Below are 57,671 nucleotides of genomic sequence, written 5' to 3' on the forward strand. Positions count from 1 at the left end.
CAACAGGACTCTTTTCCTGATATAACTGCCTTGACTATTATTAACTTTTGCGATGAACTGTATTTTATTCTTTTATCCATAAAAGTGCCCCCAAAAAGTGTCTAACTTTTTGGGGGCACCTCATAAACTCCTCTCCTTATCTTTTTAGCTGGAAGGTTTTCATCGGCTGCTAATCTAAATTAAAGGCCGGCCCAACAGCTTTATTATACTTCGTGTATACTATACGGTTAGGAGGCGCCTTGCGCTTCGTCCCATGCTTTACGGTAGGTATCAATACCGATAGCAATACGTTTCTGGGTTTCAGTGATACCCAGTGTAGCGGCGATATCGAATACCGGAGGGCCGAATTTACCACCGGTGAGCATGATACGGAAAGGCAATTGTACATCACCCATTTTAAGTTCCATTTCAGCAGCCAGTTTCTTGAAGCTATCTTCCAATTCAGCGGCCATTGGTGCAGGGAACTTAGGCAGCTTATCGATATTTTTCAACCAAGTGTTGAAGAATTTCTCTTTATAGATAGTCCATTTAGGCACAACAGGAGCTGAATCGAGCGTTTTAGGACGTTCGAAGAAGAAGTAGCTGTGCTCATAGAAGTCGCTGAGTACATGCAGGCGATCTTTCACCAGTGCCGCCACATCGGAGATATAGCGAATATCTGAGTGAATATCTTTTTCTGCCAGGATTGGCTGCAGGAGAGTAGCCAGGCGGTCGTTATCAGCAACGAGTATATGCTGATGGTTATACCATTTTGCTTTTTCGAAATCGAATTTAGCACCTGCTTTATGGACGCGGTCCATGGAGAATTTCTGTACGAGTTCTTCCAGGGAGAAGATTTCTTGTTCGGTACCATCGTTCCAACCGAGCATGGCAAGCATGTTTACGAATGCTTCCGGCAGGAATCCGAGTTCACGGAACCCTTTGGTGAATTCGTTTGTACGTGGGTCTGTCCAGTTCATGGCATACACTGGGAAACCGAGACGGTCGCCATCACGTTTGCTGAGCTTCCCGTTACCATCGGGTTTGAGGATGAGTGGAAGATGCGCCCATTGCGGCATATCAGCTTCCCAGCCCAGGTATTTCCAGAGGAGAATATGAACAGGAGCGGAAGGCAGCCATTCTTCTCCGCGGAAAGCGTGAGATATTTTCATCAGGTAATCATCTACTACCACAGCCAGGTGATAGGTAGGCATACCATCAGCTTTCAGCAAAACTTTATCATCTACCAGACCAGTATTGAAGGTAACATCTCCTCTGATCATATCGGTAAAGGTGAGCGTATCGTTTTCCGGCATTTTAATACGGATAACATGCGGTGTATTACGTGCCAGCAGCTCTTCTACTTCGCGGTCGAGCATATTGAGGGAGTTCCTCATTTGTGCACGAACGATGTGATTATATTGCGGAGCAGGATTTTCAGGAGTTTTCAACCTTTCTCTCATGCTTTCCAGCTCTTCTACAGTATCAAACGCGTAGTAAGCATGACCGGATGCCACCAATTTTTCGGCGTATTCGCGGTATAAAGGTTTACGTTCGCTCTGGCGGTAAGGCTCATAAGGGCCGCCCACTCCAGGACTTTCGTCTGGTTGGAGACCGCACCAGCGGAGACATTCATTTATATAATCTTCAGCGCCCGGAACGAAGCGGGTCTGGTCAGTATCTTCGATGCGAAGTACAAAATCACCGTTGTGATGTTTCGCAAATAAGTAGTTGAATAAAACGGTGCGCACACCTCCAAGATGTAAGCCACCAGTAGGACTGGGCGCAAAACGCACTCTAACTTTCCTGTGATTCATAGATGACAAAGTTAAGGTTTTAGCAATTGGCTACCAGCAATTAAAGTCCACAGATTAAAATTTTTTAATCCTGTACTGTTGCCATCCACATTGAGTATATTGCATACATATCATGTACCCTCTTTCATGTTCTATCTTACCAAAACACCAGGCATATTAAAAGCCATTTACAGTAGCTGTATCTGGAATATGCCCGCAAGCAGCAATTCCATCTACCTGACATTTGACGATGGGCCTCATCCCGAAGCAACTCCCTTTGTACTGGACCAGTTGAAAAAGTATGATGCAAAAGCTACTTTCTTTTGTATTGGCAAGAATGTGATCGAATACCCTGAAATATACCAACGCATACTGGAGGAAGGGCACAGTACGGGCAATCATACACATAATCATCTCAACGGATGGAAAACCAGTACAGACAAGTATATTGAAAACATACTGCAGGCCAGACAATATATAGATTCTCCACTATTCCGTCCTCCGTACGGGAAAATAACACCTTTTGAGATAAGGATGTTGAAAAAAAAGATCCCTGGCGCTAAAGTGATCATGTGGGATATTTTAAGCGGGGATTTTGATGTGGACATTAACGGTGAAGCCTGTGTGCAAAATGTAGTGTTCAAGCTGAATCCTGGCGCCATTGTGGTATTTCATGATAGCACCAAGGCCTGGAGCCGTTTATCATATGCACTGCCAAGAGTGCTGGAGTTCTGCAAAAAGCAGAAATATGCCTTAAGGGCCTTATAAAAAATAAGGCAGCCGGTATACCCGACTGCCCATTGCACTATTTGTCCGTATAAGTATTTACTTGAGCGTGATATCCTTCACTTTATCGCCAACTGTGATGGTTGCTTTGTTGTCGCAAGTACCATCTCCATAGTCTAAAGTTCCAGTTACCGTACCAATCACAACTTGTAGTTGACCTTTTGAAATCCACTGGCAGCTCCATGCTTTTTCCAGCGCTACCGGCGTAGAGAAAGCAGCAACATATTTCTGTGTCGTGCCTGCAGCATCAGTATACGCAATGGTACCGCTACCGGAAGCTTTGTATACATCATCACCAGGATTTACAGCAGTTTTACCACCAGCAATTTGCTGAATCGTTTTGGTACTGTTATACACGATATATGTGGTGTCGTTCAGCTTAACTTTTCCATCAGTAATTTTTGTAGAATAGCTAAATGCGCTGTCAGAATTTTGTTTGTATATGATGTTAGAATAAGTCAGTGTTCCGGAAACAGGATACCCGTTTACAGTGTAGTTGGAAAAGGTAACAGTAACGGTAGCAGTACCAGACAGCAAAGGAGCGCTGAAGGTTGCATTTACTATACCTCCGCGAACACCAACAAAATTGCTGGAGGAGCAGGAGGAACCATAGTTGATGGTCACTGTTTTAGGCCATACACCAGGGTTGGCGTTATCTAAAGTTGTGGTAGGACAATCACCAGTAGCGGTGGCCTGCAAACTTTTATCTCCAACAGCAACACGATTTAATCCCTGGCCTGTGGAGGCACTGGATACGGATTCAAAAACATCGCTGTAGATGGCATTAATCTGTGTTTCGTGGCCTGCGGTGAGGATTACCTGGTTATCATTTTGGTTGCTGACAACAGGATCGGTTGAAGGTTTATTATTGTTAGCATCTTTTTTACAGGCAAAGAACAACCCGGTGGTCAGGATACCGGTGAATGCCCATGCCAGCACGCGGTTTGTGCTGAAATAGCTTTTCATAGTAATAGATTTTTAGCAATTAGGTTTTTCTGGCTGTACCTTTGTAATTCCATAAAGATAGGATTTTATATTAAAAAAATAATGTTATGTTTTGGATAGATACCCACGCACATTTATATTCTGAAGAATTCAATACTGATAGAAAGGAGATGATTGCCCGGGCTTTGTCTATGGGCGTGGAAAAGTTATTTCTGCCGAACATTGATGAGGACTCCATTCCAGGGATGCTGGACTTGGAGAAGGAGTATCCCGAGAATTGTTTTCCGATGATGGGGATACATCCCTGTTATGTAAAACCCGACTATGAGCCTCAGTTGGCGATGGTGCGGGAGTTATTGGCACAGCGGAAATTTTGGGCAGTAGGAGAGATCGGACTTGATTTTTATTGGGACAAGACCAATGTACCGCAGCAATACGAGGCTTTCAGGGCACAGCTGAAAATGGCCAGGGAGCATCATTTACCGGTAGCAATTCATAGCCGCGAATCCACACGGGAATGCATAAACGAAGTAAAAGCCTTACAGGACGGTAATTTGAGCGGTGTATTCCATTGCTTCTCTGGCACTTTGGAAGAAGCTCAGGAAATTATTGACTTGGGTTTTCACCTGGGAATAGGCGGTGTCGTGACTTTCAAGAAAGCAGGATTGGATAAGATAGTAGAGGCAATAGACCTGCAGCATATTGTATTGGAAACAGATGCGCCTTATCTGGCGCCGGTGCCATATAGAGGAAAAAGGAATGAGAGTAGCTATATTCCGTTGATAGGTGAGAAAGTGGCAGATGTAAAAAATCTAAAAATAGAAGACGTAGCCGCCATTACCAGCAGTAATGCGCGGAAATTATTCAAAATGCTCTAACCTTTTAAAGGATAACTTTGCATGCAACTGGCAGACTTAGCACAATGAGTAAAATATTGATTATTTACACGGGCGGAACTGTAGGGATGATCTATGATGACAAGACCAAAGCACTGCGCCCGATAGGATTCAACGAGATCAGGAATAATTTACCTGAGCTGTATAGGATGGGAATAGATTTTTATGTCTATGCATTTAATCCACCGATTGACTCCTCCGACATGCAACCTGAAATATGGGTTGAACTGGCCAGTATCATCGAAGACCGCTATGATCGTTACGATGGATTTGTAATCCTTCACGGCTCCGATACTATGGCATTTACCGCATCTGCACTAAGTTTCATGCTGGAGAATCTCTCCAAACCTGTGATACTTACCGGATCACAACTTCCTATTGGAAAGATACGTACCGATGCAAAGGAAAACATCATCACCGCCATGGAGATTGCTTGTGCCAAACATAATGGCAGCAAGGTAGCCATGGTACCGGAAGTATGTATCTACTTTGACTTCTCTCTGTTCAGAGGGAATCGTTCCAAGAAATATAATGCTGAAAAGTTTGAAGCATTTTATACCATGAACTATCCGCAATTGGCGGAAGCTGGCATTGATATTAAATACAAGACTCAATTCATTTTACCAACACCAAATACATCGTTGAAGGTTCACAAAGAACTGGAAACGAATATTACTGTGTTGAAATTATTCCCAGGTATTACCCGCAGGGCAGTAGAAGCCACGCTGAATATTCCTGGTCTGAAAGGCGTTATCCTGGAGACCTTTGGTAGTGGTAATACCACCACACAATCCTGGTTCGTAGATTGTATCAAGAAAGTATCTGATGCAGGCGCACTGGTACTGGATATTACACAATGTGATGGTGGATCTGTGGAACTGGGTAAATATGAAACCAGTCAGCATTTGCTGGACATGGGTGTTGTAAGTGGCCATGACCTTACATTTGAAGCTGCGGTAACGAAGCTAATGTTTGTATTGGGCCAGGGGCTTACATTAGAAGACAGTAAGAAAATGATGGAAACACCTCTTCGAGGAGAGCTGACTATAGCCGAAGTGTATTAGTAGCAGTTATATTTATGTAAACGGGAAGTTATCGTAAGAGGCTTCCCGTTTTTTTATGTTCATCAATTTGTGATATATTTACTAGAGTAGATTGTTTATACCCTTGTTCTCCAAGTTTTTATATAACCTCTAAATCGATTGCTCTTATGAATGTCTCTCTTTCACAAAAATTCATTGCAGAATTCTTTGGCACCTTTGTGCTGGTGTTTATGGGCACTGGCGCTGCTGTATTGGCGGGAGCGCATGTGGGCTTCTTAGGGATCGCATTTGCCTTTGGATTATCTGTACTGGTGATGGTATATGCAATCGGGCATATTTCCGGATGTCATATCAACCCAGCCATTACAATATCCATGTTGGCATTTGGGAAGATTTCCGGTAAAGATGCCGTGTCTTACATCATCGCACAGGTATTAGGCGCAATTGTGGCCTCCGCGTTACTTTACTTTATTGCCCAGGGCAAAGCCGATTATTCATTGGCTGCAAATGGCCTGGGTGCAAACGGTGTAGGAGAGGGCTCTCCCGACCATTACAACCTGGTAAGCGGCTTAGTTGCCGAAATAGTACTGACCATGATTTTCCTGGTGGTTGTACATGGTAGCACCAGCAAAAATACCTCTAACATAGGCTTTGCGGGCGTAGCTATTGGTTTATCACTTACATTGATACACATTGTAGGTATTCCGGTAACAGGCGTATCAGTAAACCCTGCCCGTAGTATAGGCCCAGCGCTCTTTGTGGGCGGTGCAGCTTTATCTAACCTCTGGGTATTTATCGTAGGTCCAATCATCGGAGGCCTTATTGGTGGCGCGATTTGGAAACTTTACGATAATAAATAAAAAAATATTGGAAATCTTAATTTAAAGATTATCTTTGCAACCCTGAAACGGAAAATCAACCTCTCTGTTTCAGTATAAAAAGATAATCACGGAAGAGTGCAGGAGTGGTTGAACTGGCACGCCTGGAAAGTGTGTATAGGTGAAAGCCTATCAAGGGTTCGAATCCCTTCTCTTCCGCAAGCTTTAAGCCCTCAGGTCGCAAGACTTGGGGGCTTTTACTTTTGCATTACTTCTCTTCTTCTTTTACCAATACTGCATGTACGCTGTCTCTCCTTTCTATTCTCCAGTTTTTATTTAACTGCAATTGCCATCCTTTTCCTTTTACCATATTATCTTCCTGCGAAAAAAGATCATTTGTAGACAACGTCACAATTTTCCAATCTTTCATCAGCATACCACCACTGCTTACTATTAGCTTTCCCCATACATCATTGATTTCAGCCGTAGGATACACTGTTCCCAAGCTGCCTAAATCAAACAAGTTACTCGGATTGAAACCAATATTCATGTTCATCAGCTCAATCGTCAATACCGGCTGCTGTGTAAAATAGCGTACATACGTTGCCGTTTGAAGCAGGCGCTTATCTTCTTTTGCTCTTTCAGAAAGCAAGATCGCATCACCATTATACTGCTTTAGAAGCTTGTCCCATGCGGCCTTTGCGGGAGTCTTAGGCAAAACCACTCCATAATATTTTTCAACCAATGCAGAAAAAGAGGAAGACGAATCCACAGTATGTGTCCAACCGGGGAATTTCTCATAAAGCAGGTAGCCATATACTGGTCCTGTTACATAAGCCATTGCCCTGATCAGTGACTGCCTTGATGCGGTACTGTCAATTTCTGTATCCAGGTGTTGGTGGATGCTGCCCTGTGGCCTCCCAGCAACCATTCCGGTAAACTCAGCCAGCCCTTCATTCATCTCCAGGACACTTTCATTGGGGAAGGTTTGAGGAAAACGTTCTTTTCTCTTTTGTCTAAACAACAAAGCATTGGCGAGATCTGCTTTACGTTGATCTACTGATTTGCCAAGGGCTTTTTTCAAGGCTTGCAATTCCAATAAAAATAGTACGCGACCATCCATCGTGGCGAGGTGATCTACAGTAGGACTGCGATCCGGTAGGCCCAGCTGACGCTGCACCCGATGGAAACATTCATGCATCATCAGGTTCAATCGCACATCGTTATCGGCAGGCAAGGGCCATAACACTACCGTCCATAGGCGATTTTGCCAGCGTATAGCCGTGTTGGCGATGATAAGATCTTTGGGCAATTTCCCTTTGTAAACGCCTCCCTGCAAGGTAAAAATCCCTCCGCTGTCAGGGACATTGGAATAGGCCATGTTAGTTTGAGGGTCCACTAATAGCATAGGGCCGTAAAGTGGCTGGGGCCAGATAGTCTGTTTCCGGCTAGCGGAATCAGCTTCCCTGAAATACTTTGCGGCCAGCAATGCGCTGCTATCTGCGTTCTGCGCAAAACCCTGGTAAGCCATTGAAATGAATAAAGAAACTACCAGTATTGTTCTCATACTTTTTTTCTGAAAAATAGGCGTCTATCCTGCAACAAAATGCTTAATTATAGCAGCAGCAAAGGAATTTATAGCATCGGCCACATCGTGGTGTGCACTACCATTAATCCTGTAATTATGTCTGTTGCTATAATGAGAAACCTGGTCTCCGTCGTTTTGCTTAAATTAGGTCATGCGAAAGTTTTTAATGCATAGTGGTTTCTGGCTGGTATTCTATTTTATGTGGAACCAGATTATGTATTTCTATGTCAGTGATCAAGGAAATCGGTTATATTTCTCTGCCCTGGATGTCAGTTTGATCATCATTGCCTTCTATGGTATCTATGCTTACCTGATGCCTCAATATTTCAAACATAAAAGCATTGTCAGATTATTGGGGCTGTCAGCTGTGTGGTTGTTGTTATTGGCGGGAGTTTATGCGTATTTACTGAAGCTATTCCTGAATCATATGCTGGTTCCAATACATTTTGATTTTTCATGGAACTATACAGACCTACAGTACAATAGGATTTTCATAGCCTTACTGGGTATCCTTGGTGGCGCTTTTCTTAAGCTGGCACTGGATCGCATGAATACGCAGCGCCGTCTGGATGCCATGGAAAAAGCCAATTCAATAGCGGAGCTGACTTATCTTAAAGCGCAGTTGAATCCTCATTTCCTGTTCAACTCACTGAATAGTTTATATACGCAACTGGACTTTGATCTGCCGCAGGCTAAAGGCACATTAATTACTATTGCCGATCTACTACGCTATCAGCTGTATGAATGCAATGTGAATTTCACGCCACTATCGAAGGAACTGATGCATCTTGAAAATTACTTCAATCTGCAACGCATTCGTACAGATGCAACTACAAGTTTAACAACGACAGCTGCTGATAGCGAATCATTTTTGATTGCGCCATTACTGTTGATGCCATTTGTTGAAAATGCATTTAAATATATTTCTGACGATGATGACAGAGAGAATATTATTCAAATCAATATTCATCTTGAAAATGAAAAACTTCATTTCTATTGTATGAATACCACTTCTGCTGTTATATCTTCACAGTATACAGGAAGCAGTCAGGGTATAGGTTTGCAGAATGTCAGACAACGCCTGGAGTTACTGTATCCCAATCGGCACGAACTGCAGATCAGTGAGAACGACAACAATTTCATCATTCATCTAAACCTAACTTTATCCCAATGCTGAATTGTATAATTGTTGATGATGAGCCATTGGTACGCAGGCAAATAGAAAGTTATATTGAAAAAATCCCTTTCCTGAACCTGGTAGGCACGGCGCGCAATCCTGTAGTGGCACAAGCTATTCTTAATACAGAAGCGGTAGATCTGATTTTTTTAGATATAAAGATGCCACAGATGAGTGGTATAGAACTGTTACAACAATATGATATTTTCCAGCAGGTCATTTTCATCACCGCTTATCCTGATTATGCATTGCAGGGCTTCGAGTTGGATGTGACAGATTACCTGATGAAACCCGTAACCTTCGAGCGTTTTCTGAAGGCCTGTGAAAAAGCAAATGCGAAAATGAGTGGCTCATCAACATTAAAAATGAATCGGGAACAACCTGATGCACTCTATGTTCGCAGTAATCACCGTCTTGAAAAAATTCTGCTGAGTGACATTCTCTTTATAGAGGCTATGTTAAATTATGTACATGTAGTTACTACTACTCAAAAGTATACTGTTTACTCCAGCCTGAAGGCCATAGAAGACACTTTACCACAAAGCAATTTCCTAAGAGTTCATAAATCATACATCGTAGCATTAAACCAAATCAATACAGTAGAGGCATCTCAATTACGTATAGCCGGTCATGTTATACCTATCAGCCGAAGAAGTCAGTCAACCTTAAAGCAATGCCTGGCACAACTACAAATGGATCGTTCTAAAGAATAAGGCATAGATGTGACTTCCTCCTAATCTTTCCTAGATAAATATCTTACAAGAATCAACTAATTTTGTTGTCCAAACACAATACTGTCGACTTGTTATCAACGAATCTCTTTTACCTATAGATCAAAAATGAAAACTGTTTATCTGTCCTTAGGATTGGCTTTATTAAGCCTTTCCGCTTATGCCCAACAACCTGCAATTACCTGGGGCGAAGACTTCAACTTAAAAAAAGGCACCTCTGACCTAAAAGTTATTACTGTTGATAAGAGTGGCGCCTACCTGGAAGAAAGCCATCAGGCTTTAAAGACTTATTTTGTCATTGGCGCTACCACCAGGGAATCAGCTACACTGGTGAAAGTAGATAAAGATTTAAAAGAAGTTTATCGAAATTCATTTAATAAAGAACTAAGAGGAAAAGAATTTGAACAATTTGTTCCTTTTGAGGATAAAATTTATATGTTCTCCTCTGAATATAGCAAGCGTGATAGATCTCTTGCGATTTTTGCATCAGCGGTAGATAAAAATACGGGGGAACTCACAGGAGAATGGAAACAAGTAGCTACCTATCAGCAGGATGCTAAGAGTGATGATATTAACTTCAAGATTTCCTACAGTGCAGATAGCTCAAAGCTGATTATCGTAAGCAGTATTGAAGGAAAAGAAAAGAATGCTTACATGATTCAGGAACTTGGGAAGAATTTAAAATCAACTACCAAACCAGTAATTCTGTCAAATGAGTTTGAGCATGACAAATATGAATTGGAAGATGTGATTTATACGACCGATCGAAAAATCGTGCTTGTAGGACGCGTATACGAATATGAAGAAGGCAAAAAGAAGAAAGCTAAATTTCTTGATTTTTCAAACTATAACATTCGCATTTATAACGAAAAAGGAAAGCAACAAAATGAGATCAATACTGCTATCAATGGTAAATGGCTGATCAGTACAAAGTTGGTACAGGAAAAAAGTAAAGACCTTGTACTGGCGGCCTTCTACAGCAATACCAAAAAAGGAAGGACTATTGATGGTTTGCTGGTGCAACGTATCAATGTGAATGATGGTTCCATTCTTTCTACCAGCGATAAGGCTATCAACAATTCTTTGTTGTCGGCTTACGGTGATGCTGATGACAATGATGATACTGAGGATAAAGATGATTCCAAAGAAGAGCGGAAGATGAGAGAAAACCTGAATAAAATGAAGGATGAAGGCGAAGGTTTTTCCAGATATATGCAGTTCAGGAATATATTCTATACTGCTGATAACGGTCTTGTTATTCTAGCTGAATCCTACCATCATTATATTTCTACCAGTCAATCGTATACCCCTGGCCCCAACGGCATGTCAGGCAGCTGGAACACCACTACCTACTATAATTATATTTCTGAAGATATGATGATGTGTAAAATTGATGCTGCGGGTAATATTGGCTGGATACAAATGCTACCCAAGAAGCAACGTGAAGTGATCAGGGCCTCTGGACCTACCACTACTGGAATAGGGTACAGTTATAGCTATAGCTATTTCTTAGGCGGCAACCGTCCGTTCTATTCAGGGTTTGGAGCTATTCAATCTGGCAACACCATTCATATTCTATTCAATGATAATACCAAGAATGCGAGTGTTGTTCAGGCCGGACAAAAAGTCAAATCTACCTTACGTTTTAGCAAAACCGATTGCTATATATTAGATCTGGATGGAACTTCTGGCAAATTCAATCGAAAACTATTCTTCTCCAATAAAGAAGTACCTACCGCTATGCCTCGACTGGGCGCAGTTATAGGTAATGATATGTATATGGTGGGTAAGTCGGATAGGATGATTGGTAAAACAAAAATTGCTGTTGCAAAAATTACAATAAATTAGATCATCTTTTTATAAATAAATGCAGCCCTCGGCCCTCTGGTCGGGGGCTGTGTTTATTTATGCAGACCTTTTATTTGTATAAATTCGTTCAACTGTACTGTATATTACGCGGAAAGATAAAGAGCGGCTATAGGATTGACGGGCTTTTCTTACATTTATTAATATTTGCTATGTGCTATGAGTAATCTATTACCTTTTCTACGCAGTTTGAGTGTTACCTTCAGTGATGAAGCCTGGAGGCAATTGCAGCCTGCGTTAACCGAAAAGACGTATAAGAAGAATGAATTATTATTGAAGGAAGGGGAGATCTGTCAGGCTTTACATTTTATTGAGAATGGTTATTGCAGAAGTTATTATGACATGGATGGCATTGAGAAAAACACTGGTTTTTTCTTCGAAGGGCAGGTTGTTACGAACATTAGCAGTTTTGGAAGTAACGAACCATCTGCATATAATATCATTGCGGGAGAACCGATGTCAGTAATAGTTTTTGATAAGAAGATATTATTTGACATAGCGGGGAGTAATCAGGAAATCGAAATGCTTGGGCGTCTCTGCGTGCGCCGGTTTGCGGCACAGCAGGAGGAGTTTTCGAAGTTATTCCAGATTTATGCAGCGCCCGAGCGATTGGAATACCTGGAAGCTCATCATCCGAAGTTATTACAAAGAGTTTCCTTATCGCAGCTATCGTCGTTTCTGGGCGTAGCGCGGGAAACGTTAAGCAGAATCAGAAAACGTAGAATAGCAAAATGATTTTGTGACGATCGTCACAGGATAGGATGCATACCATTATTCAACTTTGCATTAAATAACAAACGATGCAGGCTTTGACGAATAATGTAACGCACTATTTCACAGAAGAACAGGCGGAGCCAGCCTTTCAGCAGGCCAAGCAGAAAGGCTTACCATTACTTGTAGATTGCTGGGCACCAAATTGCAAAGGGTGCAAAAAAATGGAGGAGTCGACATACCAACATCCTGAAGTCCTCTCATATATCGCGCAGCAGTTCGTATTTGTGAAGTATAATATCATCAATCGGAATGCGCAACGCTTGCCTTGTGCTCCAGTATTATGGACCCCCACGTTTATAGTCTTTTCCAATGATGGCAGTGAAGTAAGGAAAACCATTGGCTATCTAAACTATCAGCAATTCAAAGCAGAACTCGAAATCGGCCGCGCGCTTGCTCTCATAAGAAAGGCGCAACCTGGCAATGCATTATCCCTTCTGGAAGATTTTATTAAACAGCCTGATTTTATTGGTACAATTCCTGAGGCATTGTATTGGGCTGGTGTTGCTGCTTATTTCGTTCATCAACGTGATGCCGACAGCATAACTCCTTACTGGGAGCGGCTTATACAAGACTTCCCTGAAAGTAACTGGGCCGACAAAGCAGATTGTTTACACATAAAAATTTAAATTTTAATCAGATGAACTTACTGAAAAAAATTGACGCGACCACTAATGTGATCACTTGGTTTGAGATACCTGTTGATGATCTGCAACGGGCCAAACAATTCTATGAAACGATCCTTGATATAGAAATGATCATCAGAAATGACGGAGAAAATGAAGGTGCATTTTTTCCATTTAATCCAGCAGTAGTACAGGCAACATCGGGCAGGGTTACAGGGGTATTATCTAAAACCCCGCACAATTCACCTTCTGCCACAGGCACTACGGTGTACATCAATGGCAGTCCTGACATCCATACTGTTCTTGAAAAGGTGGAAAAAGCCGGTGGCAAGATCATTCTTCCTAGAACGCCTATTCCGGCAGGATTCATCGCACTGATAATAGACTCAGAAGGCAATAGGGTAGGTCTGCATGCGGAAGTATAATTGCCCCGAATTAACTCTCTGGCGAACGTCCTATTAAGCAACTTTAAAGCATATATATTTCAAAGAACTTAGTTGATTACAACAACTTACCAATTGATCATTCCCGAACGATTGTAGTATGATTATATTGAGATATTGTTGAAATTTCTTACTGCACTTATCTGAATCAGCTTTCACTAGTAATACCTGGGGTGTTTTTGGGGCTGATTCAGATAAGTACATCGATCATTAAAATGGTCTTATCCTTTTTATTTCCACATTGGCGAGATTATTTCCCAAATTCTTAATGATAACTAGAGCAGCCTGTATCACTTCCGTAGCAGCCAGGCTGCTCTAGTTTTCTAGTGTATAAATAACAGGATTGTTCTTGTTTATCAACGTATCTGACTGTACTTTTACACTGTTGTAAAATCATGTCCCTATGACACAACAGGAAATTCTTCGTAAAGTAGCATGGAAAGATTTAAAGCATCTTTCCACAAAGGAAATGTTGATAGAAAATAACATTTCTCTTCCCTGGCTGTTAGCATCCTGGTTTCTGGCATGGAAAGGTTATTACCTGGTAGCATTGCCTTTTTCCGCTTTTTATTTTCTTACTGCATTAAGACAGGTCCACAACGGCTTCCATAATTCTCTTGGCACCAATAAGTTTCTGACCTGGCTTTCTTTGTATCTGAACAGCCTTTCCATGATGACAGCCATTCATGCTGTTAAGTTCAATCACATCAGGCATCATAAGTATTGCTTATCAGATGATGATTATGAAGGCAAGGCTGCACGTATGACCTGGTATGGCGCTATCTTATATGGCCCTGTTCATATGTTCCTGATTCATAAGGTCACCATTAAACACGGTAACAAAAATTATGTACGGAACGTATGGCTGGAAATTATTTCCATCCTGGTGGTGGCGGCAGGTATTATCTACCTGAAAATTCCTTTCCTTATCTATCACATGATTGTGATGCTGGTCGGAGAACTATTAATGGCCTTCTTTGCCGTATGGACGGTTCACCACGACACACATGAACACCCGGAACTTGCGCGCACTCAGCGTAGTGGCTGGAAAAACTGGCTGACCTTTAGTATGTTCTACCACCTGGAACACCATCTGTTTCCGGCTGTTCCTACTATCAAGTTGCCAGAACTGGCTAAACGACTAGATGATACGCTTCCTGACATGGAGAAGAAGCAGACATTTTAGTCAGGATAGCAGATCGAACAACCTTACCCATCACTATTTTCGGTTTTTGACATACCGGTATTATCCTTATTATGAAAAGTTTGATATTCTTGTTATGTTATCTTCAGTCGGGCCTGGCGATCCCGCGAATAGATAGTACCGTACAGGAATTCATGCAACGATACCATATTCCTGGTATGGCCCTTGCCGTTACTTACCAAGGTAATATGGTTTATAGTAAAGGCTACGGAATGGCCGTAACGGAAACTAAGGTTGGTGTTACCCCTAATAGTCTTTTCCGCGTGGCGAGTGTATCCAAGTGTATTACCGGCGTAGCGATACTGAAGCTTGCTGAAGAGAAAAAACTTCAATTAAGCAACAAGGTATTTGGAGACAATAGTATCCTGGGCACCAGGTATCTCGGTAGCCGGTATGATCCTGCAATCCTGGATATCACTGTAGATCAGCTATTGCATCATACTGCAGGCGGATGGCCCAACAGTGCCAATAACGATCCTGCGTATGGCTTCCGAGAACTTCCCATCGACTCACTGATACCGCGTGTTTTGGCTAGCACCACACTTAAATACAAACCCGGCCAGTTGTATATGTACTCCAACTTCGGCTATTGCCTGCTTGGCCAGGTTGTTGTGGCAGCAAGCGGAATGACCTATGAAGGCTATATACAAGAACATTTGTTGCAGCCTGCGGGAATAACGAATATGCATATAGGACATAATAGCAAGGCTACACGGTATCCACAGGAAGTAGTGTACTACGATCTTAACCCTGGCTTACCCTATGATGCATGCAATATATCCCGTTTGGATGCAGCTGGCGGCTGGATTGCCTCTGCAAGAGGCCTCGCAAAGTTCCTAAGTGTTGTGGATGGCATAGATACGGTACCGGATATACTTAGTACAGCATCCATTACTACCATGGTAACGGGCTCCGAAGCAAACCCCGCATATGGCTGCGGATGGTTAACTGATGGCGCTAATAACTGGGGCCATGCCGGTTCCCTCCCTGGTACAGCCAGTGAAGTATATCGCTCCAATAATGGCTTCAATGTGGTGCTTTTATGCAATAGCCGTAATAAGGATGCATTCTTTAATGACTTGCATGGGATTATTTTGTCCATTCTCAACAATAAACAATTACAATCCCTTACCACATTCAAGATCCAACATTAATGGTTAAACGATCTTTCACTGTCTGACTAAGGAATAAGAATTTATGGTTTTACAATATTTCCAAGCCATTGGTTATCATTCCGAAGGAGCACAGAACTCTTTGCCTTTCAGATTGTTACTAAAGTATAGAACTTCGTAATACTTTTCCATGAAAAAGCTCATAATATTACTACTCATATACTTCCCATTGCAGCTTCAGGCGCAGGATTCTGAATTCAACCCACCACGTTGGAAAAACCTAAGCAGGGGATATGTATACCTCATGCTTCACCAGGCTAAATTTGGTGGCGGTATCACCTACGATTATGGCTTCAATAAATACCTGGCGGCAGGTTTGGGCGTAGAGCTTACCTCCTTTGAGGACCACCTGATGGTCCCGACCTTCATAGATTTGAAGTTGAGGTATCCTACCGGTAAATTTGAACCTTATGTCAACGGGCAATTTGGATACAATAACTATCGCGTTACCTACCAGTACCACTATACTGATAATAGCGGAAATCCAGCAACGACCAATTACCAAAAAACTGGTAAAATATTCTATGGCGTTGGCGCCGGTGTCTCGTATTTATTCAAGCATATAGGCGTATTTGCCTCTTATACATTCCGTGGCTATACATATAAGTATGCAAGCTTTACAGCCAATAATAATGTCATTTCTTTCCCGGATGATAAACCAAATGCAAACGTTGTATCGTTGGGTATCGTATTCTGATCAGTGCTGCACCCGGAATGAATAGTCTTTTGTATTTATCAATGGTTTCAATAATGGGCAGTTAGCAAAATTTGTCTGCACCAATGCTTTGATAAGACTTACATCTTCTTCGCATAGTTCCTCTACGAAGCCGGTAAATCCTGCGTCTATAGCGACATTTATTAATTTCCCCAATTCAAAAGGCGGCACCTTTTCAATGCGAAACTCTTTAATAGCGTGTCCTGTATGTACAAACAATGATGGCTTAAGATGATGTATCAATAACAACATGTTTTCCCGAATCTTTAGTCTGGCGGCATGGTTATCCCATCCATATACAGCTCTGGTAAAACTGTAATAGCCTTCCTCATCTTCTGTGATGTTATTAATTGAATAGTTATTTAATGGCAGGCATTTCGTATATCCAAATTCAAAAAAGATTGTCTCCAATGGCTCCTCATAGTGATGTTTTACCATTTGGAACAAACTGGTATCATTATAGATAAACAATCTGTTGAAAGCAATCAGTTGTTGAAAGAAGTTCTGGTCCCACTGGGATATAGGAACATCCACTATTTGACGTTGATCATTATAGGAATCACAAAAGTTGGTCACTTCTTCGGCTGGTACGATGAGACAAGCACTCTTGATTGCAAATACATCAGTTGCTGACGGCTCATCTGTATATATTAGCCGGATGTCGTTATACTTGGCGTCAGCGAGCGATATGCCTGATAATTCCCGAACTTTCTTTTCAAATGTGGCCTGATCAGGGAATTTGTAACCCAATTGCTTCAATTTATTACTGATCTTTTGTGTTACCCGGTTACTTATAACCTGATTTTGCGGGGTCTGCTGATGTACTGTGTTAGACATAACGGGCATTAAAGAAATCAACTTAAGAAATAACGACAGTAGTGGAATAAAGGCTTGGTTAAACATAATGGTTATTATTATTGGTGAGAAATATGTCCGGTCCATTTAGTATGCCCTAATGCAGACTTACTCCATAATGAGGTATCTACGGTCCTTTGTTCCAGGATAACACGAACAGAGCGTCCATTTTCTTCCTGTGCAACAACATCCAGGTCGGGGATGTTCGCATAAAGTTCACGAACCAGGGCATTTTGAGAAAAAGTATATCCCTTAGAGTGGGTTGTGAGACATCCTATACTACCGATCGGCCAACCTCCATGAATGGCAATACCACTGCGTTCTCCGTTGGGGCCTGATATATAAGCACCACCAACCTGTTTGGTATCCGACAAATACATTTTGTATTTCTGCGAGCGCAGGCCAGGATTCATGTAATATTCTCCTGGCGGACATTCGTTCATAAATCCATAGCGTCCAGTGTCATGTTTACCATATGTTTCTCCATGACCATCCCTGGTGAGATAAGTGATATAGTCTGGATCTGGTAGTTTACCTGCTGCTTTCAGTTGCCTATACTGTGCCAGGGAAAGCCTTCGGTACACACTGGTTGCATATACAGGCCATACTATATCTGTAGCATTGTTGCCGCTGCCTTTTTTGTAATGTTCACTTCCTGTGGCTAATGATGTACCAGATATAACCACTATCGTATCTTTATTTTGTTCCTGCCATTGCCGGGCTTTATAGCGTTTGCAATTGCTCACCTGTAAAGCTTTACATGCTTCTTTGAAGAAGCGCTTTCTTTCAGTGATATTATCCAATGCCGCGTTAATAAGTCTGCTCACACTTTCTACCGCATAGTCATCTGCATATTCTGCGCGGTATGCCAGGGAATGGGAGCGCCAGTAAATCATGGCCGCCGCCATTGCATGTCTGGGATTAGAGGAGAGAAGGTCAGGCGAAGATTCCCAATCAACACTGTCACCACCAATCCATTTATTGTAAAGACTAGTTGTCAGTTTATAATTACCACGACCTGTCAGCTGAATAAAGCCACGACCTCTGTAATTCCATCCATCCTTGCTTTCATAGGTACCGTTGCCGTTGATGGCAGCATATGCCCAATTAGCAATGGCCTGCTGATGTTCGTTAGATACAGGTGTGTCATCATTTTCTGCGCGGCCCCATGCTTTGGCGTTATGGTTCCCTTCAAATGTTTTAAACCTTTTGAATTTCTTTACCAGTACTGTGGTAGCATAGTTAAAACCTTCTTCCAATTGCTGGAACCTGGTTTCAGTGGCAATCTGTGCAAGGAAATGCGCTTTGCGGGTGCAAGTATCCAGTGAAAAGGCATGCCTGTGCTGATTCAGCACTTCCAGTCCCTCACGGATCTTTTGATCATCTTTCAGGAACATCTTCCCATCCTTATTCACTGCCATATTACGGATATGCGTCATCGTTATAGGCTCCTCACAGGCAGCGCATAGCACCTGCTCTTTGCCTGCTTCTAACGCTCTTATTACTACAGGACTACTTTGTTGCTTTTTAGGCGCTGCTATTACGGGAAAGGCGTTTAATGTTTTCCACCAGGCATACCAATTGAGTGATTTTACGGATAAATAAAAGCGTTGCACTCGTTCCTCATACTCATCTTCCCATTCAGGACGGATGGCAAAATCAAATTCAATATATCCGTTGTCGTTAAAAATATATTCCCCCTGATAGATTGTCTTGTCCAGCCTTTTAAGATCTTCTCCGTTTGCTTTCTCCAATCTATTTATTTTAATGGCGATCTTTTCCCGGCACATGTTCACCGCGACCAATTTGCAGGTGATAATATCTCCATAGTGGGCCGTTATTACTTCATGGCCGTCTTTACGGAAGCTCACTTCTCTTATTTTCGGATGTTCCTTAAACAATAAGGGCCGTCTGGGTTGCAAGACATTTGCTCCTTTAATAACAATACCCTCGCTATGAATACGAGCATATAACAGATCACCATCCTTCAGTAAGTCGCTCTGTAATTTATCTGTACGAAACGGTACAATTACACGCCCATCCGTGGTTTGGAAAGTGGTAGCAGACATGATGGTTGAAAAGTGCTGCAGATGCCTATCTGTAACTACAATTTCTACCTGCAGCGTAATATGCTCATTCCCGGAAAACACCAGGTGCAGATAGGATATTTCATGCCATCCGGTTACCTTTTTAAGGTTTCCTCTATCATCTCTCCATGAGGCATACATTAATGCCAATGGTAAGGCGACGGATACAGTCTCATCATTATTTCGTGTAGTTGTTTCCGTTATTATACCAGTGCCGGCATTTGTAACGTCGGTTTGTTCTTTGTTATCCGTAGCATCACTTTGAGGGGTTTCCGTTGGCAATGGCGTTGATGATGATGGTAGTTGCCCATGTTGTATAATTTTAATTGTACCGCCTTTAACGCAACGGGCTTCGCTTTTCTCCGTGAGTGGATAGATTCCTCCTGGTAATATTATTTGTTTATAAGGCTGCTGCCATTGCAGCTGGGCTGTGCATGGCACCGGATTTTTAGGGTCAGGTATTTTACATAAGGAGAAATTCAATGCGAGTACATCACTATCGGCTGTGGTAGCCACTTTGTTACCATTTTCGGTATGGATAAAATATTTACTATTGCTGTTTGCTTTTAATGCAATTGGTGATGGACTCAACGCTTTGTCACAGGTACAAAATGCGCCGGCACACACCAGATGGGCTGATGGCTGGTTGGTGTTTTTCATGGTTGGTTGTTGATATGGTAAAGTTCTTAGTGCATATTTATCTTCTCATCTCCTTGCATATGCAGGGCTTTCGCGGATTTAATCAGGAAATCCCCTTTGGTAGAATGCAGCTCTGCATTTTCTGAAACAGCTTTCAACTCGTTAGCAAATAACATGAGTTGCTTATCAGTAATGACACTTGCTTTCCTTGCAGACAACACAGATTCATCGGTTGCATATTGGTAAATACTGTTGGCTGCCGACATAGAGATGTCGCCTGATGCGGCCATAGTCAACGCTGCATCTGTTTTCACGAGAATGTTTTTACTATGCAATGTTAGCAGCTCTGGCGACTGCAACAGCATATTGCCATTGGCGGTGTCCATTACTATCTGGTTGCCACTCTTATCGGCAATGCTAACTTTTTCTGCGCCGGCGGTATCATCCATGGTGATGGTATGACCACTACGACTCCTTATTACTTTCAGGTTATTTTGTATCGCTGCAGGCGCTGGCCGCTGTTGATTATTATAGAACGTTCCTGCCACAAAAGGCTTGTCTGGATGCTGTTGCTCATAGCTTATCCATACTTCTTCATTTATTTCAGGAAGGAAATACCATCCTTTTCCATTTCCTGCTATTGGTTGCAGAACTCTTATCCATGGGGAACTTCCGGTTGTCTGCCACTGATACCTGACTTTCACTCTTCCTAAATTTTCAGGATCTTCATTTTCAGTTACTACGGCACTTTGCCCATAGCAAGGATATACATCAACGTTATATCCTGGTGCCGCAACCGCTGTGGATAAGGCTTTAAAGGCATTGTAATAACTATTATCTCCTGACACAAAATGTTGCACACTGACAACTCTGAAATCGCCATAAGCCTGGTCCTTTGTCGCAGTCGATAAGCGAATAATATCACCAGGGCGTATACCCGCATGGATACTATTTCCTGTGAGCTGCAAAGCTTCAGTAAAAAGTTTTCGCTCCTGATCGTTCGATACGTGGTTTAATATTTCCTCGGATTCTTCAGAGCTGCCTACAGGTAGGGTTTGGGAAGCATCGCTCAATTTAGTTACCTCATCAAATAAATAATGCAGGTATATGTCTTTGGGCAGTTCCTTCACCGTTTTATACTGTTGATTAGCCTGCATGTAGTCGTAGGAATGCAGGCGTGGTGCGGGGCCTGGTATAGCAACCTTTAGTTCAAAATGCAACAGGTTCACGCCGGCCTGTAAGGAAATATACGCCGGCTGGTAGTTACCAAAATGAAAACTCGTACCATCATAAAAGCACCATTCTTTATGTCTTGCAGCCATTCGTTGCAGCAGTTCAAGGTTTGTTTCATTATGCTGTAGCAGATAAGGAATCTCAGTATTTACCTGCGGATTGATATTCGTTTTTTTCAATGAAGCTGAAAAATTTTTCGCCAAATCAGCGGGAGTTATATTTTCAATTATCGCTGTTGCAGGAGTATTATGCAAGTTTATATCCGGGCTATACCCACTAATAATACAACTCCCATGGCCAGTATCCGTAGCCTTAGTTTGGACATTCATCACCAATCCGCGGAAAGTATTTTTTTCCTGATTCCCTGTTTGTATGTTTATTTCCAGCTGTTTCCCCAACAGCTTTTTCACAACTTTTTCAGGTGTTTGCTGTAACTGAAGCCAGTTGCCTGGAAGCTTCACTTCAAAGCGATGTGGCTGGTGGAGGTATTGTTCCAGTTGTAGCGATAATACATTCGTATACTTTTCACCGTCTATAATGACGGAGATCATTACTATTGCAGACATAAGCAAAAAGTTTATCAGGCTGGCCATTGATGTTCGTAGGTGCTGTTATTGACTTGTATTTTCCTGGCAGATAATATGAGTTTTATCTGCATGGGTTGTTCGTTGGCAGCATTGAAGTTTTCCGTATAGCCAATACAGTAAGTATCTGAAAATTTCAGTTCTTTCAGCCGTGATAAAGCATCCCGCCGATAAAAAACAATGCTGCCACTATGTGTGACGGTATCGCTAATCATCCAATCCAGCAAAGTGGTGTCAGACGAAGACTCCAGGAGCAGTTCGATATGATTGGCCAGGGCTTTTGCATTAGGCCTGCCACAGCTGTCTGTATTTTGAAGAAAGGAGTACCGGCATTCAAGAACATTAAAATCCAGGCCGTCAATTGTACAACGAGCTTTAAATGACATGGGAGTATGGTTTAACAAACAATCTTGGGTTAACGGATATCCATCAATAGGATATCAAACTAAAATTACATTTTTATCATTATTCAAACATCAACCTATAAAAAATTACTATTAAAGGAAAATCGTTTTAATAAAAATAAAAATCTCAGTAAATGCTATATTGGCAAAGCTTCTATCTAACTAAAAAAAAATGAAAAATAATTTCTCACAACAACCCGTTGTTAAAATTATATCATCTTCTCACAAAAAAATACAGACAAAATCAGATCAAATCGAATGCCTGAGCGAATTTCGTGAGATCATACAGAGAATCGGCATTAATTTTTGATTTGATATTTCTACGGTGGGTGACAACAGTTTTTTCTGAAATATGCAGTTCCCTAGCCATTTCCCCGGCACTATGACCTAACGCGGTCAATCGCAAAATCTCTTTTTCTCTTTTGGTAAGTTCTGCATAAATATGCTGGTGCTGGCGCAGGAAAGTATTTTCTTTCAGCAGTCTTTTCAGCTTGCTCGTAACATGATGGAGCGGATCAATAGGAATAGCGCAGGTGATCAGGTGTGTAGGCTGACCGGCTTCATCCCGGTAAAACACGCGCGTAGTGCTGAGATGCCACTCATAATCCTCGCGGCCCGCCAGTCTTACCTGCTGAAAAAAGGAAACGATCCTATCTTCTTCTGCAGGCGATTCTACCAATTCCTTAATCCTTGGTATAAAATCTTCTACGTCCTGTGGATTGAATACCCGCTGATAATACTCCTGGCCCAAAGCGATGATTTCTTCCAGCGTATAGCCGAGGGCGTGACAGCCCCGTTGCGACATATGCACAACTCCTCCTTCCGGAAATTTGTGGATTAATAAAACAGCCGGCAATTCATCTTCAATAGATTGCAATGCTTTTATCTTTTCCTCCAGCGATACTCCTGACATGTTTGACTCGTATTCTACGTTCATATACAATTAAGACAAAGCGGGAAAAAAACAATAGTGAAGCCCATCTACTACACGCTCACGATTCCAGACTTGATGGCAAGAGGTTTTTACAGGTGGTTGATTTTCTTTTGGTCTAATTCTGCAAATGTAAACAGAAATTTATAAAAACAGTTTGGGTCCCATCCATAACGGCGAGACCCAAATTTTGGGGGTAATTGACCGATTTTACGATCATTAAAAAACTAATAAGGAAATGACTCTTTATATGAGTTGAATATTTTTTTAAGTGCTCAACGCAAAAGTAGATGAATAGCAGTGAGTATAAAATACCTAGATGTTGGTATTTTTAGAATGCTCCAAAAACCCATTAAACCCTATACTTTTCAAGTAGTTATAATTAATAGCTCCGAAGTATCTGAAACAATTTATATCTTGACTCCTGCTAAAATTCCGCTATGAAACGAATACTGTTCCCGTTTTTATTACTCGGCTGCCTCAAAATGCAAGGGCAGCAACTCATCACAACTTCCCCTGAAGCAGCGCATATGTCGGCCGAACGCTTGTCCAGGATCGATACACTTATCAACAGTTATGTGAAGAAAAATTTTGTCAATGGTGCCACTGCAATGGTTATCCGTGACGGCAAAATCGTGTACAACAAGGCTTTCGGCTATAGTGATACCGACAAAAAGATTCCTGAAAAAACGGATAATATATTCAGGATAGCTTCCCAAACCAAAGCCATCACCAGTGTTGCAGCCATGATGCTATACGAAGAAGGCAAATTTCAATTAGATGATCCGGTGTCTAAATACATTCCTGAATTCGCTAATCCTCAGGTAATCAAAACGTTCAATAGCAAGGATACCACCTGGACAACGGTGCCGGCTACACGAGAAATTACCGTTCGCGATCTTTTCACCCATACTTCTGGTATCGGTTATGCACAGATTGGCGGCCCTATGGAAACCGCTATCTACGCGAAAGCCGGCCTTATCGCAGGCGTTGGTCTGAAAAATATGGTAGTAGGAGAAAAAATGAGAATACTTGGCAAACTCCCGCTGCTGCATAATCCTGGTGAAAAATGGACCTATGGCCTTGGCGTAGATGTATTGGGCTACCTAGTGGAAGTCTTATCTGGAAAGTCATTAAACCAGTTTTTTCAGGAGCGCCTTTTTCAACCATTGGGTATGAATGACACTTATTTCTATCTTCCTGCAGATAAAAAATCACGCCTGGTACCACTTTACACGGAAGATCCTACAACACATACCGTGCATAATATTGGTAAATCCGTTAGCCTGAAGGGAGTAGACCTATGGGCAGACTATCCCAAATTTGATGGCACGTACTTTTCAGGTGGTGGCGGATTATCGTCTACCACAAAGGATTATGCCATCTTTTTGCAGATGTTGATAAATGGAGGAGTGTATAATGGTGTAAGAATATTGAGCAGGAATACTGTTCGGATCATGACAATGAACCAAACCGGTGATCTTCCCGTTGCCTGGGATCCGTATAATTGCTTTGGTCTTGGGTTTAAAGTGACTACAGAAAAAGGAAGTGCAGTGTCGCTACAGCCTGCCGGCGTATTCCAATGGGGTGGCATGTTTTGCACTACCTATTGGGCCGATCCTAAAGAGAAAATCGTTGGATTAATATATACGAATGTATGGCCAACCTCTCACGGAGATATGAACGAGATATTTAAAAACCTGGTATACCAAGCTATCAATGATTAAGCACTGATAGCAACACGATTGTCTATTGCAGCCAGTATTTCCGCTGGCTGTAATTGTTTCTCCAGGTAAAGATCTGCAAATGCATACCTGATCTCCAGAGAAGGAGTGATTATAAATGCTGCCGGTACCGGTACATCTTCGTTTACTCCTGCTACAAAGCCCCAGATAGGATCAGACTTTTTGTAAATACCCGAAGCACGCGCAATATTTTTATCTGTATCAAAAGCTACATCAAAAGGCACCTGTCCATTTACATTTTCAAAGGGCTGCCTTCCTTCGCTGGAAACCACCAGTAATTTAGCGCCCGCCGCCTCTATAGCTGGCTGTAATGCTTTTAATTGCTCTACTAACGCATCCGCATATCCGTTCCAGTGAATTGAATAATATACCACCACCAGTGGCTGCGAAGTTAAAGTGTGAATACTTGCCCCCTGTGTCAATAACCCAGCATCCTGGATCACATCGGATCTGTCTACGAAAAACTCAGGAAAACGCTGCCCCGCTTGAAAAGGCGCTATCTTCTCTCTGTGATACCCGGTTTTTGGAAAGCTCTCCGGAACAGGCTGCTGTAGGTAGTCGGCGTAACGATATAATGTAGACATCCTGATATATTTTAAGTGGTTGGATTGATTGATTGCAACAGGTTTTCTTACCAATTGTGAAACAAATATAGATCAATTATTTTAATTTCCTACTAATTCTATAGACTAATAGAGTAATTATTTTATAACATATTGAGTTTCTAAGGGATCATCTCTAAAAAATCTTTTGCATTTCGTCAACACCTGGTTGCAACTTGTCAAATGGCAACTCCCCCAGGGGCCAGACCATGGTATGTTTGTGAAAACAAAAGCAATGCAACCCTTATCATCCCGACAAGTTTACCTCGATTGGCTCCGCATCTTCGCCATCATTGGCGTACTGCTATTCCATGCCGCCCGCCCTTTCAATGTGGATAACCCCTGGCATATTAATAACGCGACCTCCAGTCCTTTATTAACTGAGTTCAGCTTCTGGCTAAGCCGTTTCCGTATGCATTTATTATTTTTTATCAGTGGCACCGTTACCTGGTTTATGCTCCAAAACCGCAGTGCAGGCCAGTTTACACTGCTGCGTCTTCGCCGCCTCTTTATACCGCTGCTGGTGGGCATGTTACTAATAGTACCACCACAAGTGTATTTGGAAAGGCTCAACCAGGGCTTTAAAGGTAATTATCTGGATTTTTACCCTTCCATCTTCCAGCTCAAAGTTTATCCACAGGGCAATACCAGCTGGCACCATCTCTGGTTCATCTGCTACCTGGTAGTATATGATATTATCCTGGCGCCTTTATTTTCTTACATTATTTCTCCTAAGGCAGCGGGGTTCCGCAATAAGCTGGCCTGGCTGGCACAGGGAAAAAGGATCTATCTCATTATGGTTCCTTCCACTATCTGGTTTGCGGCTACTATCCTGGGGCATCCCGATACCAATGACCTGGTGCATGATTACTGCTTCTTCCCTTATTGGATGACTTTCTTACTCGGTGGTTTCCTCTGTATGCTGCAACCCGCACTGATGGACAGTCTTCAGAGAAACCGCCGCCTTTCCCTGCTGGCAGCCTTTTCCCTGCTGGTACTTATCAATTACTTCCGCTGGAATAATATAGAGCCAGACTATGTACATCCTAATTGGACAACTTACCTCTATCTGGCTCGCCAGCCACTGCATTCCTGGTGCTGGGTATTGGCGCTGGTAGGCTATGGCAAACAGTATCTCAATAAAAAATTACCTATTCAGGATTATCTCAACCAGGCCATCTATCCCTTTTATATATTGCACCAGACAGTTATCGTCATCATCGCCTTCTATGCGGTAAAAACCACAGACACCATCGGCATGAAGTACATCTTCATCGTAATTTGCAGTCTGGGCGCCAGTATGATATTTTATCACCTGCTCATACGGCCATATCCTGTTATGCGTTTTTTATTTGGTATGAAGCCTCAAACGAAAAAAGTAGCTAAAGAGACGCTGCTACCAGAAATAGCAGCCGTAGCCTGATCAGAAAAAGTATTTTTTTAGTTATCTTAATAAGAATGAAAAAAATCTGGCAAACATATCTTTTCCCGGCCGTCTATGGATTGGTTGTTTACGCAGCGCTCCGGCTGGTCAATGATATCATTTCCGATACGAGATTCTGGCTTCGCCCATGGATGACCACCGCCATAGAACTCGGAGTAACCGTTATCACAGGTTATGTTTGCATCGGTACCATGCGATTGATAGCCAGGAAACAGGCCCAAAAAATTATACCACTACCAGTTTGGAAAGAATATGGATTTGTGGCCCTGGTGATCACACTCATTAGCTATTGCCTGATCATCCCTATGGTGGCCCTTACCGACAATGGCTTACAATGGTACGACACCGTGAATGTCACTTTAATACCACTCTTATTTGCGATGCTGTATTACGCGATAATCCGCGCTACAGCATCGCTGCATAAAAACTATGAACAGCAGCTGTTGCTGGAAAAAATCAGTAACGACAAACTCAATACAGAGCTTCGTTTTCTGAAGGCGCAGTTCCATCCGCATTTTTTATTCAACGCCCTGAATACAATCTATTTCCAGATGGATGAAAGCGTGCAGGCCGCCAAGCTCTCTGTGGAAAAGCTTTCCGAGCTGTTACGCTACCAGCTATACGATCAACGTCAAACCGTGACTATAGGGCAGGAGCTGCAATACCTGCACTCCTTTATAGAACTGCAGCAACAAAGAATGAATGAACACCTGCGGTTACAGGTGGATTTTGACCCGGGGTTGCAGCATCAGTCCGTATATCCGTTGCTGTTACTCCCTTTAGTAGAAAATGCTTTTAAATATGCTGGTGGCGCTTACTGGATCAATATTTCCGCCAAACTGGAAGACAAGCAGCTGTTGTTTCATGTCAGCAACGCGGTACCTGCCAATAGACAAGTTTTCAAAAACGGCGGCATAGGCCAGGAAAACCTGCAACGCAGGCTGGTGTTGCTTTATCCTAACCAACACGAATTTAATGCCGGCTATAACGGCGACCATTATACGGCCACACTAAAAATAATATTATGAAAATAAAATGTGTGATTACAGATGATGAACCAGTGGCTCGTAAAGGCATTGCCAGCTATGTGGAAAAAGTAGATTTCCTGGAGCTCGTAGGTGTTTGCGAAGATGCAGTTAGTTTGAATAACCTGCTACGTCAGCAGCCCGTAGATTTAATTTTTTTAGATATTGAGATGCCTTACGTGACCGGGCTACAGTTGTTACAAAGTCTGGACCACCCGCCGAAAGTTATTTTTATCACAGCCTATGAGCAATACGCCATCAAAGGATACGAGCTACAGGTGCTGGATTATCTGTTGAAACCAGTGTCATTCGAGCGTTTTTTAAAGGCGGCAAACAGAGCTTTTGAAAGTTTTAGTCAAACAATACCGGCCGATCCGGCGTATATATTCGTAAAGACCAACGAAAAGCTGGTTAAAATTTTTTGCGAGGATATCGTTTACCTGGAAGCCATGGAAAACTATGTGAATATATACACTGCCGATCAGCGATATATTACCCATGCTACCCTGAAATCCGTGATTGACAGTATTAACAGCAAAGATTTTGTGCAGACGCATAAGTCATATGTGGTAAATAGTAAGAAGATTACCGGTATCGATGGAAATATTGTAGAGATGGGAAAGGCCACTGTACCGTTTTCCAGGGGAATGAAAGAAATAGCGATGGAAAAAATCCTGCAAAACAGGTTATTGAAAAAGTAAAATTGCGCTTATGCTGATTAAGTCCAGGTTGTCATTAATGCAGATATTTTCCTTCACCTGGAAGGTGGATTTGTTACTGTTACTTTGCTGTACCATTGTATACTACCTGGATATCCTCTGGCTAAAATCTCATATAGCCATTCCCGTGTCTATTTCGGCGGTATTGGGTACTGCGATTGCCTTTTTCGTAGGTTTCAATAATAACCAGGCCTACGACCGCTGGTGGGAGGCCCGCATCATCTGGGGAGGGCTGGTAAACGACTCCCGGTCATGGGCCCGATGCCTGCTTCAGTTTTATTCCTCTGATAATGCTGAGCATCGCCAGACCACCGCCAGAAATATGGTATACCGGCACCTGGCTTTCTTATATGCCCTGAAATCCGCGCTACGCAATCGTCCTGATAATTATTACCACCAATACCTCAGCCCCGAAGATATTGAGCTAGTCCGGAAAGAAACCAATATCCCCAATGCCATCCTCAACTTACAAGCCCGCGACTTACAAAAACTCAAGCAAACCGGCACCATAGACGGATTCCAGTTTCTGGAAATCAACGAACTCCTGATTAAACATACCGATAGTATGGGAAAATCCGAGCGTATAAAAAGCACGGTTTTCCCTCCCAATTATGTCTTTTTTACCAAGATGTTCATCTGGTTTTATGTAATAATGAATACGATGATGATGGCGGAAACCATCGGCGCATGGTCGATTTTATTTGGATGGGCCTTTGGCTTTGTGTTTCACAGCACCCACCTGAATGGTATTGCCCTAATGAACCCCTTTGAATTTAGTCCCCTGGCCATGCCGCTGGACAGTATTACCCGTAACATAGAAATCAATCTGTTACAAGCCCTGGGAGAACCAGAGATACCCGCTCCCGTGGAAGCCCGTGCAAATGGCCTTTACATCATGTAAAGGAATATCTTTTTTGCTTATTTTTACCCCATGACGTACGACCAATTATGTATTCTGTTTGCCCAGTCAGTAACCCTCAAGATACTACGGGCACGCAGTGCTCCCTTGATGTTGTCATTTTTTCATTCGGTATTTAAAGAGAAAAACCAGACAATCATCACCAATGCTGAACTGGTTACACGCTTGTCAGATTACCTCAGCCTCACCGGTTACCGCGCTACAGATGATGAAATAGACGCTAACAGCCTGCTGGAAGACGACGATATTAAAGCCAGAAAATATATTGACCAATGGAGTAACCAGGGATTTCTCAGGAAATACCCTGACGACGATGGCGTGGACATCCATGAACTTAGCAGCGATACAGAAAAAGTATTGAACTTCGTTTCCACCCTCCAAAAAAGAGAATTTGTTGGCACAGAAAGCCGATTTAAAGATATTTTTTCCAAACTAAAAGAACTGGTAGATCAAAGCAATAAAGATCCGCAACAGCGTATCCAGGAACTTGAAAGGAAAAAATTTGAGATAGAACAAGAAATACAAGCCATCAGCATTACCGGTAAAGTGCAGGTATTCGACGATACCCAAATCAAAGAAAGGGTATACGACGTAAACCGCATGGCCAGAGAATTGCTGGGCGACTTCAAAGAAGTAGAAGGCAATTTTGAGCAGATTACCCAGGAAATTTATCGCAAACAAAGTGAACGCGATGTAGCCAAAGGCACGCTGCTGGCCTATACCCTGGACTCCTTCGAGGCGCTTCGCCAGAAAGATCAGGGAAAAAGCTTCTACTCATTCTGGCAGTTCCTTATGGACGAAAATAAACAGAATGAAATGCGTGAGCTCATAGAAAAGCTCTACGAACTGATGGATGACCGCGATATTGAATTCAAAAATGATCGCTTCCTCAAAAAGCTGAAACAGTTCCTACACGCCTCGGGCAAAAAAGTAATTGATGCCAATAAAAAACTGAGCGATAAACTCAGTCGCGTACTCAATGAAAAAAATATGACCGAACGCCGCAAAACCATAGAGCTGATCAACGACATCCGATTGCTCGCCTTCCAGGCTTTAGGCAACCACCCCAATGAAGAATGCTTCATCGAAATTGAAGAAGATCCGGAAATTGACCTGCCAGACAGATGGGAAATGGCAGACGAAAAAACAATTCCTCCTACCTTCCAGTTGCCTGAAGGCGTAGGTGGCGACGACTATTCCATGGAGGATATGCAAGCGTTATTCAATCATTTCCATATAGACCGTACACAACTCGAAGACCGTATTCAACAACAACTTGAAAATAAAAAACAGGTAAGTCTGAAAGAACTGGTAGACATCTATGGTACTGAAAAAGGGCTCACAGAGCTGATCACCTATTTCGCCATCGCCAGCCAGTCATCTTCCCATATCATACTAGAAACACCGGACCCTGTTAAACTTGGTAACCGTATCATTAACCTGCCAATGGTATTGTTTACCAACAGCAAAAACTAACCTTTATGTCTGAACGAAATATAGCGCCCTTTGCACATGTGTTCCTGAAGCTAATGCAGGGAACCGTTTACGAAGAAGAGCGCAGTTACTGGAAAGATCTGCTTTCCTGGCAAACCGAACTACACAAATACCTGCAACAGGTAGGCCTGCAGCTGGTTATCAACGAAGCAGATGGCTTCGCACGCATCGTACAGCCCGAGAGTGAAGATGGTGAAAAATCATTGCCAAGACTTATGCGTAAGGCAAAACTGACCTACGAGGCCACCTTGCTTTGCATCGTATTAAGGGAAGCCCTGGAAGAATTTGACCTGAAAGGCAATGGCACCAAGCTTTTCCTCACACAGAAAGAAATCAAGGAACGCCTCGCGCTGTTCTTCAAAGAGCGCCATAACCGCTCTAAAATGCTGAAAGATCTTAACAAACCTATCAATAGTCTGTTATCCATAGGTATCCTTCGTATTTCAAGGGAAGATGTTGCCAATAAAGAATTGCAGCAGTATGAAGTAAAACGTGTAATCAAAGCAATCGTGAATAACGAAAAGCTGGAAGAAATTAAAACTAAACTAAACTTGCATGTCAACCCTATTCAATAGTGAAGCGCAGGAAAGTGGATTCCGTTTACAATATTTCGAAGTATATAACTGGGGTACCTTTCATAATAAAATATATCGTGTAAACACGAATGGTAACACCTCGCTGTTAACAGGCGCCAATGGTAGCGGTAAAACCACGCTCATCGATGCCCTGCTGACATTACTGGTACCATCGGGCAAACGCTTTTATAACCAATCCTCCGGAACGGAACAACGCCGCGATCGTGGCGAAGAATCCTACTTCTGGGGATATTACGGTAAAACATTCTCCGAAGAATCTTTACAATCCAAAACAGAGCAGCTGCGCCATAAAGACCAGAACCCGTACTCCGTACTGCTGGCATATTTCTACAACGCTGCTACCATGCATACCATTACCCTCGCACAAGTAAGATGGTATGCCGGAGAGTTGAAACGCCAATACATTGTATCTCCTCATAAACTCAATATCAACGACCATTTCGGCAACGGAAAATTTGATGCAAAAGGCGATTGGAAAAAACGCCTGCGCATGGAATTCCCTAAAACAGAAGTGACAGACAGCTTCAAGGAATATGCTTCGATGTTCAGTAACATCTTCGGATTGAGAAGTGAAAAAGCACTGGCTTTGTTTAACCAAACTGTTGGTATTAAGGTATTGGGAGATCTGAACACTTTTATACGCCAGCATATGCTGGAAGAAACAGATAGTGAAGCGGAATTCCTCAAGCTACGTGAAAACTACGACAGTCTGCTTTCCAGCCATCGTGCTATACAAAAAGATGAAATGCAGTTGCAGATGCTAGAGCCTATCGTTCAGCAACGTGAAGAATGGGAAAAGCTTCAAAACAAAGGCAGAGAGCTGCTTTCCTTGCAAGACACGCTTCCAGGCTATTTTAACAAACAGGAAAGGGAACTGCTCCAACAGGAAATACATCAACTGCAGCAGGAGCTGGAAGTTACCGCCAGCACCTTATCCGGCGTCAATACAAAACTGGAAAAGCTACATCTCCGCAAAGACGAACTGATTGCCCAAAAGGCCAACAGCAGCGTCGATGAACAGCTGCGCTCCATCGAAAAAACCATCCACTATGAGCAGAAGTCGCTGGAAGCTAAGCGCAGCAAAATGGATGATTATAATAAACTGGCGGAAAGACTGAACCTGACAGCATCTCCTGATGAGCAACAGTTTCACGAAAATCTCAAAGGCGCTGAAAAACAACTGAAAGGCATTGGCAAACAACTGGAAAATCTGCAAGAAGATATATTTCTACATAAAAGCAATCTGACAGCAGAAAAGAACCACGCAGCCACCCTCAATGAAGAAATAGAATCTTTACTCAACAGGAAAAATAATATTCCCTATGAGCTGATTCGTATTCGTCAGCAGCTGGCAGATATGCTGGATGTTCCAGAAGAAGAGCTGCCTTTTGCCGGAGAACTCCTTCGCGTTAAAGAAGACGAAACCCACTGGGAATTCGCCATCGAAAAGGTATTACACAACTTTGCACTACGTTTGCTGGTACCGGAAGGATACATCACGCGTATCAACCGTCATATCAACGAAAACAACCTGCAAACACGCCTGATCTACCACAAAGTAGAAGACGAATCCTATACCATGCTACGCATGCCCAAAGAAGAAGATAGTCTGCTACAGAAGATAGAAATCAAACCAGGTACAGAATTTAAAGACTGGCTGCAAAATCAGCTGCTAGACCAGTTTGATTTCGTTTGTACAGACGATATGAATCTCTTCAACCGTGCACGCAAGGCCGTTACCAGCAATGGACTAACGCGACAGGCTACACGACATGAAAAAGATGACCGTCCAGGCAAATCACAGCGTAATAACTTCGTATTAGGTTGGAATAACAAGGCTAAACTTCGCCTCCTGAAAGAGGACATGGATGAATGCGATGCCGCTATTAATGAGCTGCAATCAAGCCTCAACGAGCTCGAAACCACTCGCAAAGAGTTGGGCGCCATGCAAACTGTATTGAGCGCATTCCTCACCCAGCGCAATTATGACGACATCAGCTGGCAACAACATGCAGCCGTAATTGAAACGCATACACGCGAAAAAGAAACCCTGCTGCAAGCCAGCGATAAGTATAAAGTGATCTGTGAGCAGCTGGATGAAGCCACTGCGGCCATCAGAGAACAGGAAGATGCCAAAGCGGATACCCTACAGCAAAAAGGTCACCTGGATAATAAACTGACAGAAAAGCAAAACTATTATACGCAGCTGAAGGTCACCAATACAGACGAAACCGCCCTGCAAAAAGCTATCGACTTCCTCACGGAACTGGCTATCACAACGCCGGCAACATCTGCTGCTCAGTTATATAACTATCGTAAACGTGCAGAAGAAAATCTGAACGTTTCATTGAAAGAAGCACAGCGCAACAGCTCAGAGAAACAGACAGAAATTACCAGACTCCTGGCTGCCTTCGTGAATCCACCTAAAACTATTCACGATACCTTCCCTGACTGGCTCGGCGATGTTACAGACTTGCGCGCACATGTGGAATATCTTCATGAGTTCATTTCTCTATACGAGCAAATCAAATACCAGCGCCTGATTGAACATAAAGAGCGTTTCCGTAAATACATGGATACCAGTATGCTCAATGCAATCACCAACTACCGTGCATGGATATACGGACAAGAAGATGCCATCCGTGAGGTAATGGAAGACCTGAATGAACCACTGCGTAATATCACATTCAACAAGAACCCGGATACTTACCTGCAACTGGAATGCAGACATGTACGTGATGTGGAAATCAGGAATTTTAAAGAGAAACTCAGCAATGCAGTTCCTGATACCCTAAAGTACCAAACAGAAAAAGATGCAGCCTATGGTGAGCAACTCTTCCAGAACATACAAACCCTGATCACTGAACTGCAACAAAATGAGGCCTGGAGACGTAAAGTGACGGACGTCCGCAACTGGCTCGACTTCGGTGCCAAAGAATACTACATCGCCGATAACAAGGCATTTAAGTATTATGAAGATACTGCGAGCTTGTCTGGTGGAGAGAAAGCCCAGTTTACCTATACTATTCTGGGCGCCGCTATTGCTTACCAATTCGGTATCAATGAGGCCAACAGACAACATAGGAGCCTGCGTTTCATCACGGTGGATGAGGCTTTCAGTAAGCTGGACCCTGAGAAGAGTCACTATCTGATGGAGTATTGCGGACAGCTCAATCTGCAATTACTGGTAGTAACGCCGCTGGATAAATTGAATATTGCTGAACCATATATTCATGCCTGTCACTTTGTGGCTAACAAAAACAAGCGTGATTCAGTGGTATATAACTTCACAATGGAGGAGTACCGCGAACGTAAAAAAGAATTCGAATCTATGGCTATGGCCTGATTGAATGATATCACTAAATAGAAAACGCCGATATCTTATAGTGTATCGGCGTTTTCTATTGCTGGTACTATGAATGGATAACATTCATGTCCATCCTCTAAAATTTTTGTACGACCCCACTCTGCCAGCAGCATAATAAAGGGTATCAGTTCTCTGCCAGTAGCTGTCAGCGAGTATTCTACTTTGGGTGGTACTTCCAGGTATACCTGTCTGGATATCAGCCCATCTTCTTCCAATTCTCTTAATACCTGCGTCAGCATTTTAGGAGTGATACCAGTGAGGCGGCGGCCAAGTTCTCCGTAGCGTTTGGTGCCACCCGCAAGATGGTATAACAGCCTGCCTTTATGCTTTCCTCCGATGCGCTGAAAGGCATAGTCTACCGCGCAAACAGGGGATGGGTTAATATTTTTTTCAGATTTTTTCATTTTTTTGGCATTGATTATCAACAATACTACCTAGCTGGAAAGTAGGTTTCTAAATGGTACATACTTGACTCATGTGTATATACCCCTCAATTTTGCTTCATAAAATTACTATTTATGAAGACAATTCAGATAAATCAGTTTGGAATAGATCAACTTAAGCTCAATGAAGTTCCTATGCCGGTTCCTGGCGATTATGATGTATTGATCAAAGTGGAAGCTGCATCTCTCAACTTCCTGGAACTAGCCTTGGTGAAAGGCGAATATAAAAAAGATCTGGCATTCCCTTTTACACCCGGTTCAGAAGGCGCTGGCGTGGTAGTATCTACTGGTAGCAAGGTTACTGCCTGGAAGGCTGGCGACAGAGTTATTACTCATTTTAATCAATTGTGGCAAAATGGCCCGATAACGCCGCAGGCGAATAAAACCCGCACGGGAGTGAATGCGCTGGGTGTATTATCCGAATATTACGTTATTCCTGAATATGCGTTGGTACCAACTCCTGCTCATTTGAGCAGTGTGGAAGCCGCTACTTTCCCTGTTGCCGGCTTAACAGCCTGGTCTGGATTAATGCAATATGCTGGCATTAAACCTGGTGATACAGTGCTTACGCAGGGAACAGGCGGTGTATCCTTGTTTGCCTTACAAATTGCCCGGATGGCGGGCGCTAAAGTCATCGCTACCACCGGCGATGAAAGCAAAGTGGAAAAACTGAAGGCACTGGGAGCAACAGAAGTTATTAACTACAAACAGCATCCGGAATGGCATGAAGAGGTAAAACGACTGACACAAGGCAAAGGTGTGCAGGCAACAATAGATGTTGTGGGCAGCAGCACTATCAACAATTCTATTAAGGCGCTGGCCTATAATGGATTTGTGGGCCTGGTTGGGTTTATATCTGGCTTTGCATTGCCTTTGGATTTTCTGACGCTAATGCAGAACTATCCAAGGATACAAGCTTTCTCTGTTGGGAATAAGGAAAGCTTCCTGCAAATGACGCGTGCTTTTGAGGCTAATAATGTGAAACCTATTGTGGGTAGTGTTTATGACTTAGAAAATGTGCAGGAAGCATTTTATCAATTGGAAAGTGCGAAGAGCTTTGGGAAGGTTGTTGTGAAATTGGCGTAAGATTACTGCCTTATATTTTTCAGGAAAGGGTTTCATCCGCTGAGGGCGGGTGAAACCCTTTCCATTTCCCCCATGCTGAAGGTATCGTGTAAATGGAAAGGAAACGGCACGATATCTTTTACCACAATATTGCTAGCTGATAAGGAGGTTTATATTTTGCTTTTGGCCCCGAATTAAGTTAAATTTAGTAAACATGATAAACGTCAGGTTCGTGAGTGCAGACCGGGAATAACTTTGTAAAATATTCGTACAAATTATGCCGTCAGTAGAAATCCTTTCTCGCATACAATTCGCCTTCACCGTGGCGTTTCACTACATCTATCCTCCGCTAAGCATTGGGCTGGGCGTATGTTTGGTAATCATGGAATCACTATATCTCAAAACAGGGCTTCCCGTTTATAAAGATATTACCAGGTTCTGGATAAAGATCTTCGCGCTGATATTTGGTATAGGCGTGGCGACCGGTATTGTGATGGAATTTGAATTCGGTACCAACTGGGCTACTTATTCACATTATGTAGGAGATATCTTTGGCAGCGCATTGGCGGCAGAGGGGATTTTCGCATTTGCTATGGAATCCGCATTTTTAGGGGTATTGCTATTCGGCTGGAATAAGGTAGGGAAGGGCGTTCACTTCTTTGCAACCATAATGGTGGCGTTGGGATCTATATTCTCTGCACTATGGATTGTTATTGCGAATTCCTGGCAGCAAACGCCTGCCGGCTTCGTCATAGAAGGCCACGATCTGGCCGCCAGAGCGGTGGTTACAGATTTCTGGGAGATGGTCAACAATCCTTCTTCCTGGGACCGTTTTTCACATGTGGTCATAGGTTCTTTCCTCTCCGGCGCCTTTTTAGTTATTAGCGTGGGTGCGTTCTATATAGTAAAAAACAGATTTGTTTCTCATGCAAAGGCCATGTTCAAAATAGGATTAGGAGTGGCTACCATTGCGGCGTTAGCACAACTATTCACTGGTCATCGCTCAGCGGAATATGTCAGCAAATACCAACCAGCTAAACTCGCCGCTATGGAAGGACATTATGATAGTCTTGCCGTTGCGGACATGTATATCATGGGTTGGGTCAATAATAAAGAGGAGAAAACCACAGGCCTTAAGATACCGGGCGGGCTTTCCTTCCTGACGCATGGCAGCTTTAGCGCGCCAGTACAGGGTTTGAGGGCCACGCCTCCGCAAGACAGGCCAGGCGCTGTGAATTTCGTATTCCAGACCTATCATTTCATGGTGGCTATAGGCATCACATTAATAGGACTCACTTTATTAGCCGTTTTCCTCTTGTGGCGCAAAAAGCTATTCAATACCAAATGGCTGATGTGGATATTCGTGTTTTCCGTAATGCTGCCGCAGATAGCCAACCAGCTGGGATGGTACGCCGCAGAAGTAGGCCGTCAGCCATGGGTGGTATATGGATTATTGCGTACTTCAGATGCACTTTCCAAAAAAGTTACTGCCGATGAAGTCGTGTTTTCGCTGGTGCTGTTTACGTTCGTATATTTATTGTTATTCACGTTGTTCATCTTCCTGCTGACACGCAAAATCGCGCATGGCCCTGATGTTACAGCCGTCCAATCCGACAATAGCGACAACAACAACGACGACGATTCTTTCTATACATCTAATGTACCCGCTTAAATAAATCTGCATGGAAACAATACTCGGAATAGATCTTCCAACCTGGTGGTTCCTGGTAATTGGTGGCTTGATCACTGGCTATGGTATGCTGGATGGGTTCGACCTTGGCGCCGGTGCCTTACACTTATTTTTTAATAAAGAAGAGAGTCGCAGGCTGGTATTAAATGCTATCGGCCCTGTTTGGGACGGAAACGAAGTATGGCTGGTAATTGCCGGTGGTGCTTTATTTGCGGGCTTCCCTCTGGTTTACGGCGTAATATTTTCCACGTTTTACATTCCTTTCATGTTATTCCTCGTGGCGCTGATTTTCAGGGCTATCTCCATAGAATTCAGGAGTAAGGAACCCTGGAAGTGGTGGCGCAAAATGTGGGATATCAGTTACTGTGTGTCCAGTATATTAATCACGTTTCTATTGGGCCTGGTATTAGGCAACCTGATACATGGTTTACCGATTAATAGTCAGCGGGAATTTACTGGCAACCTACTAACTTTTTTCAACCCATACTCTTTACTCATAGCCTTTACCACATTGGCTTTGTTCATGTTACATGGTGCTATTTATCTAGTCATGAAAACAGAACATCGTTTGTATGCCAAACTAACGATACTGGTAAACAATTGCAGTAAGTTTTTCATACTTTGCTTTATACTAACGTCAATGGCTACACTGATATATATACCCCATATGACGTTAGCATTCAAGAATCATCCTGAATTGTTTATACTGCCAATGATTGCAGTGTTTACACTATTAAATATAAAACGTAATGTAGATGCCCGCAATTACCTGACAGCCTTTCTTTTCAGCTGCATTATCATGTCGTGTTTGTTGATATTATTTGCGATAGGTTTATATCCTAACATTGTGATTTCGTCTACAAATCCGGCGAATAGTATCAGTATATATCAGGCTGCGTCTTCCAATAAATCATTAAAGATTATGCTGCTGATTGCTGCGATAGGAACGCCGTTGGTATTGTCTTATACGGTATTTGTTTTCTGGACGTTTAGAGGTAAGGTGAAGTTAAATGAGATGAGTTATTAGACATATATATCTTTTCCGAACTTTTTTAGCTTCACCAAAGGTGAAGCTAAAAAAGTTCGGGGATTTGAGGTTTCGCCGGTGGCGAAACCTCAAATCCCCGAACTCCGGAAATAATTTGCCTAAAAAAACAGGCCCCCGCAAGAAATTGCAGGGGCTTACCATTTAACCTATATTCTGTACTGTAGCATCGAATTGAAATTCTTTCGGAACATCTACTTTATCTCTTGCTCTCAATATCTTACGCGTTCCAAAAGAAGTGTTATATATAAGAGACCGCATTATTTGATCGAAGTTTAATCGCTTGTAAAAAAATTTCAAAAATATTTTTCGGACATCCGACCTTAGTGGTAATTTCCAATCCCCATGAACCGTATAGACAGATTAACAGCCATACTTATCCAACTGCAGGGTAAACGAATAGTGAAGGCCTCCGAGATCTCGGAACGCTTTGAAATCAGCCTCAGGACGGTATACAGAGACGTGAAAGCATTGCAGGAAGCTGGCGTACCTATTGGAGCAGAGGCCGGCACCGGCTATTATATAGTAGATGGTTATCATCTACCTCCCGTTATGTTTTCCAAGGAAGAAGCGGCTGCACTCCTAACCGCCGAAAAACTCATGGAAAAATATAGTGACCACTCCAATGAAAAGCAGTTTGGCTTTGCCATGCAGAAAATCCGCTCCGTACTCAGAGGCGGCGACAAAGACTACCTGGAGTCCCTCGATGATAATATCGCTGTCATTAAATACCAACCAGTACACCCTGAAGATACTGCCTTCCCCAATCGGTTCTTATCAGATTTACAGCATGCTATTGGTAACCAGTGTGTTATAAATTTGGAGTATTTCTCCTTTAAAGATGAGGCCGCTACCAGGCGGGATGTGGAGCCCATTGGGATATTTCATATGAGCGCGAAATGGCACCTAATAGCCTGGTGCAGGCTTCGTGGCGGCTATCGCGACTTCAGGGCTGACCGTATCCGAAAGCTCAGCGTATTGGGCGAACGCTTCGAAAGAGGCCATCATGTGTCGCTGCAAGATTACCTTGACCGTTTTCATAAGCACGACCACGAGCAAATGCAGGAATTCAGGATCAGGATGCAGAATAAAGTGCTGCGTTATATCCGGGACCAGAAATATTATTATGGGTTGGTTTCTGAGAAAAATCTCGGCGAAGAAACGGAAATGGTGTTCCTTCAGCCATCTGTGGAATATTTCCGTCGTTGGCTCATCATGTTTGGCAATGATGTAACGATAATTTCACCGGATGAGTTAAAAGTTGGTATGCAGGAATTAACCCGTGAGCTCCAGCAACATTATCTCACAGAAAATAAGTAAAAAGCGGGCTCATCTTCTCGAAAATGCCAAAAAAGGGGAGAATATCTCTCAAAATCTAAAAAAAATTAAAATTAGTCTGCTGACATAAGGCTGTCATTTGCTGGTTGTTGTTTTGTATTGTCAAATTAAAAACCCTTGACTTTTCACTAAAACCAGCAGCGATGGACAAATTGGATCTTACCAAAGCCTATAAGAGCTATTACACAGCGGGCACGGCTGTAGAACTGGTGCATATCGAAGACGCTTTATTTCTCACTATTATTGGGCAGGGCGACCCTGACGGCGATGTCTTTGGCACCGACGTAGAAGCGTTGTACACGGTAGCGTACGCTATCAAATTCATAAACAAGCATTTAGAGAAAGATTTTGTAGTAAGTAAGTTAGAAGGATATTGGTGGGTAGATGACCAAAGTGTAGATCCTTTAACGATACCGAGGCATTTGTGGCGTTACCAGCTGATGATACGGATGCCTGAATATGTGCAGCCGGCGCAGCTGGTGCAAGCGGTAACTACGACGGAGAAGAAAAAAAGTAATCCCCGGTTGAGGTCAGTGGACCTAAAGAAAGTGGAAGGGGGCAGGGCGGTGCAAGTGATGCATATGGGGCCTTATAGTGAGGAGCCTGCAAGCCTTGCCAAGATGGATGCCTACATGAAGAAGCACTATTTGCAGTACCTGGGGCCACACCATGAGATATACCTTTCTGATCCGCGCAGGATTGTGCCTGGAAAGCAGAAGACCATTTTAAGGCATGCAGTAAAGTAAGTTGAATTAATCTTTGGAATCGTCTGCGAGGCCGAGGATTTGGATGGCTTGGGAGGCGGCAATCTGACTGGCGTCTTTTTTATTGAAGGCTTTACCACTACAGATCAGCTGGCCGTCTACCACGGCGCCTACTGTAAATATGCGTCTACCGTTATCCATTTGTTCTTCCAGCAGTTCAAACTCGAGAGATTTGCCATTTTTATTGGCCCATCCATAGAGTTTATTTTTGTGGTTCATCTCTACACTCTCCAGTTGTTCGAGGTCGATGTAGGGCATGATAATGCGGCGATGAACGAATTGCTGGGTTTTGTTATATCCTTTATCGAGATAAACAGCTCCAACCAGTGCTTCGAGCGTGTTGCCGAAGATCTGGGAGATTTTGAGGAAGCTATTGTATTTATCGTAGATAGTAAGTTTGCGCAGCCCCATTTTGATAGCGATATCATTCAGTTGCTGGCGATTTACGATTTTGGAGCGCATCTCGGTAAGATATCCTTCTGTTTTGTAAGGATATTTTTTAAAGAGATAGTCGCCTACTATTGCTCCCAGGATGGCATCGCCGAGGTATTCCAACCGCTCATTGCTTTCGAGAAACTTCTCTTTGCTGGAGCGGTGGCTCAGGGCTACCTCGTATAGCGCAAAGTTACCGGGCGGGAAGCCCAGTAAGTTATGCAGCTCTTTATACAAGTGCCTTTTTCTGGATACAAGACGATATAGAAAACCTGGCAGTAAATTCACACAATCAAGATCAAGGAACAAATTTTTTGAAAATAACGGAGGCGTTATGTCCACCGAACCCGAAGGTATTGGACAGACCGGCTCTTACTTCTCTATGTTGTGCGGTGTTAAAGGTAAAGTTTAATCTAGGATCCAGCTGTGGATCGTCGGTAAAGTGGTTGATGGTTGGCGGTACGATTCCATTGATAACAGACAATATCACGGCGATGGATTCAACAGCACCGGCTGCGCCGAGGAGGTGTCCAGTCATGGATTTGGTAGACGATATATTCAGATTATATGCATGTTCACCAAATACGTGTTGGACAGCTTTGATTTCGGCAACGTCGCCCAGTGGGGTGGAAGTACCGTGTACGTTGATATAGTCTATATCGTTGGCTTGCATACCTGCATCTAAGAGTGCCTGCGTCATTACGTTGCGGGCACCTAAACCTTCAGGATGCGGAGCGGTGATATGGTAAGCATCGGCGGTAGCAGCGCCACCGGCGAGTTCAGCATAAATTTTAGCTCCTCTTTCCAACGCGTGATCCAGGGATTCCAGTACCAATGCACCGGCGCCTTCGCCCATTACGAAACCATCTCTGTCGAGGTCGAAAGGACGGGAGGCTGTTTTAGGATCATCATTTCTTTCGGATAAAGCCTTCATGGCGTTAAAGCCGCCAACACAAGGCTCATTGATGACATTTTCTGAGCCGCCGGTAACTATCACATCCGCTTTACCATAGCGGATATTGTACATTGCTTCAATGATGGCATTGGTAGCAGATGCACAGGCGGAGGCTACAGAGAAATTTGGCCCTCTGAATCCGTGGCGTATAGAAATAGAGCCAGCAGCGATGTCAGTGATTAGCCTGGTAATGAGGAAAGGGCTGAAACGGGGAGTCCCGTCGCCAGTATAAAATTCTTTCAGCTCGTTACTGTAGTTGATCATACCGCCCACACCGGTGCCCCAGATAACACCAACGCGGTCAGCATTGACATTATTAGCATCTATCTTGGCGTCAAGTATAGCTTGATCTGCGGATATAACCGCTGTTTGGGTAAAGGGGTCCATTTTACGGGCCTCCTTTTTGTCCAGGTAGTTAGTAGGATCGAAATTCTTCAGTTCGCAAGCAAAACGGGTTTTGAACTTGGAAGCGTCAAATTGCTTGATAAAATCCGCGCCGGATACACCGTTCGTCAATCCGTGCCAATAATCGGCTACAGTATTGCCGAGCGGTGTAAGAGCGCCTAAACCTGTAACGACAACTCGTCTTGGTTGCATTAAAACAATTCTGATTAGTAGGATTATTTTACGTGTTCTTCCAGGTAAGCAACTGCCTGGCCAACAGTAGTAATAGTTTCAGCTTGTTCGTCAGGAATGGAGATGTTGAATTCTTTTTCGAATTCCATGATCAGTTCTACCGTATCCAAAGAGTCAGCGCCTAAGTCGTTGGTGAAGCTGGCTTCAGGAGTTACCTCGGCTTCGTCAACGCCCAATTTGTCAATGATGATCTTTTTAACTCTTGATGCAATGTCTGACATAATTTTAAGTGTTTTTGGTTTAAAACTTGACTGCAAAAATATAATTTTTATTGAATTGCCAACAGGAAGGCCAAATTTTAACTGCTCCAAAGCCCGAAAAATCGCAGCAAACCCAATACAGTGAACACTTTACGGATTTTCTGAATTTAAGATTTAATAATAAAACCATACTAAATTTCCCCGATATTCTACCACTCATATAATATATAAGGACAAATTTCCACTCAACCGTTTATTTCGCCTTTTATCTAAACCGTTAACGCTATTTAACAGTAAGCGGCTATCAACAGCTGAGCCATTTATTAAATTTGTCGGGCTTATAGAGGAAAAGCTATCATCGTTAGTCGGTTTTCTAATTTAGATAGTACTGAGCACCCGTGCTTGTAAAACTGTATAGCATTTCCTATACGCGATCATCGAATTTCTAAACGCTTAATATTTAATGGCCAACACCAAACGAACCTTCCACTCTTTAGCTATTGTGGGAATTGCTGGTATCGCCTGTCTTTTGGGTTGCGACAGGACAGGTAAAAAATCCTCTGAAACCGCCAAGGCCCCTGCCAAACCGCAGGTTGTCATTGATGCATGGATTGTCAAATCCACTTCTATCGATCAGTATATCGATGCCAGTGGAACTCTTCAAAGTAACGAGGAAGTAGAAGTAAAACCGGAAATCAACGGCCGTATCACACACCTTTATTTTAAAGAAGGTACCAACGTCAAAAAGGGTGATATGCTGGTAAAAATCTATGATGAAGACCTGAAAGCACAGTTGCAAAAGCTGAAATTACAGCAACAACTGGCTAAAACCACCCTTGAACGTCAGGAAAACCTCCTGAAAATTAATGGTATCAGCCGTCAGGATGTAGACGTTACCCGGAACCAGGTAAGCGCCTTCGCTGCTGACATGGACTATACCCAGACACAATTACAGAAAACCGAATTACGCGCCCCATTCAGCGGACGCCTTGGTCTTCGTAATGTTTCTGAAGGCGCAATTGTATCTAACGCAGTGGTTATCACCACTCTCCAACAGATAGACCCGCTGAAAATTGATTTTACCGTTCCTGAGAAATACAGAAACGTGATCAAAAATGGGGATAAACTCCGTTTTACTGTAGCCGGCGACGTTAGTGAATATATTGGTAGCATCTATGCCATCGATCCTAAGATTGATCTGAGCACCCGTACTGTGAAGCTACGCGCCATGGTACCTAATAGTAACGGAAATCTCTTCCCTGGCTCTTTTGCAAAAGTCCGCATCAACCTGAAAGATCTTCCTGCAGCTATCATGGTGCCTTCCCAGGCTGTAATTCCTGGTACCCGTGATAAGAAAGTAATCGTTGCCGACAGTGGTAAAGCCAAATTTGTGGTGGTAGAAACCGGCATCCGCGATGAAAACAGTGTACAGATCACCAATGGCCTCAAACCCGGTGATACTGTCATCACTACTGGTATCCTCCAGCTCAAGCCTGGAATGCCGCTGAAGTATAACAAGATCCAATAATCTGAATAATGTATTATGAGTCTGCCGTCCTTATCTCTTAAACGGCCCGTGCTGGCAATTGTGATGAATATCATTATCGTGATATTCGGGCTTGTGGGCTTTACTTTCCTGGGCGTCAGGGACTTTCCTGCTATCGACCCACCTATCGTGAACGTACGTACCTCTTATGCAGGTGCGAACTCCGATATCATTGAAACACAGATTACCGAGCCGTTGGAAAAACAAATCAACGGTATCGCCGGTATCAAAAATATTTCTTCCAGCTCCAGCCAGGGTAGTAGTAATATTACCGTGGAATTTGAGTTGGGACAAGATCTCGAAGGTGCTACCAACGACGTGCGTGATAAAGTTTCTCAGGCACTCCGCAGTTTACCTCCCGATATCGACGCGCCTCCTGTGGTATCCAAACAGGACGCTAACTCCGACGCGATCATCTCCATGACCGTACAGAGTAATACCCGTAACCAGCTGGAAGTAACGGAATATGGCACCAACGTACTCCTGGAAAAACTCCAGACCATCCCCGGGGTTTCTCAAATCCAGATATGGGGTGAGAAACGATACGCCATGCGTATCTGGATGGACCCTGCGAAATTATCTTCGTATAGTCTTACTCCTTCGGATGTACAAGCAGCCCTCCAACGTGAAAACGTGGAACTGCCTTCCGGTAAAATTGCTGGCAATGCCACCGATTTCACCGTGCGTACTTTTGGCCGCCTCGTTAGTGAAGATGATTTCAATAACCTGATCGTTAAAAATGTAAACGGTAGTGAAATCCGCATCCGTGATATCGGCCAGGCAGTACTAGGTCCTGAGAACGAGGAAACCGTGCTGAAAGAATCGGGTATCCCGATGATTGCCCTGGCACTGATCCCTCAACCAGGCTCCAACTACGTGGCTATCGCCGATGAGTTCTACAAAAGATTTGAACTGCTGAAGAAAGAAATCCCGGCAGATTATAAAGTGGATATCGCGATGGACAACACGAAGTTCATCAAAAAATCTATTGAGGAAGTAGAAGAAACACTGCTCATAGCCCTCACACTGGTAATCATTATTGTATATCTCTTCTTCCGTGACTGGCTGATGGCCTTCCGTCCGCTGATAGATATCCCGGTATCCCTGATTGGGGCCTTCTTTATTATGTATGCCTGCGGATTTACAATCAACATCCTCACACTTCTGGCAATTGTACTCGCCACGGGATTGGTAGTGGATGATGGTATTGTGGTAACAGAGAATATTTATAAGAAGATAGAAGCGGGTATCCCGCGTATGCGTGCTGCCCGGGAAGGCTCTGAAGAGATCTTCTTTGCGGTTATCGCGACATCCATTACCCTCGCATTCGTATTTCTTCCTATCATATTTTTACAGGGCTTCGTGGGACAATTGTTCCGTGAATTCGGTATCGTGGTAGCAGGTGCTGTATTGATCTCAGCGTTTGTATCCCTCACGCTGACGCCTGTACTGAATGTAAAACTGGGCAGTGCCACACATACCCATTCCTGGTTCTATACCAAAACAGAGCCCTTCTTCCGCGCAATGGAAGATGGTTATAAGAAATCCCTGGAAGCGTTTATGCGTTTCCGTTGGACAGCGGTATTGATCGTATTGGTTTGTCTGGGTATGATCTATGGCCTGTTTAAGGTATTGCAGTCGGAGCTGGCTCCATTGGAAGACCGTAGCTCTTTCCGTTTGTCAGTGACGGCGCCGGAAGGAACCTCCTACGACTACATGGACAACTATGTGGATAAACTCACACAGTTCATGGCCGACTCAGTACCTGAGCGTAAGATTGTGTTGAGCGTAACCTCCCCTGGCTTCAGTGGCGCCGGCGCTGTAAATAGTGCATTCGTAAACGTTATGCTTACTGAACCTACTGAGCGCACCCGCTCTCAGAAGGAAATCGTGAACATGGTGAACAGAAACATGACACATTTCCCTACTGGTAAAGTATTCGCTATTGAACAACAAACGATACAGGTAGGACGACGTGCCGGCTTACCAATTGCCTTTGTACTGGAGCATATCAACTTCGATTCGTTATCTCATGTACTGCCAAGGTTTATGGACGAAGTGGGCAACAGCCCTGTGTTCCAGGGAACTGATGTAGATCTGAAGTTTAACAAACCGGAATTACGTATACACATCGATCGTAACAAGGCCACGCAGCTAGGCGTATCCGTACAGGACATCTCCCAAACCTTACAGCTGGCCCTGAGTAACCTCCGCTATGGATACTTCATCCGTAATGGTAAACAATACCAGGTAATGGGTCAGGTATTCCGTGCGGACCGCGACGATCCAAACGACTTACAGAACCTGTATGTTCGTAACAGCCGCGGTGAAGCCATTCAGCTGGATAACCTGGTAACTATCGAAGAAGAAACCAGTCCGCCGATTATTTACCACTATAACCGATTCAAGTCTGCGACTATCTCTGCAGGTCTGGCTCCTGGCAAAACCATTGGAGACGGTATTAAGGAGATGTTCCGCATATACGAAAAGCTGAAGAAAGAGAATGTCCTGAACGATAACTATAGCACTGCATTATCTGGTTCTTCCCGCGACTATGCGGAGAGTGGCTCCAATACTTTGTTTGCATTATCGCTGGCATTAGTGCTGATTTACCTGGTACTGGCTGCACAGTTTGAAAGCTGGATAGATCCGCTGATCATCATGATCACGGTACCGCTGGCCTTTGCTGGTGCGCTGCTATCACTGTGGATATTCGGCCAGACGTGGAACATCTTCTCACAGATTGGGGTAATCATGTTGATTGGTCTGGTAACGAAGAATGGTATCCTGATCGTGGAATTTGCGAACCATAAACGAGAAGAAGGATTAAGTAAGTCTGACTCAGTAGTGACGGCATCTTCGATGCGTTTACGTCCAATTCTGATGACGAGTCTGGCGATGGCATTGGGTGCATTACCTATTGCAATGTCGCTGGGGGCTGCTGCTACGAGCCGTATTCCACTGGGTATTGTGATCGTGGGTGGCATTATCTTCTCACTGATTCTCACATTGTATGTAGTACCTGCGATGTATACTTTCCTCAGTCGTAAAAAGCCAGGAAAACCAAGGGAAGATGAGGAGGATGAAGAGGGTGAACCAGCGGAGCTGGCAGTACATGCATAATTTTTATTAAACAGATTATGAAAAAGTATATCGCTAAAATTTGTTTGTCTGTAATGTGTTTCATGGCTACGTTTTCTGTAGCCATGGCACAGCAGCAGGTGCTTACACTTGAGCAGGCAATCGATGTGGCATTGAAGAATAACTATAATATACGTCTGGCTAAGAATACAGCTGAAGTAGCGGCTAACGATTACGCCTATGCGAATTTCGCATTTGCGCCACGACTGAATGCTACTACTGGCGTTTCCTGGAGCAGTACTGCTACCAAACAGGAGTTTGCCAACGGCACCAAACGCGATACCAGTGGCATCAAAGGGAACAATGTCAATGCGAGCCTTAACCTTAACTGGACATTGTTCGACGGTCTGAAAATGTTTGCCACCAGGGATAAGCTGGAGGCGATCCGTTCTCTTGGAGAACTGGCGATAAAAGACCAGATACAGAATAGTATCGCTACTGTAATTGGTGGCTACTACAACATTGTACAGGAAAAACAACAGCTGAAAGCACTGGCAGACCAGATGTCTATCTCTGAAGAAAGAGTAAAATTATCTGACGCGAAGTTTACTACGGGGCTTGGTCCTAAAACAGACCTGCTGCAATCCAAAGTAGATCTGAACGCACAGAAAGCATTATATCTGCGTCAGCTAACGGTTATAGAACAAAGCAAGTCATTACTGAATCAGTTGATGGCGGTACCTTCCGGGGCTACACAGTATGATGTAATGGATTCCATTCCGTTGAACATGGCTTTATCGCTGGGCGAATTGCAGGATAATATCACTAAAAATAATACCAGCATTAAAGTACAACAACAGAATGTGCAGGTATCTTCCCTGGCGGTTAAAGAGAGTAAGGCTGATTATTTCCCAGTAATTTCCTTTAATTCTGCCTACAACTTCAACAGAAATACCAGTAACGCTGCGTCTAATAACTTTAGCCCGAAATTCAACAGGAACGGCGTATTAAACTATGGCTTCACCGCTGCTATTCCTATCTTTAATGGCTTTAATGTTAAAAGACAAGTACGAGATGCCCGACTGAATCTGGAATATCAGAACATCGCTTTAGACAACGTGAAATCACAGATAAATCTTGGTCTTGTGAATGCATTCAAAGATTATGAATACTACAAACAGGCGTTCGCGTTAGAAGAAGAAAATCTTGACCTGGCGAAAGAAAATATGATGGTGGCGCTGGAACGCTTTAAGCAAGGCGTTTCTACTACTATTGAAGTGAAACAGGCACAGCAAAGTCTGGAAGACAGCTACTACAGGCTGATTCAGGCGAGGTATAATACTAAGCTGGCGGAGACAGAGTTGAGGAGGTTGAATAGTTCGATTATTCAATAAGGAGTTTTTAAATTATATAGAAATCCCCGGTAGCAATGCGCTATCGGGGATTTTTTTTGATTGTGTTTTTATTTTGGCTCCCGCGCTCCGCGCGGGCGGTATCCCCAGAAAATCAATAGAAGCCCTCGTCGTGATAAAATATTGCAGCGATGTATGAGTTCTATTTCTGATAGCTACCAGTAGTTTCAATCAATCTATCAGGGTAGTTCGTGATAATACCATCAACACCTACTTCGATCATCTTCTTCATATCCTCTACTTCATCTACAGTCCAAGGAAGTACTTGTACTTTTTTGCTATGAGCTTCTTTTATCAGATCAGCAGTAACCAGCTGGAATGCAGGACTATAGATGTCCGGTGTGAAGCCCAGTGTTTTAAGGTTATCTGCAAAGGATTCTTTGTTGGCGATTAACCAGGCTGTTTTTTGTTTAGGAAATTTGACATGCAGCTGTTGTAAAGTCCGTGGATCAAAAGATTGAATGGTAACTCTCCCTGCTATTTTCTTTTTGTTGATAACATCCATTACCAGGTCCACGAATACATTGGGTGCTGGATTGAGTTTTCCGTCGCCCTGAGCTTCTGACTTGGTTTCTATGTTGTAATAAACAGGTTTGAGGTGATTCTTTTTCACGTATTGTTCCACGCTATCAATCAGCTCAGCTAAAAGCGGACGATAGGTTTTAAATTTCTGTTGTTGTGGAAAACGTGCATTAGGCTTGGATCCTGCATCGAATTTACGGATGCTGTCGTAGGTCATGGAGTAGAGCAGCAAGTCTTTTTGCTCTTCTTTGGTAATATCTGAGCCGTCTGGTTTTCGCATGAAAGCGGCCGACATATAAGCGTCGTGCGATACTACTACTTTGTTATCTGCACTAATGATGCAGTCGAGTTCCAATGTGTGGGCGCCCAATTTCACTGCATTGATCATAGCGGGAATGGTATTTTCCGGCATGAGGCCCATGCCGCCGCGATGAGCCTGTACATCAATCTTTTGTTGTGCCTGTGCATTGGTTATCAGTATGGCACTTAATAATAGTGGGAATATAGCTTTCATTGATATATCTGTTCGTTAATACTAAAGTTAGACAATGCAAATTAAAAGTGAAAGCAGCAGGCTATAAAAGGCAGTGGTATTAAGTTAACAATTTAGTAATAAAGCAGTTGATGAGCTGGCAATGCTTTTTGTGAGGAGATTTAACGGTAATCAGCTGCTTATTGGCTACTGTCATTTCTTCGTAAAGGCGCTATGCCATTGGATTCCTTAACATTTCTGTAACATAGGTCTATTATATTTATACAGCGAAACGCGTCAACTGCGAACTATGTCTGATAGCCCTGTCAAATCCAAATTTGAAAGTCTCTTTGCCAATAACAATGAGAAAATATACCGGTTTGCCCTGAAGCTTACCGGCGATGCTTCGCGGGCACAGGATATAACACAGCAATGCTTTATACGCCTATGGGAAAATATTGATAAGGTAGAAGAAGGACAGGATATATTTCCTTTATTATTTGTTTATGTAAAGCACCTGGTTATTGATGAAGCCCGTAAACATTATCGTGAGAAGAAGTTAATATCCGAAGCAACAGAAGAACAGAAAACACAACCATCTTCAGATGATAATGTAGAGCGATACGTTATCCGTAAAGAGTTTGATCAACAGATGAACAGCGCCGTGCAGCAATTGCCGGAGCAAAGAAAAAATGTCTATGTGCTTAGCCGATATCATGGCTATAGCAATAAAGAAATTGCAGACAAGCTTTCTATTTCTGTAGCCACTGTAAAAAATCACCTGGGGCTTGCCTTACAAGCCATTAAACAACAGGTGAGCGCACACTTTGATATTGAAAAATCCCGGTAATATGCGTTCTTACTGTACTTTGTTAGCAGCCGGTCTGTCGTTGTGTATCAGCGCCTGCCGACGCGATGCCCCTTCAGCCCCTGTTATGCCCACCGGCCCCGTAACACAAGGAGAAATCAATAGCTGGATTTCCGACAGCATGCATTATTTCTATCTGTGGAACCAGCAACTACCTCCAAAGCCTGATACAGGGCTTGCTCCCCTGCATTTCTTTTCAAGCTTGCGGAATAGTGCCGATCCATTTTCTTCGCTATATAATCCTGATGATGCCAGCACATTGCAGACCTCATTATATACAAATTTCGGGATAGACATCAGCATTATCAGCTTTCCGGCTTCAGCCAGTGGGGCGATAGCGGTAGTGAAATTAGCCGCTGCTAATTCCTATGCGGCCTCGAAGTTTAGTCGTGGTAGTTATATCACCCGCATCAACAATACTCCCATCACTACTGCCAATGCATCGCAGCTGGTAGCCCAGATAATGCAGGACAAAACAGGACTGTTTACACCCGCCACTGTGGCTAACGGCATCGTTACCGAAGCGGCAGCCGTGCAGCTGGACTTCGGCTATCCAAGAGATCAATCCGTATATACGACTACGTTAGTATCTTCCAATAAAAAAATCGGATATCTCTACTATAATTCTTTTAACGACAATTATAATACAGACCTGGTCAACATCTTCCGAAAATACATCACTACAGGAATAACAGACCTCATACTCGACCTGAGGTACAATACTGGCGGCAGTATTGCCGCATCTGCACTATTATCTGCATTGATTACGGATGGTATCAACGAAGGAAGTACCTATATTCAACTTACGGGAAATAATATACAGGGAAGTTATAAGATGAGTTTTGGGGAAACGATGGCAGTACCAGAAAGTGGTATCCCTGTTAAGTTTGCGGACATCTCAAGTGCAAGGCTGAAACTAGCCAAGGTATACATTCTTACTTCTCATCAAACTATATCAGCAGCAGAACTCACTATTAATAACCTCAAGCCCTATACGAAAGTTATTCAGATTGGCGGTACCACTTATGGTAAAGACAAAGGCACTATTATTGTCAGAGACAAGCGTAATCCTAAACGTATTTCGTGGGTGCTGCAGCCGATTACTTTTCAGCTGAGTAATGCCAGCGGCCAGGGAGGCTATACACAGGGCCTGGTGGCAGACTACCCCATAGATGAGATGAGCAAACAACCATTGGTAGCGTTGGGCGATCCCGGTGATCCATTAATAGCGAAAGCGATTTCGTTGATAACGGGTAATGGGAGAGGTGCTACTAGCGAAAGTCGTGTTACTACTTATTTCCAGGCGCCTGTCATTGTTAATGAGGTAGTAATTCCACGTAAAAAATAAGCCATTCTCGGGGCGAGAATGGCTAAGGACAGCAAACTTTATTGCACACAAAAAATTCCTAGATTGCTGTAAGTGTAGAACGCATTGTTCCCGCGTTATCACTTACTGTTGATATATATACACCAGCACTTGCCGCATTTGCAAACGTAAACATATAAGGTGTACGAGGCAGTGGGATTACCTGTCCGGTGGCAGGATCTTTCATAGATGCAACCCAGAGGATTTTAGTACCGGCAGCATCTTTGAAAGGTACCGACAACGTAATTGGGTACAGGCGTTTATTTTTCATCCCTTTCAACAACGCATAGTCTGTAGTAACTGCACCAGCGGCCTTATAAGAGGATATTTGCAGGTCAACGACATCGTATTTATAATAGCTACTGAGGTTTAGGTATATCTGAAAAGTTAAAGAATCGGGGCTTGAAGTGGATGGCGACATAAATCCGCTCATTCCCAGCGTGCTGCTGGCGATGATACGGAATTCCTGTGTTGTATTAGGATGGATAGTAATCGTGGTATCAACAATCAGTGAATCGGTACCTGCTTTATAGAAGCCCAGTTTACCAGGGGTATTGGCAGCTTCATAGGTAAATCCTTTATAGTTTTCTGTCAATATAGAATCCATCAACAGACCATTCCATTTAACACTGATGGCAGGTGTTCCTGGCAAAGACACTGTTCTGTATTTCACCTGTCCATAATACTTTTCATCCGGTGCGGAACCTTTGCGACAAGCTACAAAGGAAAAAACCAGGAGTACAGCGATAACTAATTGTTGAATACGCATATTAAAATTCATTTGAAAAAATGGGGGCCGGTAAATATTCACCGGCTCCCGTATAGTTTTAAACAAAAAATTAGAATCTAGACCAACCATCTGCCCAGGTGCTGCTAAGTGCAAAAGCACCAGCGCCGTTAGCAGGAGAGAATGGAGTAGGCTGATAGTTTGTTGGAGCGTATGGTACGCGAACAAACGGATCATTCAGATCAACCAGTGCGTTAGGGTTAGCAGAGTTGTCTTTCTGGTTAGAAGTACAGTTCACGTTCATAGTGATTGGAGTGAATACGCCAGACACTTCGTACGCGTTAGGATTTACATAACCATGAGCGATGTTGTTGCAGAAGATATCTACACCAGCCAGGTATTTGTTGTAAGTACCGCTACCATCCAGGGAGATACCAGTGTTGAAGCCGAGGAACAGGGAGTTAGTGATTTCGAACTCAGAGTTTCTTCTCAGGTGAGCAGCACGGCCGTATTTACCAGTACCAGAAGGCTGACCGTTAGTGATGCTAGCTTTAGCAGCAGAAGGTAAACCGATGATGGTAATGTAATCGTATTTAGGACGAGTGATAGGCAAGTTACCAGAACCGGTAGCATCGTTATCACTTTCGAAACCGTTAGACTGGCTGATATCAGCACGGGTGGTGTCAGACATACCCAGGGATTCAGTGATTTTACCAGTGTAACCGTTATCAGTATCGAACATATCATCCAGTGCATCTACAGCGATCAGGTGAGAAGCGTTTACAGTACCACCGAAGAATTCGAAAGCATCATCGTTAGATTTGTATACTTCGATGTAGTCCAGTACAGTACCAGAACCAACACCACCCAGGGTCAGACCGTTGATTTCGTTGTTAGCAGACAATGGATAACCAGCGTATTCGATACGCACATATTTCAGGATACCGGAGTTATCGTTATCGATTTTTTCGGTAGGATCGCCGTACTGAGCGTTAGCCAGCGGAGTACCAGGAATACCTTCGATAGTAGCGATAGAAGTCCAGTTAGTGGTTGCACGGCCCAGGATAACCACACCAGCCCAGTCACCAGAAATAGGAGTAGAGCTAGCAGAGGTAAATACGATAGGAGCAGCAGCAGTACCTTGTGCGATGATTTTAGAACCACGAGTAATGATCAGACCACCGCCTGGGTTACCACCGGTAGTGTGGTCGCCCACAGCACCAATCACAGTAGTACCAGCCTGGATAGTCAGTTTAGCACCGTTAGAAACATAAACCAGACCGCTGAGGGTGTAGGTTTTAGCAGCTGTCAGGTACAGATCAGCAGTGATTACACCAGTGATAGTGCTATCAGAAGGCAGTGTACCTGCCAGTACTGGACGGTTGTTGCCAGCATCTTTCTTACAAGAAGATGCCAGGAAGATACCAGCGAGGGTCATTGCTGATAATGCGGTAACAAATAAGGGCTTTTTGTTCATGGATTTTTTTTTGAGAGTTTTCTTGGTTTAAATACTTACCTGATCAGGGTTTTGTATTACGCGTAAATTATTTTGAGTAAAATCAGAATTTGTAAGTGATCGTTGCGCTGTAAGTACGTCCTGGAGCCAGTCTGTAGTTAATCAAGTCTTTTGATGACTGGTATTCCATTTCGGATTTTGAAGGCTTCTCCGGCATTTGTCCGTCGAAGGCATTCTGGTAGATCACACTATAACTATTCAGAATATTGGCCACGCTTAATTTTGCTTCCAGTCTGTTGTGTAAAAATTTTCCTGCCACCTGTGCATCGAGTGATTTTAGTGGCTGCTCTATGAAGGAGTATTGCCAGGTGCTTACCGGGCGAAACACCCTATTGGTAACGAAGTTGTAATTCAGGCTGGCAGTAAATACTGGCAGATCGTAGTAGATGCCGGCATTCATCATATAGTTGCTGGCGCCTGATTGTGGACGATGTTCATATGCGCCCACGGTTTCTACTACATGTAGTTTCATATTGTCGTTTGCGTCACGAACGATAGTTGTGGTGAGTGGTTTCACCCAGGCATCGAGGTAGGTGAAGTTGCCATATACCGTGAAATTGCGTACTACCGGGAGGTTCGTGAAAGCAAATGACTTACGCACTTCTACTTCCAGCCCATAGTTATCAGCTGATTTATTATTCTTCAGATTAAAAATCCTGTTGATACCCTGTTGATAAATCTCCATTGGATATTGCAGTTTCTTCATAAAAACAGAAGCCGAAATAATATCACCAGGCGAAGGATACCATTCATATCTGAAATCAAAATGCTTGATAGTAGTAGAGCGGATGATCTCCTGTGCAACATAATCTCCTCCTAACTCATAATCATATTCTCTGAAGTAAGACAGTTCACGGATATCCGGTCTGATAATACTTTCTGCATATGCCAAACGTAGGTTCATGGCTGGCGTCAGGCTATAGGTGAGGTTTGCAGAAGGGAAGAAATGTGTATTAGGTTCTCTGTTCAACAGCTCAGTGGCATCTACTTTTTTATCTTCATTATTGGATGCTGCTATTTGTTTGAGCAACATGGTATTGACATCGTTCAGGTTGTAGTGTTCTGCTCTTACGCCCCATACCAGTCTGAATTTCCCCCATTTATTATCGAGCATAGCATATACTGCGTTGAGCGAAACATTCGCTTTAAAGTCGTCGCTATCACCATCCAGCTGTGCTACCAGGCCTGAGTCTGAGAAGTAGTGAGGCAGCGGCTGTGGTAATGTATAGCTAGCATGTTTGGAAGATGAATTTGCCACGAAGAAGTACCTATCTTTATTCCAGCCACTGTAACCTACTTTAGCGGTATTGGCCACAGGTCCGAGTTTAAAGGGCGCAGAGATGGCGATATCCCAGCTCAGGTTCTTTTCTTTAGCACGGCTCCACCAGCGGAGCGCACCGTCTCTACCTGTAGGGTAGTAGCTGGTGATGCTGAACTCATTAATACCTGCTGACGGATCGGGATACAGGGCTGCAATCAGCTGATGGTTGTCTGGGCGGATCTTATCCATGGTCATATAGCTGGTTTGCCATTTGAGCTTAATGCCTTTAGATCCAAGGAGATGTTCACCTTTTAACTGATGCTGAAATATTTTGCTTTGGGTAGCGATATCTTGTACCAGCATGCCATTGGGGCCGATACCATCATGGTATCCTTTACCTATGGTCAGTTGCTGATCCAGCACCTGGAGGAATAATCCATTGTAGCTGATTTTGTTATGTTCGTTTCTATAACCTATTCCCCAGAGGGCATTGATATTATTGGTAAAACCATAGCGTTGTCCGTGGAAGATGGCGCTGTCTGGAACTGCATTATATGGGTGTGGTTCAAAACCATCACGGCCGGAGATCACATCCTGGGTAGCAAAAGTATTTCTATATCCTACAGAGCCTACAAAACCGAAATGTCTGTTCAATACTTTACCACCTGAGATTTGAAAATTTGGGGATATGGGCGCTTTCATATCAGTGACAATCCAGTTGTTGCTGAACATGGATTTATCTTTAGGCCATGCAGCAGCGGCATCTGTCAGCGACTTGCTAGAACTCCAGTCTGTGGCACCGAACCACTTACGATGGTCAGAGATCTGTCCTTTATATTCTTTTCCATCCAGGGGGAGAGAAAGAAAATCCTTGCCGGTAGTTTTGTCGTTATAGTTGGCTCCGACAGAGATATTAAAGAAGCTTTCCGTTGGGATATCGATAGTATTTACCTCTACCAGACCGCCACCAAATTCAGCACTGCGGTCCGGCGTGAGGGTTTTCACAACTGTAACGTTCTCTATAAGGTTTGCAGGGATAATATCGTAGTTAAAGTTTTTTCTGTTTAATTCCGTGCTGGGCATGATCTGACCATTGAGTACGGCGAGGTTATATCTTTCGCTTAATCCTCTT

48 protein-coding genes and 1 tRNA gene (1 of these 49 running past the window's edge) are annotated in these 57,671 nt (G+C 43.3%); 32 read left to right on the plus strand and 17 right to left on the minus strand.

All coding sequences use genetic code 11. The features are described 5' to 3' along the window. Window positions 1-227 precede the first annotated feature (227 nt). Entirely contained in the window at window positions 228-1,796 is a 1,569-nt protein-coding gene (gene gltX / locus ACE38W_RS09655; protein WP_375830422.1) for a glutamate--tRNA ligase, read from the minus strand. A gap of 126 nt (window positions 1,797-1,922) precedes the next feature. Between gltX and ACE38W_RS09660 the strand changes: the two genes are divergently transcribed. Next, the gene (locus tag ACE38W_RS09660; RefSeq protein ID WP_375830424.1) at window positions 1,923-2,543 is read left to right on the plus strand and encodes a polysaccharide deacetylase family protein; all 621 of its coding nucleotides are present in this window, start codon (window positions 1,923-1,925) and stop codon (window positions 2,541-2,543) included. Between the two features lie 57 nt (window positions 2,544-2,600). On the opposite strand, the gene ACE38W_RS09665 is transcribed toward ACE38W_RS09660, so the two are convergent. Beyond that, window positions 2,601-3,527: a hypothetical protein gene (locus ACE38W_RS09665; protein WP_375830425.1), complete on the minus strand. Its 927-nt coding sequence runs from the start codon at window positions 3,525-3,527 to the stop codon at window positions 2,601-2,603. Window positions 3,528-3,613: 86 nt separating this feature from the next. Here ACE38W_RS09665 and ACE38W_RS09670 point away from each other — a divergent pair, with 86 nt between their 5' ends. The 4 genes from ACE38W_RS09670 to ACE38W_RS09685 all read left to right on the plus strand — a co-directional run bounded on the left by ACE38W_RS09670 (window position 3,614) and on the right by ACE38W_RS09685 (window position 6,482). Further along, window positions 3,614-4,384 carry a TatD family hydrolase gene (locus ACE38W_RS09670; RefSeq protein ID WP_375830426.1) on the plus strand — a complete coding sequence of 257 codons (771 nt, stop codon included), beginning with the start codon at window positions 3,614-3,616 and terminating at the stop codon, window positions 4,382-4,384. 44 nt (window positions 4,385-4,428) lie between these two features. Then, window positions 4,429-5,466, plus strand: coding sequence for an asparaginase (locus tag ACE38W_RS09675; RefSeq protein ID WP_375830427.1), 1,038 nt, complete (start codon window positions 4,429-4,431; stop codon window positions 5,464-5,466). A gap of 146 nt (window positions 5,467-5,612) precedes the next feature. After that, on the plus strand, window positions 5,613-6,305 hold the full coding sequence (aqpZ, locus tag ACE38W_RS09680) for an aquaporin Z (protein ID WP_375830428.1): 693 nt from the start codon (window positions 5,613-5,615) through the stop codon (window positions 6,303-6,305). A gap of 90 nt (window positions 6,306-6,395) precedes the next feature. Beyond that, a tRNA-Ser gene (locus ACE38W_RS09685) sits at window positions 6,396-6,482 on the plus strand. Between the two features lie 49 nt (window positions 6,483-6,531). On the opposite strand, the gene ACE38W_RS09690 is transcribed toward ACE38W_RS09685, so the two are convergent. After that, window positions 6,532-7,830, minus strand: a complete 1,299-nt coding sequence (locus ACE38W_RS09690; RefSeq protein WP_375830429.1) for a hypothetical protein — start codon at window positions 7,828-7,830, stop codon at window positions 6,532-6,534. 172 nt (window positions 7,831-8,002) lie between these two features. On the opposite strand from ACE38W_RS09690, the gene ACE38W_RS09695 reads away from it, so the two are divergent. From ACE38W_RS09695 to ACE38W_RS09735, 9 genes are all read left to right on the plus strand, one after another. After that, on the plus strand, window positions 8,003-9,028 hold the full coding sequence (locus ACE38W_RS09695; RefSeq protein ID WP_375830430.1) for a sensor histidine kinase: 1,026 nt from the start codon (window positions 8,003-8,005) through the stop codon (window positions 9,026-9,028). Then, window positions 9,022-9,741 (plus strand): LytR/AlgR family response regulator transcription factor, encoded by a 720-nt coding sequence (locus ACE38W_RS09700; protein WP_375830432.1) that lies wholly within the window; start codon window positions 9,022-9,024, stop codon window positions 9,739-9,741. The genes ACE38W_RS09695 and ACE38W_RS09700 overlap by 7 nt, the downstream gene beginning before the upstream one ends. 126 nt (window positions 9,742-9,867) lie before the next feature. Continuing rightward, a complete protein-coding gene (locus ACE38W_RS09705; protein ID WP_375830433.1) occupies window positions 9,868-11,607 on the plus strand; it encodes a hypothetical protein in 1,740 nt (579 codons plus the stop codon). A 177-nt stretch (window positions 11,608-11,784) separates the two neighbouring features. Next, the gene (locus ACE38W_RS09710; protein ID WP_375830434.1) at window positions 11,785-12,360 is read left to right on the plus strand and encodes a Crp/Fnr family transcriptional regulator; all 576 of its coding nucleotides are present in this window, start codon (window positions 11,785-11,787) and stop codon (window positions 12,358-12,360) included. Window positions 12,361-12,425: 65 nt separating this feature from the next. After that, window positions 12,426-13,025 (plus strand): thioredoxin family protein, encoded by a 600-nt coding sequence (locus ACE38W_RS09715; protein ID WP_375830436.1) that lies wholly within the window; start codon window positions 12,426-12,428, stop codon window positions 13,023-13,025. An 11-nt stretch (window positions 13,026-13,036) separates the two neighbouring features. Continuing rightward, window positions 13,037-13,447, plus strand: coding sequence for a VOC family protein (locus ACE38W_RS09720; protein ID WP_375830437.1), 411 nt, complete (start codon window positions 13,037-13,039; stop codon window positions 13,445-13,447). 421 nt (window positions 13,448-13,868) lie between these two features. Next, window positions 13,869-14,651 (plus strand): fatty acid desaturase family protein, encoded by a 783-nt coding sequence (locus tag ACE38W_RS09725; protein ID WP_375830438.1) that lies wholly within the window; start codon window positions 13,869-13,871, stop codon window positions 14,649-14,651. 71 nt (window positions 14,652-14,722) lie between these two features. After that, on the plus strand, window positions 14,723-15,823 hold the full coding sequence (locus ACE38W_RS09730; RefSeq protein WP_375830439.1) for a serine hydrolase domain-containing protein: 1,101 nt from the start codon (window positions 14,723-14,725) through the stop codon (window positions 15,821-15,823). A gap of 148 nt (window positions 15,824-15,971) precedes the next feature. Then, a complete protein-coding gene (locus ACE38W_RS09735) occupies window positions 15,972-16,538 on the plus strand; it encodes an outer membrane protein (protein ID WP_375830441.1) in 567 nt (188 codons plus the stop codon). Here ACE38W_RS09735 and ACE38W_RS09740 read toward each other — a convergent pair whose 3' ends face one another. The 5 genes from ACE38W_RS09740 to ACE38W_RS09760 form a co-directional block, all read right to left on the minus strand. Then, window positions 16,539-17,393, minus strand: a complete 855-nt coding sequence (locus ACE38W_RS09740) for a hypothetical protein (protein WP_375830443.1) — start codon at window positions 17,391-17,393, stop codon at window positions 16,539-16,541. It lies immediately after the preceding gene. Between the two features lie 77 nt (window positions 17,394-17,470). Then, window positions 17,471-20,158, minus strand: a complete 2,688-nt coding sequence (locus tag ACE38W_RS09745; RefSeq protein WP_375830444.1) for a PAAR-like protein — start codon at window positions 20,156-20,158, stop codon at window positions 17,471-17,473. 26 nt (window positions 20,159-20,184) lie between these two features. Beyond that, window positions 20,185-21,936 (minus strand): type VI secretion system Vgr family protein, encoded by a 1,752-nt coding sequence (locus ACE38W_RS09750; protein WP_375830446.1) that lies wholly within the window; start codon window positions 21,934-21,936, stop codon window positions 20,185-20,187. A gap of 14 nt (window positions 21,937-21,950) precedes the next feature. Beyond that, window positions 21,951-22,340, minus strand: a complete 390-nt coding sequence (gene tssD / locus ACE38W_RS09755) for a type VI secretion system tube protein TssD (protein ID WP_375830448.1) — start codon at window positions 22,338-22,340, stop codon at window positions 21,951-21,953. A 262-nt stretch (window positions 22,341-22,602) separates the two neighbouring features. Further along, window positions 22,603-23,271 (minus strand): LuxR C-terminal-related transcriptional regulator, encoded by a 669-nt coding sequence (locus ACE38W_RS09760; protein ID WP_375830449.1) that lies wholly within the window; start codon window positions 23,269-23,271, stop codon window positions 22,603-22,605. A 458-nt stretch (window positions 23,272-23,729) separates the two neighbouring features. Here ACE38W_RS09760 and ACE38W_RS09765 point away from each other — a divergent pair, with 458 nt between their 5' ends. Further along, complete coding sequence (locus ACE38W_RS09765; protein ID WP_375830451.1) at window positions 23,730-25,016, plus strand: serine hydrolase domain-containing protein; 1,287 nt, start codon at window positions 23,730-23,732, stop codon at window positions 25,014-25,016. On the opposite strand, the gene ACE38W_RS09770 is transcribed toward ACE38W_RS09765, so the two are convergent. Continuing rightward, a complete protein-coding gene (locus ACE38W_RS09770; RefSeq protein ID WP_375830453.1) occupies window positions 25,013-25,618 on the minus strand; it encodes a redoxin domain-containing protein in 606 nt (201 codons plus the stop codon). The two genes, ACE38W_RS09765 and ACE38W_RS09770, sit on opposite strands and share 4 nt — an antisense overlap. A gap of 253 nt (window positions 25,619-25,871) precedes the next feature. Here ACE38W_RS09770 and ACE38W_RS09775 point away from each other — a divergent pair, with 253 nt between their 5' ends. From ACE38W_RS09775 to ACE38W_RS09805, 7 genes are read left to right on the plus strand one after another with little or no spacing between them, the layout of a single operon-like run. Next, a complete protein-coding gene (locus ACE38W_RS09775) occupies window positions 25,872-27,059 on the plus strand; it encodes an acyltransferase family protein (protein WP_375830454.1) in 1,188 nt (395 codons plus the stop codon). A gap of 35 nt (window positions 27,060-27,094) precedes the next feature. Beyond that, window positions 27,095-28,108 (plus strand): sensor histidine kinase, encoded by a 1,014-nt coding sequence (locus ACE38W_RS09780; protein ID WP_375830455.1) that lies wholly within the window; start codon window positions 27,095-27,097, stop codon window positions 28,106-28,108. After that, window positions 28,105-28,806 carry a LytR/AlgR family response regulator transcription factor gene (locus ACE38W_RS09785; protein ID WP_375830456.1) on the plus strand — a complete coding sequence of 234 codons (702 nt, stop codon included), beginning with the start codon at window positions 28,105-28,107 and terminating at the stop codon, window positions 28,804-28,806. Before ACE38W_RS09780 ends, ACE38W_RS09785 begins: the two co-directional genes overlap by 4 nt. A gap of 10 nt (window positions 28,807-28,816) precedes the next feature. Further along, window positions 28,817-29,725 (plus strand): bestrophin family protein, encoded by a 909-nt coding sequence (locus ACE38W_RS09790; RefSeq protein WP_375830457.1) that lies wholly within the window; start codon window positions 28,817-28,819, stop codon window positions 29,723-29,725. Window positions 29,726-29,755: 30 nt separating this feature from the next. Then, window positions 29,756-31,219 carry a DUF3375 domain-containing protein gene (locus ACE38W_RS09795; protein WP_375830459.1) on the plus strand — a complete coding sequence of 488 codons (1,464 nt, stop codon included), beginning with the start codon at window positions 29,756-29,758 and terminating at the stop codon, window positions 31,217-31,219. Window positions 31,220-31,224: 5 nt separating this feature from the next. Further along, on the plus strand, window positions 31,225-31,812 hold the full coding sequence (locus tag ACE38W_RS09800; RefSeq protein WP_375830462.1) for a DUF4194 domain-containing protein: 588 nt from the start codon (window positions 31,225-31,227) through the stop codon (window positions 31,810-31,812). Continuing rightward, complete coding sequence (locus ACE38W_RS09805; protein ID WP_375830464.1) at window positions 31,793-35,179, plus strand: ATP-binding protein; 3,387 nt, start codon at window positions 31,793-31,795, stop codon at window positions 35,177-35,179. Before ACE38W_RS09800 ends, ACE38W_RS09805 begins: the two co-directional genes overlap by 20 nt. Window positions 35,180-35,214: 35 nt before the next feature. Here ACE38W_RS09805 and ACE38W_RS09810 read toward each other — a convergent pair whose 3' ends face one another. Beyond that, window positions 35,215-35,604, minus strand: coding sequence for a winged helix-turn-helix transcriptional regulator (locus ACE38W_RS09810; protein ID WP_375830465.1), 390 nt, complete (start codon window positions 35,602-35,604; stop codon window positions 35,215-35,217). A 114-nt stretch (window positions 35,605-35,718) separates the two neighbouring features. On the opposite strand from ACE38W_RS09810, the gene ACE38W_RS09815 reads away from it, so the two are divergent. The 5 genes from ACE38W_RS09815 to ACE38W_RS09835 all read left to right on the plus strand — a co-directional run bounded on the left by ACE38W_RS09815 (window position 35,719) and on the right by ACE38W_RS09835 (window position 41,527). Continuing rightward, window positions 35,719-36,729 (plus strand): NAD(P)-dependent alcohol dehydrogenase, encoded by a 1,011-nt coding sequence (locus tag ACE38W_RS09815; RefSeq protein ID WP_375830466.1) that lies wholly within the window; start codon window positions 35,719-35,721, stop codon window positions 36,727-36,729. Window positions 36,730-36,985: 256 nt separating this feature from the next. Continuing rightward, window positions 36,986-38,380, plus strand: coding sequence for a cytochrome ubiquinol oxidase subunit I (locus ACE38W_RS09820; RefSeq protein ID WP_375830468.1), 1,395 nt, complete (start codon window positions 36,986-36,988; stop codon window positions 38,378-38,380). 10 nt (window positions 38,381-38,390) lie between these two features. Beyond that, on the plus strand, window positions 38,391-39,425 hold the full coding sequence (gene cydB / locus ACE38W_RS09825; protein WP_375830471.1) for a cytochrome d ubiquinol oxidase subunit II: 1,035 nt from the start codon (window positions 38,391-38,393) through the stop codon (window positions 39,423-39,425). Window positions 39,426-39,788: 363 nt separating this feature from the next. Then, the gene (locus tag ACE38W_RS09830; protein ID WP_375830472.1) at window positions 39,789-40,763 is read left to right on the plus strand and encodes a helix-turn-helix transcriptional regulator; all 975 of its coding nucleotides are present in this window, start codon (window positions 39,789-39,791) and stop codon (window positions 40,761-40,763) included. Between the two features lie 161 nt (window positions 40,764-40,924). Next, window positions 40,925-41,527: a GyrI-like domain-containing protein gene (locus ACE38W_RS09835; protein ID WP_375830474.1), complete on the plus strand. Its 603-nt coding sequence runs from the start codon at window positions 40,925-40,927 to the stop codon at window positions 41,525-41,527. Between the two features lie 6 nt (window positions 41,528-41,533). On the opposite strand, the gene rnc is transcribed toward ACE38W_RS09835, so the two are convergent. From rnc to ACE38W_RS09850, 3 genes are all read right to left on the minus strand, one after another. Further along, the gene (rnc, locus tag ACE38W_RS09840) at window positions 41,534-42,214 is read right to left on the minus strand and encodes a ribonuclease III (RefSeq protein ID WP_375830476.1); all 681 of its coding nucleotides are present in this window, start codon (window positions 42,212-42,214) and stop codon (window positions 41,534-41,536) included. Window positions 42,215-42,275: 61 nt separating this feature from the next. Then, on the minus strand, window positions 42,276-43,529 hold the full coding sequence (gene fabF, locus ACE38W_RS09845; RefSeq protein ID WP_375830477.1) for a beta-ketoacyl-ACP synthase II: 1,254 nt from the start codon (window positions 43,527-43,529) through the stop codon (window positions 42,276-42,278). A gap of 23 nt (window positions 43,530-43,552) precedes the next feature. Then, entirely contained in the window at window positions 43,553-43,789 is a 237-nt protein-coding gene (locus ACE38W_RS09850; RefSeq protein ID WP_012788038.1) for an acyl carrier protein, read from the minus strand. A gap of 442 nt (window positions 43,790-44,231) precedes the next feature. On the opposite strand from ACE38W_RS09850, the gene ACE38W_RS09855 reads away from it, so the two are divergent. Genes ACE38W_RS09855 through ACE38W_RS09865 form a run of 3 tightly spaced genes read left to right on the plus strand, consistent with a single transcriptional unit; the run spans window position 44,232 to window position 49,789 of the window. Next, a complete protein-coding gene (locus ACE38W_RS09855) occupies window positions 44,232-45,296 on the plus strand; it encodes an efflux RND transporter periplasmic adaptor subunit (protein WP_375830480.1) in 1,065 nt (354 codons plus the stop codon). Window positions 45,297-45,311: 15 nt separating this feature from the next. Beyond that, window positions 45,312-48,437 (plus strand): efflux RND transporter permease subunit, encoded by a 3,126-nt coding sequence (locus ACE38W_RS09860; RefSeq protein ID WP_375830482.1) that lies wholly within the window; start codon window positions 45,312-45,314, stop codon window positions 48,435-48,437. Window positions 48,438-48,454: 17 nt separating this feature from the next. Next, a complete protein-coding gene (locus tag ACE38W_RS09865) occupies window positions 48,455-49,789 on the plus strand; it encodes a TolC family protein (RefSeq protein WP_375830483.1) in 1,335 nt (444 codons plus the stop codon). A gap of 160 nt (window positions 49,790-49,949) precedes the next feature. On the opposite strand, the gene ACE38W_RS09870 is transcribed toward ACE38W_RS09865, so the two are convergent. Continuing rightward, the gene (locus tag ACE38W_RS09870) at window positions 49,950-50,843 is read right to left on the minus strand and encodes a glycerophosphodiester phosphodiesterase family protein (protein ID WP_375830485.1); all 894 of its coding nucleotides are present in this window, start codon (window positions 50,841-50,843) and stop codon (window positions 49,950-49,952) included. 268 nt (window positions 50,844-51,111) lie between these two features. Between ACE38W_RS09870 and ACE38W_RS09875 the strand changes: the two genes are divergently transcribed. Then, window positions 51,112-51,651 (plus strand): RNA polymerase sigma factor, encoded by a 540-nt coding sequence (locus tag ACE38W_RS09875; protein WP_375830487.1) that lies wholly within the window; start codon window positions 51,112-51,114, stop codon window positions 51,649-51,651. 1 nt (window position 51,652) lies between these two features. Next, window positions 51,653-53,017, plus strand: coding sequence for a S41 family peptidase (locus tag ACE38W_RS09880; RefSeq protein WP_375830488.1), 1,365 nt, complete (start codon window positions 51,653-51,655; stop codon window positions 53,015-53,017). A gap of 58 nt (window positions 53,018-53,075) precedes the next feature. Here the strand turns inward: ACE38W_RS09880 and ACE38W_RS09885 are convergent, their stop codons facing one another. The 3 genes from ACE38W_RS09885 to ACE38W_RS09895 form a co-directional block, all read right to left on the minus strand. Then, window positions 53,076-53,804 (minus strand): hypothetical protein, encoded by a 729-nt coding sequence (locus tag ACE38W_RS09885; RefSeq protein ID WP_375830489.1) that lies wholly within the window; start codon window positions 53,802-53,804, stop codon window positions 53,076-53,078. Between the two features lie 70 nt (window positions 53,805-53,874). Next, complete coding sequence (locus ACE38W_RS09890) at window positions 53,875-55,239, minus strand: hypothetical protein (protein ID WP_375830491.1); 1,365 nt, start codon at window positions 55,237-55,239, stop codon at window positions 53,875-53,877. A gap of 82 nt (window positions 55,240-55,321) precedes the next feature. Further along, window positions 55,322-57,671: the 3' portion of a TonB-dependent receptor domain-containing protein gene (locus ACE38W_RS09895; RefSeq protein WP_375830493.1), read on the minus strand. Its footprint extends 821 nt past the window's final position; 2,350 of the gene's 3,171 nt are visible here — the last part of the coding sequence; its start codon lies off the right edge, out of view; it ends in the stop codon at window positions 55,322-55,324.

Source organism: Chitinophaga sp. Hz27 (assembly GCF_042263525.1).
Lineage (GTDB): Bacteria > Bacteroidota > Bacteroidia > Chitinophagales > Chitinophagaceae > Chitinophaga.

Bases quoted from the DNA above. Each gene is read 5' to 3' on its own strand.
- gltX (WP_375830422.1), bottom strand. From the start codon at position 1,796: ATGAATCACAGGAAAGTTAGAGTGCGTTTTGCGCCCAGTCCTACTGGT.
- ACE38W_RS09660 (WP_375830424.1), top strand. From the start codon at position 1,923: ATGTTCTATCTTACCAAAACACCAGGCATATTAAAAGCCATTTACAGT.
- ACE38W_RS09665 (WP_375830425.1), bottom strand. From the start codon at position 3,527: ATGAAAAGCTATTTCAGCACAAACCGCGTGCTGGCATGGGCATTCACC.
- ACE38W_RS09670 (WP_375830426.1), top strand. From the start codon at position 3,614: ATGTTTTGGATAGATACCCACGCACATTTATATTCTGAAGAATTCAAT.
- ACE38W_RS09675 (WP_375830427.1), top strand. From the start codon at position 4,429: ATGAGTAAAATATTGATTATTTACACGGGCGGAACTGTAGGGATGATC.
- aqpZ (WP_375830428.1), top strand. From the start codon at position 5,613: ATGAATGTCTCTCTTTCACAAAAATTCATTGCAGAATTCTTTGGCACC.
- ACE38W_RS09690 (WP_375830429.1), bottom strand. From the start codon at position 7,830: ATGAGAACAATACTGGTAGTTTCTTTATTCATTTCAATGGCTTACCAG.
- ACE38W_RS09695 (WP_375830430.1), top strand. From the start codon at position 8,003: ATGCGAAAGTTTTTAATGCATAGTGGTTTCTGGCTGGTATTCTATTTT.
- ACE38W_RS09700 (WP_375830432.1), top strand. From the start codon at position 9,022: ATGCTGAATTGTATAATTGTTGATGATGAGCCATTGGTACGCAGGCAA.
- ACE38W_RS09705 (WP_375830433.1), top strand. From the start codon at position 9,868: ATGAAAACTGTTTATCTGTCCTTAGGATTGGCTTTATTAAGCCTTTCC.
- ACE38W_RS09710 (WP_375830434.1), top strand. From the start codon at position 11,785: ATGAGTAATCTATTACCTTTTCTACGCAGTTTGAGTGTTACCTTCAGT.
- ACE38W_RS09715 (WP_375830436.1), top strand. From the start codon at position 12,426: ATGCAGGCTTTGACGAATAATGTAACGCACTATTTCACAGAAGAACAG.
- ACE38W_RS09720 (WP_375830437.1), top strand. From the start codon at position 13,037: ATGAACTTACTGAAAAAAATTGACGCGACCACTAATGTGATCACTTGG.
- ACE38W_RS09725 (WP_375830438.1), top strand. From the start codon at position 13,869: ATGACACAACAGGAAATTCTTCGTAAAGTAGCATGGAAAGATTTAAAG.
- ACE38W_RS09730 (WP_375830439.1), top strand. From the start codon at position 14,723: ATGAAAAGTTTGATATTCTTGTTATGTTATCTTCAGTCGGGCCTGGCG.
- ACE38W_RS09735 (WP_375830441.1), top strand. From the start codon at position 15,972: ATGAAAAAGCTCATAATATTACTACTCATATACTTCCCATTGCAGCTT.
- ACE38W_RS09740 (WP_375830443.1), bottom strand. From the start codon at position 17,393: ATGTCTAACACAGTACATCAGCAGACCCCGCAAAATCAGGTTATAAGT.
- ACE38W_RS09745 (WP_375830444.1), bottom strand. From the start codon at position 20,158: ATGAAAAACACCAACCAGCCATCAGCCCATCTGGTGTGTGCCGGCGCA.
- ACE38W_RS09750 (WP_375830446.1), bottom strand. From the start codon at position 21,936: ATGTCTGCAATAGTAATGATCTCCGTCATTATAGACGGTGAAAAGTAT.
- tssD (WP_375830448.1), bottom strand. From the start codon at position 22,340: ATGTCATTTAAAGCTCGTTGTACAATTGACGGCCTGGATTTTAATGTT.
- ACE38W_RS09760 (WP_375830449.1), bottom strand. From the start codon at position 23,271: ATGTCAGGAGTATCGCTGGAGGAAAAGATAAAAGCATTGCAATCTATT.
- ACE38W_RS09765 (WP_375830451.1), top strand. From the start codon at position 23,730: ATGAAACGAATACTGTTCCCGTTTTTATTACTCGGCTGCCTCAAAATG.
- ACE38W_RS09770 (WP_375830453.1), bottom strand. From the start codon at position 25,618: ATGTCTACATTATATCGTTACGCCGACTACCTACAGCAGCCTGTTCCG.
- ACE38W_RS09775 (WP_375830454.1), top strand. From the start codon at position 25,872: ATGCAACCCTTATCATCCCGACAAGTTTACCTCGATTGGCTCCGCATC.
- ACE38W_RS09780 (WP_375830455.1), top strand. From the start codon at position 27,095: ATGAAAAAAATCTGGCAAACATATCTTTTCCCGGCCGTCTATGGATTG.
- ACE38W_RS09785 (WP_375830456.1), top strand. From the start codon at position 28,105: ATGAAAATAAAATGTGTGATTACAGATGATGAACCAGTGGCTCGTAAA.
- ACE38W_RS09790 (WP_375830457.1), top strand. From the start codon at position 28,817: ATGCTGATTAAGTCCAGGTTGTCATTAATGCAGATATTTTCCTTCACC.
- ACE38W_RS09795 (WP_375830459.1), top strand. From the start codon at position 29,756: ATGACGTACGACCAATTATGTATTCTGTTTGCCCAGTCAGTAACCCTC.
- ACE38W_RS09800 (WP_375830462.1), top strand. From the start codon at position 31,225: ATGTCTGAACGAAATATAGCGCCCTTTGCACATGTGTTCCTGAAGCTA.
- ACE38W_RS09805 (WP_375830464.1), top strand. From the start codon at position 31,793: ATGTCAACCCTATTCAATAGTGAAGCGCAGGAAAGTGGATTCCGTTTA.
- ACE38W_RS09810 (WP_375830465.1), bottom strand. From the start codon at position 35,604: ATGAAAAAATCTGAAAAAAATATTAACCCATCCCCTGTTTGCGCGGTA.
- ACE38W_RS09815 (WP_375830466.1), top strand. From the start codon at position 35,719: ATGAAGACAATTCAGATAAATCAGTTTGGAATAGATCAACTTAAGCTC.
- ACE38W_RS09820 (WP_375830468.1), top strand. From the start codon at position 36,986: ATGCCGTCAGTAGAAATCCTTTCTCGCATACAATTCGCCTTCACCGTG.
- cydB (WP_375830471.1), top strand. From the start codon at position 38,391: ATGGAAACAATACTCGGAATAGATCTTCCAACCTGGTGGTTCCTGGTA.
- ACE38W_RS09830 (WP_375830472.1), top strand. From the start codon at position 39,789: ATGAACCGTATAGACAGATTAACAGCCATACTTATCCAACTGCAGGGT.
- ACE38W_RS09835 (WP_375830474.1), top strand. From the start codon at position 40,925: ATGGACAAATTGGATCTTACCAAAGCCTATAAGAGCTATTACACAGCG.
- fabF (WP_375830477.1), bottom strand. From the start codon at position 43,529: ATGCAACCAAGACGAGTTGTCGTTACAGGTTTAGGCGCTCTTACACCG.
- ACE38W_RS09850 (WP_012788038.1), bottom strand. From the start codon at position 43,789: ATGTCAGACATTGCATCAAGAGTTAAAAAGATCATCATTGACAAATTG.
- ACE38W_RS09855 (WP_375830480.1), top strand. From the start codon at position 44,232: ATGGCCAACACCAAACGAACCTTCCACTCTTTAGCTATTGTGGGAATT.
- ACE38W_RS09860 (WP_375830482.1), top strand. From the start codon at position 45,312: ATGAGTCTGCCGTCCTTATCTCTTAAACGGCCCGTGCTGGCAATTGTG.
- ACE38W_RS09865 (WP_375830483.1), top strand. From the start codon at position 48,455: ATGAAAAAGTATATCGCTAAAATTTGTTTGTCTGTAATGTGTTTCATG.
- ACE38W_RS09870 (WP_375830485.1), bottom strand. From the start codon at position 50,843: ATGAAAGCTATATTCCCACTATTATTAAGTGCCATACTGATAACCAAT.
- ACE38W_RS09875 (WP_375830487.1), top strand. From the start codon at position 51,112: ATGTCTGATAGCCCTGTCAAATCCAAATTTGAAAGTCTCTTTGCCAAT.
- ACE38W_RS09880 (WP_375830488.1), top strand. From the start codon at position 51,653: ATGCGTTCTTACTGTACTTTGTTAGCAGCCGGTCTGTCGTTGTGTATC.
- ACE38W_RS09885 (WP_375830489.1), bottom strand. From the start codon at position 53,804: ATGCGTATTCAACAATTAGTTATCGCTGTACTCCTGGTTTTTTCCTTT.
- ACE38W_RS09890 (WP_375830491.1), bottom strand. From the start codon at position 55,239: ATGAACAAAAAGCCCTTATTTGTTACCGCATTATCAGCAATGACCCTC.